This is a genomic window from Pseudomonas sp. Irchel s3f7 (assembly GCF_900187615.1).
In the GTDB taxonomy this organism is placed as follows: Bacteria; Pseudomonadota; Gammaproteobacteria; order Pseudomonadales; family Pseudomonadaceae; genus Aquipseudomonas.
This window is the reverse complement of record NZ_FYDO01000001.1, coordinates 57672-115342: the sequence shown is the minus strand read 5'-3', so window position 1 is coordinate 115342 and position 57671 is coordinate 57672. Positions and strand designations below refer to the sequence as shown.

General features: G+C 58.4%; 51 protein-coding genes and 2 pseudogenes (2 of these 53 cut by a window edge). 30 read left to right on the top strand and 23 right to left on the bottom strand.

The window, feature by feature from the left end:
* Together CKW19_RS00555 and CKW19_RS00550 are read right to left on the bottom strand one after the other, a co-directional pair.
* Nucleotides 1-1638, bottom strand: partial view of an AMP-binding protein gene (locus tag CKW19_RS00555; protein WP_095056074.1) — the 5' portion only. Its footprint begins 27 nt before the window's first position; only the first 1638 of its 1665 coding nucleotides appear in the window; its start codon is at nucleotides 1636-1638; its stop codon lies off the left edge, out of view.
* Between the two features lie 260 nt (nucleotides 1639-1898).
* Nucleotides 1899-2150, bottom strand: coding sequence for a hypothetical protein (locus tag CKW19_RS00550; protein WP_007937833.1), 252 nt, complete (start codon nucleotides 2148-2150; stop codon nucleotides 1899-1901).
* Nucleotides 2151-2314: 164 nt separating this feature from the next.
* On the opposite strand from CKW19_RS00550, the gene CKW19_RS00545 reads away from it, so the two are divergent.
* Entirely contained in the window at nucleotides 2315-2632 is a 318-nt protein-coding gene (locus tag CKW19_RS00545; RefSeq protein ID WP_095056073.1) for a YqjD family protein, read from the top strand.
* Between the two features lie 136 nt (nucleotides 2633-2768).
* Here the strand turns inward: CKW19_RS00545 and CKW19_RS00535 are convergent, their stop codons facing one another.
* Nucleotides 2769-3809: an Ldh family oxidoreductase gene (locus CKW19_RS00535; RefSeq protein ID WP_095056071.1), complete on the bottom strand. Its 1041-nt coding sequence runs from the start codon at nucleotides 3807-3809 to the stop codon at nucleotides 2769-2771.
* A 195-nt stretch (nucleotides 3810-4004) separates the two neighbouring features.
* On the opposite strand from CKW19_RS00535, the gene CKW19_RS00530 reads away from it, so the two are divergent.
* Together CKW19_RS00530 and CKW19_RS00525 are read left to right on the top strand one after the other, a co-directional pair.
* A complete protein-coding gene (locus CKW19_RS00530; RefSeq protein ID WP_095056070.1) occupies nucleotides 4005-8837 on the top strand; it encodes a dermonecrotic toxin domain-containing protein in 4833 nt (1610 codons plus the stop codon).
* Between the two features lie 96 nt (nucleotides 8838-8933).
* Nucleotides 8934-9935, top strand: coding sequence for a FecR family protein (locus CKW19_RS00525; RefSeq protein WP_095056069.1), 1002 nt, complete (start codon nucleotides 8934-8936; stop codon nucleotides 9933-9935).
* A 58-nt stretch (nucleotides 9936-9993) separates the two neighbouring features.
* On the opposite strand, the gene CKW19_RS00520 is transcribed toward CKW19_RS00525, so the two are convergent.
* Nucleotides 9994-12333, bottom strand: a complete 2340-nt coding sequence (locus tag CKW19_RS00520; RefSeq protein ID WP_095056068.1) for an acylase — start codon at nucleotides 12331-12333, stop codon at nucleotides 9994-9996.
* 250 nt (nucleotides 12334-12583) lie between these two features.
* Here CKW19_RS00520 and CKW19_RS00515 point away from each other — a divergent pair, with 250 nt between their 5' ends.
* Complete coding sequence (locus CKW19_RS00515; RefSeq protein ID WP_095056067.1) at nucleotides 12584-12955, top strand: fe2+ zn2+ uptake regulation protein; 372 nt, start codon at nucleotides 12584-12586, stop codon at nucleotides 12953-12955.
* A gap of 20 nt (nucleotides 12956-12975) precedes the next feature.
* Here CKW19_RS00515 and CKW19_RS00510 read toward each other — a convergent pair whose 3' ends face one another.
* Nucleotides 12976-13164: a hypothetical protein gene (locus CKW19_RS00510; protein WP_095056066.1), complete on the bottom strand. Its 189-nt coding sequence runs from the start codon at nucleotides 13162-13164 to the stop codon at nucleotides 12976-12978.
* 286 nt (nucleotides 13165-13450) lie between these two features.
* On the opposite strand from CKW19_RS00510, the gene CKW19_RS00505 reads away from it, so the two are divergent.
* The 3 genes from CKW19_RS00505 (at nucleotide 13451) to CKW19_RS00495 (ending at nucleotide 15442) form a co-directional block, all read left to right on the top strand.
* Nucleotides 13451-13897 carry a DUF411 domain-containing protein gene (locus CKW19_RS00505; protein ID WP_095056065.1) on the top strand — a complete coding sequence of 149 codons (447 nt, stop codon included), beginning with the start codon at nucleotides 13451-13453 and terminating at the stop codon, nucleotides 13895-13897.
* A complete protein-coding gene (locus CKW19_RS00500) occupies nucleotides 13897-14331 on the top strand; it encodes a YqaA family protein (RefSeq protein WP_095056243.1) in 435 nt (144 codons plus the stop codon). Before CKW19_RS00505 ends, CKW19_RS00500 begins: the two co-directional genes overlap by 1 nt.
* A gap of 82 nt (nucleotides 14332-14413) precedes the next feature.
* On the top strand, nucleotides 14414-15442 hold the full coding sequence (locus tag CKW19_RS00495; protein WP_095056064.1) for an alpha/beta fold hydrolase: 1029 nt from the start codon (nucleotides 14414-14416) through the stop codon (nucleotides 15440-15442).
* A 40-nt stretch (nucleotides 15443-15482) separates the two neighbouring features.
* Here the strand turns inward: CKW19_RS00495 and CKW19_RS00490 are convergent, their stop codons facing one another.
* From CKW19_RS00490 to CKW19_RS00480, 3 genes are all read right to left on the bottom strand, one after another.
* Entirely contained in the window at nucleotides 15483-15665 is a 183-nt protein-coding gene (locus CKW19_RS00490) for a hypothetical protein (protein WP_143498505.1), read from the bottom strand.
* Between the two features lie 221 nt (nucleotides 15666-15886).
* On the bottom strand, nucleotides 15887-17185 hold the full coding sequence (locus CKW19_RS00485) for an ATP-binding protein (protein ID WP_095056062.1): 1299 nt from the start codon (nucleotides 17183-17185) through the stop codon (nucleotides 15887-15889).
* A gap of 4 nt (nucleotides 17186-17189) precedes the next feature.
* The gene (locus CKW19_RS00480) at nucleotides 17190-17891 is read right to left on the bottom strand and encodes a response regulator transcription factor (RefSeq protein WP_053159945.1); all 702 of its coding nucleotides are present in this window, start codon (nucleotides 17889-17891) and stop codon (nucleotides 17190-17192) included.
* 267 nt (nucleotides 17892-18158) lie between these two features.
* On the opposite strand from CKW19_RS00480, the gene CKW19_RS00475 reads away from it, so the two are divergent.
* The 8 genes from CKW19_RS00475 (at nucleotide 18159) to CKW19_RS00440 (ending at nucleotide 28638) form a co-directional block, all read left to right on the top strand.
* Nucleotides 18159-19316 carry an efflux RND transporter periplasmic adaptor subunit gene (locus CKW19_RS00475; RefSeq protein WP_095056061.1) on the top strand — a complete coding sequence of 386 codons (1158 nt, stop codon included), beginning with the start codon at nucleotides 18159-18161 and terminating at the stop codon, nucleotides 19314-19316.
* 15 nt (nucleotides 19317-19331) lie between these two features.
* Complete coding sequence (locus CKW19_RS00470) at nucleotides 19332-22430, top strand: efflux RND transporter permease subunit (RefSeq protein ID WP_095056060.1); 3099 nt, start codon at nucleotides 19332-19334, stop codon at nucleotides 22428-22430.
* 166 nt (nucleotides 22431-22596) lie between these two features.
* The gene (locus tag CKW19_RS00465) at nucleotides 22597-23238 is read left to right on the top strand and encodes a DUF1345 domain-containing protein (protein ID WP_095056059.1); all 642 of its coding nucleotides are present in this window, start codon (nucleotides 22597-22599) and stop codon (nucleotides 23236-23238) included.
* 161 nt (nucleotides 23239-23399) lie between these two features.
* Nucleotides 23400-24425 carry a LacI family DNA-binding transcriptional regulator gene (locus tag CKW19_RS00460; RefSeq protein ID WP_095056058.1) on the top strand — a complete coding sequence of 342 codons (1026 nt, stop codon included), beginning with the start codon at nucleotides 23400-23402 and terminating at the stop codon, nucleotides 24423-24425.
* 65 nt (nucleotides 24426-24490) lie between these two features.
* Entirely contained in the window at nucleotides 24491-25273 is a 783-nt protein-coding gene (locus CKW19_RS00455; RefSeq protein WP_095056057.1) for a sugar phosphate isomerase/epimerase, read from the top strand.
* Entirely contained in the window at nucleotides 25266-26252 is a 987-nt protein-coding gene (locus tag CKW19_RS00450) for a sugar kinase (protein WP_095056056.1), read from the top strand. Before CKW19_RS00455 ends, CKW19_RS00450 begins: the two co-directional genes overlap by 8 nt.
* A gap of 94 nt (nucleotides 26253-26346) precedes the next feature.
* The gene (locus CKW19_RS00445) at nucleotides 26347-27639 is read left to right on the top strand and encodes an MFS transporter (RefSeq protein WP_095056055.1); all 1293 of its coding nucleotides are present in this window, start codon (nucleotides 26347-26349) and stop codon (nucleotides 27637-27639) included.
* Between the two features lie 21 nt (nucleotides 27640-27660).
* Nucleotides 27661-28638: a D-glycerate dehydrogenase gene (locus tag CKW19_RS00440; RefSeq protein ID WP_095056242.1), complete on the top strand. Its 978-nt coding sequence runs from the start codon at nucleotides 27661-27663 to the stop codon at nucleotides 28636-28638.
* Between the two features lie 167 nt (nucleotides 28639-28805).
* On the opposite strand, the pseudogene CKW19_RS00435 reads toward CKW19_RS00440, so the two are convergent.
* Nucleotides 28806-29975: pseudogene (locus CKW19_RS00435) on the bottom strand (pyridoxal phosphate-dependent aminotransferase); the annotation flags it as partial.
* A 363-nt stretch (nucleotides 29976-30338) separates the two neighbouring features.
* Here CKW19_RS00435 and CKW19_RS00430 point away from each other — a divergent pair.
* Nucleotides 30339-30623 carry a helix-turn-helix transcriptional regulator gene (locus tag CKW19_RS00430; RefSeq protein ID WP_095056054.1) on the top strand — a complete coding sequence of 95 codons (285 nt, stop codon included), beginning with the start codon at nucleotides 30339-30341 and terminating at the stop codon, nucleotides 30621-30623.
* Nucleotides 30624-30764: 141 nt separating this feature from the next.
* On the opposite strand, the gene CKW19_RS00425 is transcribed toward CKW19_RS00430, so the two are convergent.
* Nucleotides 30765-32744 (bottom strand): hypothetical protein, encoded by a 1980-nt coding sequence (locus tag CKW19_RS00425; protein WP_095056053.1) that lies wholly within the window; start codon nucleotides 32742-32744, stop codon nucleotides 30765-30767.
* A gap of 603 nt (nucleotides 32745-33347) precedes the next feature.
* Between CKW19_RS00425 and CKW19_RS00420 the strand changes: the two genes are divergently transcribed.
* Nucleotides 33348-33707 (top strand): DUF6124 family protein, encoded by a 360-nt coding sequence (locus CKW19_RS00420; RefSeq protein ID WP_095056052.1) that lies wholly within the window; start codon nucleotides 33348-33350, stop codon nucleotides 33705-33707.
* Between the two features lie 122 nt (nucleotides 33708-33829).
* Here CKW19_RS00420 and CKW19_RS00415 read toward each other — a convergent pair whose 3' ends face one another.
* Both CKW19_RS00415 and CKW19_RS00410 read right to left on the bottom strand, forming a co-directional pair.
* Complete coding sequence (locus CKW19_RS00415) at nucleotides 33830-34972, bottom strand: glycerate kinase (protein ID WP_095056051.1); 1143 nt, start codon at nucleotides 34970-34972, stop codon at nucleotides 33830-33832.
* 135 nt (nucleotides 34973-35107) lie between these two features.
* Nucleotides 35108-36232 (bottom strand): sugar diacid recognition domain-containing protein, encoded by a 1125-nt coding sequence (locus CKW19_RS00410; protein ID WP_095056050.1) that lies wholly within the window; start codon nucleotides 36230-36232, stop codon nucleotides 35108-35110.
* A gap of 170 nt (nucleotides 36233-36402) precedes the next feature.
* Here CKW19_RS00410 and CKW19_RS00405 point away from each other — a divergent pair.
* From CKW19_RS00405 to rarD, 3 genes and pseudogenes are all read left to right on the top strand, one after another.
* A pseudogene (locus tag CKW19_RS00405) lies at nucleotides 36403-36849 on the top strand (MFS transporter); the annotation flags it as partial.
* Nucleotides 36850-37053: 204 nt separating this feature from the next.
* The gene (locus CKW19_RS00395; protein ID WP_095056048.1) at nucleotides 37054-38067 is read left to right on the top strand and encodes an aldo/keto reductase; all 1014 of its coding nucleotides are present in this window, start codon (nucleotides 37054-37056) and stop codon (nucleotides 38065-38067) included.
* A 188-nt stretch (nucleotides 38068-38255) separates the two neighbouring features.
* Nucleotides 38256-39137, top strand: a complete 882-nt coding sequence (gene rarD, locus CKW19_RS00390) for an EamA family transporter RarD (RefSeq protein ID WP_095056047.1) — start codon at nucleotides 38256-38258, stop codon at nucleotides 39135-39137.
* A gap of 45 nt (nucleotides 39138-39182) precedes the next feature.
* Here rarD and hppD read toward each other — a convergent pair whose 3' ends face one another.
* Entirely contained in the window at nucleotides 39183-40259 is a 1077-nt protein-coding gene (gene hppD / locus CKW19_RS00385; RefSeq protein ID WP_095056046.1) for a 4-hydroxyphenylpyruvate dioxygenase, read from the bottom strand.
* A 537-nt stretch (nucleotides 40260-40796) separates the two neighbouring features.
* On the opposite strand from hppD, the gene CKW19_RS00380 reads away from it, so the two are divergent.
* Nucleotides 40797-42329, top strand: a complete 1533-nt coding sequence (locus tag CKW19_RS00380; RefSeq protein WP_095056045.1) for an EAL domain-containing protein — start codon at nucleotides 40797-40799, stop codon at nucleotides 42327-42329.
* Nucleotides 42330-42561: 232 nt separating this feature from the next.
* Nucleotides 42562-42927, top strand: coding sequence for a histone-like nucleoid-structuring protein, MvaT/MvaU family (locus CKW19_RS00375; protein ID WP_095056044.1), 366 nt, complete (start codon nucleotides 42562-42564; stop codon nucleotides 42925-42927).
* 164 nt (nucleotides 42928-43091) lie between these two features.
* Here the strand turns inward: CKW19_RS00375 and CKW19_RS00370 are convergent, their stop codons facing one another.
* Entirely contained in the window at nucleotides 43092-43613 is a 522-nt protein-coding gene (locus CKW19_RS00370; protein WP_095056043.1) for a DUF4946 domain-containing protein, read from the bottom strand.
* A gap of 144 nt (nucleotides 43614-43757) precedes the next feature.
* Between CKW19_RS00370 and gloA the strand changes: the two genes are divergently transcribed.
* The gene (gloA, locus tag CKW19_RS00365) at nucleotides 43758-44279 is read left to right on the top strand and encodes a lactoylglutathione lyase (RefSeq protein WP_095056042.1); all 522 of its coding nucleotides are present in this window, start codon (nucleotides 43758-43760) and stop codon (nucleotides 44277-44279) included.
* A 91-nt stretch (nucleotides 44280-44370) separates the two neighbouring features.
* Here gloA and ahpF read toward each other — a convergent pair whose 3' ends face one another.
* From ahpF to CKW19_RS00350, 3 genes are all read right to left on the bottom strand, one after another.
* A complete protein-coding gene (gene ahpF / locus CKW19_RS00360) occupies nucleotides 44371-45933 on the bottom strand; it encodes an alkyl hydroperoxide reductase subunit F (RefSeq protein ID WP_095056041.1) in 1563 nt (520 codons plus the stop codon).
* A 127-nt stretch (nucleotides 45934-46060) separates the two neighbouring features.
* Nucleotides 46061-46624, bottom strand: coding sequence for an alkyl hydroperoxide reductase subunit C (gene ahpC / locus CKW19_RS00355; RefSeq protein ID WP_007975937.1), 564 nt, complete (start codon nucleotides 46622-46624; stop codon nucleotides 46061-46063).
* 138 nt (nucleotides 46625-46762) lie between these two features.
* Nucleotides 46763-47698: a site-specific integrase gene (locus CKW19_RS00350; protein ID WP_095056040.1), complete on the bottom strand. Its 936-nt coding sequence runs from the start codon at nucleotides 47696-47698 to the stop codon at nucleotides 46763-46765.
* Nucleotides 47699-47932: 234 nt separating this feature from the next.
* Here CKW19_RS00350 and CKW19_RS00345 point away from each other — a divergent pair, with 234 nt between their 5' ends.
* Nucleotides 47933-48943, top strand: coding sequence for a DNA-binding protein (locus tag CKW19_RS00345; protein ID WP_095056039.1), 1011 nt, complete (start codon nucleotides 47933-47935; stop codon nucleotides 48941-48943).
* On the opposite strand, the gene gorA is transcribed toward CKW19_RS00345, so the two are convergent.
* From gorA to galU, 4 genes are all read right to left on the bottom strand, one after another.
* The gene (gene gorA, locus CKW19_RS00340; RefSeq protein ID WP_095056038.1) at nucleotides 48940-50298 is read right to left on the bottom strand and encodes a glutathione-disulfide reductase; all 1359 of its coding nucleotides are present in this window, start codon (nucleotides 50296-50298) and stop codon (nucleotides 48940-48942) included. The two genes, CKW19_RS00345 and gorA, sit on opposite strands and share 4 nt — an antisense overlap.
* 91 nt (nucleotides 50299-50389) lie before the next feature.
* Nucleotides 50390-51919 (bottom strand): MFS transporter, encoded by a 1530-nt coding sequence (locus tag CKW19_RS00335; RefSeq protein WP_095056037.1) that lies wholly within the window; start codon nucleotides 51917-51919, stop codon nucleotides 50390-50392.
* Nucleotides 51910-52359 carry an FAD-dependent oxidoreductase gene (locus CKW19_RS00330; RefSeq protein ID WP_143500277.1) on the bottom strand — a complete coding sequence of 150 codons (450 nt, stop codon included), beginning with the start codon at nucleotides 52357-52359 and terminating at the stop codon, nucleotides 51910-51912. The genes CKW19_RS00335 and CKW19_RS00330 overlap by 10 nt, the downstream gene beginning before the upstream one ends.
* A 433-nt stretch (nucleotides 52360-52792) precedes the next feature.
* Nucleotides 52793-53632 (bottom strand): UTP--glucose-1-phosphate uridylyltransferase GalU, encoded by an 840-nt coding sequence (galU, locus tag CKW19_RS00325; RefSeq protein ID WP_046027377.1) that lies wholly within the window; start codon nucleotides 53630-53632, stop codon nucleotides 52793-52795.
* Between the two features lie 279 nt (nucleotides 53633-53911).
* On the opposite strand from galU, the gene CKW19_RS00320 reads away from it, so the two are divergent.
* Together CKW19_RS00320 and CKW19_RS00315 are read left to right on the top strand one after the other, a co-directional pair.
* Nucleotides 53912-54100 (top strand): hypothetical protein, encoded by a 189-nt coding sequence (locus CKW19_RS00320; protein WP_095056036.1) that lies wholly within the window; start codon nucleotides 53912-53914, stop codon nucleotides 54098-54100.
* A gap of 138 nt (nucleotides 54101-54238) precedes the next feature.
* Nucleotides 54239-54520, top strand: a complete 282-nt coding sequence (locus CKW19_RS00315; RefSeq protein ID WP_095056035.1) for a hypothetical protein — start codon at nucleotides 54239-54241, stop codon at nucleotides 54518-54520.
* A gap of 11 nt (nucleotides 54521-54531) precedes the next feature.
* Here the strand turns inward: CKW19_RS00315 and CKW19_RS00310 are convergent, their stop codons facing one another.
* Together CKW19_RS00310 and CKW19_RS00305 are read right to left on the bottom strand one after the other, a co-directional pair.
* On the bottom strand, nucleotides 54532-54762 hold the full coding sequence (locus CKW19_RS00310) for a hypothetical protein (RefSeq protein WP_095056034.1): 231 nt from the start codon (nucleotides 54760-54762) through the stop codon (nucleotides 54532-54534).
* A 69-nt stretch (nucleotides 54763-54831) separates the two neighbouring features.
* Nucleotides 54832-55188, bottom strand: a complete 357-nt coding sequence (locus CKW19_RS00305; RefSeq protein WP_095056033.1) for a hypothetical protein — start codon at nucleotides 55186-55188, stop codon at nucleotides 54832-54834.
* Nucleotides 55189-55392: 204 nt separating this feature from the next.
* Between CKW19_RS00305 and CKW19_RS00300 the strand changes: the two genes are divergently transcribed.
* From CKW19_RS00300 to ada, 4 genes are all read left to right on the top strand, one after another.
* The gene (locus CKW19_RS00300; RefSeq protein WP_007946189.1) at nucleotides 55393-55695 is read left to right on the top strand and encodes a DUF1883 domain-containing protein; all 303 of its coding nucleotides are present in this window, start codon (nucleotides 55393-55395) and stop codon (nucleotides 55693-55695) included.
* A complete protein-coding gene (locus CKW19_RS00295) occupies nucleotides 55696-55899 on the top strand; it encodes a hypothetical protein (protein WP_143498524.1) in 204 nt (67 codons plus the stop codon).
* Between the two features lie 63 nt (nucleotides 55900-55962).
* Nucleotides 55963-56643, top strand: coding sequence for a DNA oxidative demethylase AlkB (gene alkB / locus CKW19_RS00290; protein ID WP_095056032.1), 681 nt, complete (start codon nucleotides 55963-55965; stop codon nucleotides 56641-56643).
* Between the two features lie 86 nt (nucleotides 56644-56729).
* A protein-coding gene (gene ada / locus CKW19_RS00285; protein WP_095056031.1) for a bifunctional DNA-binding transcriptional regulator/O6-methylguanine-DNA methyltransferase Ada crosses the window boundary here: on the top strand, nucleotides 56730-57671 show its 5' portion. 138 nt of this gene lie beyond the right edge of the window; only the first 942 of its 1080 coding nucleotides appear in the window; the start codon lies at nucleotides 56730-56732; its stop codon lies off the right edge, out of view.

The window sequence follows — 57671 nt, the reverse complement described above, 5'->3', positions numbered from 1 at the left end:
TTCTTTAGCCTTGGCGATTTCCTGATTACGCAAAATAAAGCGCTGCAATTTGCCACTTGGGGTTTTCGGCAATTCACTGACAAATTCGATTTCACGGGGGTACGAATGCGCCGCCAGACGTTTGCGCACGTGTTGGCGCAGTTCTTCGGCGAGCTCTGGTGCGGCGCGGTATTGCGGGCTGAGCACGACGAACGCCTTGACCAGTTCGGTGCGTTCCGGATCGGGCTTGCCGACAACGGCGGCTTCGACCACGGCCGGGTGCTCGATCAGCGCGCTCTCGACATCAAACGGCCCGACGCGATAGCCGGAGGTGGTGATCACGTCGTCGCTGCGGCCGACAAAGCTGATGCTACCGTCCGGGTTCCACTCGACGGTGTCGCCGCTCAAGTAATAGTCGCCAACAAAAGCCTTGGTCGGCGCGCCTTCGTAGCCGGCGAACCAGCACATCGGCGACTGGGTGCGGTCGATGGCCAGAATGCCCGGCTGGCCGACGCCCAGTTCCTGGTACTTGTCATCCAGCACCACAATCCGATGACCGGGCGAGGCGAAACCGGCGGCGCCCATGTGAATCGGATGCTCCAGGCCGTGGTGGTTGCACAGCACCATGCCCAGTTCGGTCTGGCCGTAGTGGTCGTGAATGACCACGCCGAGGTTGTCGGCGAACCAGCGAATCACTTCCGGGTTCAACGGTTCGCCCGCGCTGCTGACGATGCGCAGCTTGCCCTTGATCGATTTGGCGAACTCATCGCCACCGGCAATCAGCAAACGATAGGCCGTCGGCGAACCGGTGAGGTTGGTGATCCCGTATTTGTTGATCACCCGGCAAGTGCTTTCGAGGGTGAACGGGCCATCGTAAAAGGTGATCGGATGCCCCATGGCCATGGGCCCTGTGACACCAAAATAAATGCCGTAGGCCCAACCCGGATCGGCAACGTTCCAGAAGGCGTCTGCAGGGCGCAAATCGACGGCGTCGCGGGTGTAGGCCTCAAAGGCGACGATGGCTTTGAGTGGCACCGACAGCGCTTTCGACGGACCGGTGGTGCCCGAGGTGAACATCAGCAGGAACGGGTCTTCGCCAGTCAGTAGCACCGGTTCACAAGCAGCGGGGAAATTGGCCAGCTCGGCCCAGAAACTGAAATCACCGCGCACGATGCCCTGCCCTTTGGCGCCAGCGACGGTGACGATGGTCGGGCAATCAGCGACTTCGGCGAGTTTCGAGCGGTTGACCGCGTCGGTGACCACCACTTTCGCGCCAGAGCTGCTCAGACGGTGCTCAATGGCTTTGGGGCCAAACGCGGTAAACAGCGGTTGATACACCGCGCCGATGCGCCAGGTGGCGAACACGGTGATCAGCAGTTCGATATTACGTGGCAGGAGACCGGCAACCTTGTCGCCTTTTTTCACGCCTTGCGCGAGCAGGAAATTGGCGAATCGCGCAGCCTTTTCTTGCAGGTCGGTGAAGGTGTACGTCGCGCTGGTGCCGTCGCGGCCTTCCCAGAACAGGGCGATTCGACCCGGCAAGGCATGGCGATCGCAACATTCGACACAGGCGTTGAGGGCCGTCAGATCACCGGCAAGTGCGGCATCGACGGTGTGCTGATAATTGAACTGAGAAGTAGCAGACAAGTAATCGCGCATTGCCAGAATCCCTCTGTTTTCTTATTAGGTTGGGGAACCGTAATCAACAGGGAAATACTCGCTCTGCGCGGAGTGTCGGGCAATGGTCAAAGTTATCAAGTTGCCTGACTGGTTTGGCCAAAACCCGCAAGGCGTCAGGAAACGAAGCGCACGCCAGGTTTGGCGCGCTCGTCGACGCTCAGCTCAAACACGTCCGGACGCGCGTAATGCAGGCTGCGATCTTTAAAAAAAGATCAAAAGATCGCCGCCTGCGGCAGTGCCTACTTGGCCGCCATCAGCCGATTGACTTCACTGCGCACCATGTTGGCGAATTCCGGAGGCGACATGCCGTCCAGCTCGGACCGCACCCACTCGGCCCATTTGCCTTTGCGCTTGGCCCGCTCGCCAAACAACCGAGCGGCTTCGCCCTTGGCTTTGCCCAAATTGTTTTGCCACAGTTCGAACAGACGGGACTTCTCGTCTTCCAGCGCTGCACGCTCGGCAAGGGGTTTGTCGGCCAGATTGAAGCTCATGGGAATTTCCTGCTGCGTAAAATTGGCGACATCTTACACTGTAGGACGAAACGTCCTGCGCCGGTTTTCAGCAAAATTGCGTCCCCGAGGCTATCTGGCTGCAACTTTTCCAGCGGCGGCAGACTCCACTGTTCACTGTCCACTTACCTGCAAGGAGTACGTCAATGGCCCGGAAAACCAGCACGCCCGCCGCCGAAGAACAAATCAAGGATCTGGCCTTCAGTGAGCTTTCGGCACTGATCGAAGAATCGGAAAAGCTGCTCAAGAGCAGTGCTTCACTGGTCGGTGAGGACGCGGAAACCCTGCGCGAGCAAATCGCCCTGAAACTCCAGCAAGCCAGGGATTCGGTCACCCGCGTTCGCGACCGCACTTTACCGGCGGTCGAAGCCACGGAAACCTACATTGGCGGGCATCCATGGCAAACCGTGGCCATTTCCGCCGGGTTTGGGCTGGTGGTGGGCTTATTGCTCGGCCGTCGCTAAGCCCATCATTTGCAGCACCGAAGCCCCTGCAGGAGCGAGCCTGCTCGCGATGGACCCAAGAACGCCGCGCTTACCCAGTAAGCACGCGTTTTCGTTGACGTCCATCGCGAGCAGGCTCGCTCCTGCAGTTCCAGATTCAGACCCCGGCCAATTCCCGCAGATTCGCCAATGTCTGCGCATCAAGCACAATGCCTCCCGCCCGGGATTTTGCGCGCTGATGATGACGCCGATCCCCCGGCAGCCGCTTCAGCCCCACACTGTGCATTTGTCGCACCAGCTCCTGGCTGCGCTCGGCAAAACTCTGCCCGGCCGCCTTGCGCGGGTCGATCACGATCAGCAACTGACCGGTCCACGGCGTTTTCGCGCCGGGGTGATTCTTCCAATCGAACTCGAAGGAGAAATTGCCCCCGGTCAGCGCTGCCGCCAACAACTCGACCATCATCGACAACGCCGAACCCTTATGCCCGCCGAACGGCAGTAACGCGCCGCCTTCAAGTATCGCTTTAGGGTCGGTGGTCGGTTGACCGAGGCTGTCAACGCCCATGCCCTCCGGCAAACGTTCGCCCTTGCGCGCAGCAATCTGTACATCGCCATGGGCGATGGCGCTGGTGGCCAGGTCGAAGACAATCGGCGCACCGTCAGCACGTGGCGCGGCGAAGGCGATCGGGTTGGTGCCGAACAACGGGCGGTCGGCACCGTGGGGCACCACGCAGGTCATGCTGTTGACCACGCTCAAGGCCACCAGGCCTTCATCCGCGAAGGGCTCGACGTCCGGCCACAGCGCGGCGAAATGGTGCGAATTACGAATCGCCAGCACTGCAATCCCGGCGCTGCGGGCCTTTTCAATCAGTAACGGACGCGCGGCCGCCAACGCCGGTTGCGCGAAACCGTTACCGGCATCGACCCGGACAAAACCCGACGCCACGTCCTCGACCACCGGAACCGCCTGGCCATTGACCCAGCCGCTTTGCAGCGTCGACACATATCCCGGAATCCGGAACACGCCATGGCTGTGAGCACCGTCGCGCTCGGCGCCTGCACAGTTCAATGCCAGGGTTTTTGCGACCTCGACAGACGTGCCATGGCGGACAAATATTTGTTGGAGCAGCAGAACGAGTGAGTCGAAATCGAGATGTGTTTCGGCCGAACTGACTGCCGTTTCAGGCGATGCGGTCATCAGAAGCTCCAGTGTTTTTTATTGTTAAGCACGTTGACTCGCCGATTAATCGCTTTCTTGTGGGCTCGCTGTCAAGTCTTCAGAACATCTTCGGATGAGCAATATGTACCGCACTCGAACAATGCCCTGCCCCTACTGTTTTCCTCATTCAGCAAGCTGCGGTTGATCGACGCTTGCATTCACGGAGGAAACACCATGACTGATCCATCAAAGCCTTATTTTTTTGACGAGGCCACCAATGCTTCGAGGCAAAAGCAACCCGGTGAGCGGGAAAAAGAACGGGGTTTGAACAAAGATGACCTGAACTGGTTGCAGGCGGTTTATCTGCCAACGCATGCAACCCGCACCGCCAATGTAAAACCCATGGCCGTTCACCAGTTCCGGTTGGACTTGCCTGGTGGGACTGCCACCCCGCTCGCCGGTGCCTTCGCGATGAGCCAGTCCGCCGGGGGTGATGTTGTGCTTTACACACCCTGGAAAGGCCTGAGCAAATTCGCCGACATGGGCGACCTCAAGACCCATCTGAAAACCTGGCTATCGGAGGAAACCGGAAAACGTGAATTGCTGCGCTTCCTGTCTGTTCAACAACGACACGCCGTGCTTGCAGGCAATACGCCGGACATTTCCACCGAAATCATTGAAGGAGCCGTCTTCGAACACCAGCAAACCGCGCTCAACCTCAATCAGGCACAAAACGTCAACGCAATGCTGGACGAACTGCGCAAGACGCCCACCCTGCAATCGATGCTGGACGAGGCGCTCAAGATCGCACTTTTCCAACCGTTTCCCCTGCTGGACCAGCGCCATACTCGCCTGACCTGTTCACGTCCATCCACCCACACCGAAGATACCGACGAGAAACCAACAGTCACCACTTTTTCGCTGAGCGAAGCCTTGTTGCAGCGATATTTGAATACCCCTTGGCCGACAGACGAAACCAGGGTCTTTTCCAATCCCTCACATGGCGTCAGTAGCGAGGCGGACCAACAGGTTTGGGAAAGCACGCTCATCGACATTGCGGGGGGGTTGCGATTCTGGCTGCAAAACCTGCTCGAATTATTCTGGCAATCCGAAATAAGCAGCGACTTGTCACGCGAAGCGTTTTTTGCCGAGTGCCTGCGTGACGCCTTTCACCTCGACCTCCTGCTCAAACGTCAGGAAGGGACGTTGACTTCAGACGAATATTTGCGGCTGATGAACGTCAGTCTGCCACCTGACGCGATCAAGCCGCTGCGCATCGAAAAAGCGCGGGTCTCTGCGCCGTTCAGGCACTCAGTTGAACTGGCTTCCACGCTGATGATCGGCGATAGCGGCACCCCCGGATTCCTTTACACCCAATCCAGGGGTATTGAAGCGACAACCGACTTGGCCGCCCTGCAGAACGTTGTGCTGCAGATGCTGAAGAGTGAAGGCCACGAAGACAACTTGTTCAATTTCATGTCACTGGAAGAGCGCGGCACTTTTCTCTCGCTGGAATCAGATAAGCGCACCGTTACCGGTGTAACGGTCCCCCAACCGATATTCGCGCACGTGATGGCTGACATCCTCAGCAAGCAACGGGACAACCTTCACTACGCCTTGGTGTGCTTTTATCGGAGCAAGGGCCAACATGACCTCCATGCCTTGATGGGAAAGGCACTGGACGTACGCGGCTACATCGATGATCGATTGCTGGCAGTCGACGGTGACGACCGCTGGAAGATTCAGCCGCTTCATCGTTGGGCCGCGCAACCCGCCACGGTGCGTGCAGAGTCTGCGAAAAAACACCTGGAATTGCTTACCACCGTCGACCAGGCCTTGGCGTTAAAGCTGAAAAACCACCCAGCCATTCCCACCGACACCCGCACCGTCGCCCACGCACAAGGGCTCGTCGACGCGTCGATAAAAAGCCTGCAAGCGGACTTCACCCACCTGTATGCACTGGGACTGAAAAGCGAGCTTGACCTACGAACGGCCGACCGCACATTGGGCGCGACGGAACAAGCCATCGTCAAAGCGGTACTGGATAATCCGGTTAGGTTGCAGCGAGCGGCACCGAACAATGTGATACCCGATGTGTTTTCCCTGGCACTCAAGCCGGGCGGCTCTGAAAACCTGTTGAAACTGGCCAGTTGTTTTGTGTTGACCGAACGAGGCGGCAAGGACCCGGCTAAATCAGGTAAAGCGATTTTGTGGACCCCCGCCCTGGGGTTTGAAGCATTCGCGTCATTGGCGCCTTTGCTGGCATCGCTTGAACAACGCCTGCTGGAGCAAGACCAGCGCATCGCTTTGCTGGAGAACCTGGCACGTAGTGAACGGGTACTTGGGCGTGCTTATACGCTGGCGCCACTGCAACAGGTGACGGAAAACTTTCTGGATCATGTGCAAAAACCCTTTGTTCAACTCGACCAGACGAGCGTCACGGATGCGCTCGCCACCACGGCGACCGCAGCGCCCCAGGCCGGCCTGCTGAAGCTGTTGGCACTGCGACAACCACAGACCGGGTTGCACCGCGCCACGCAAATCGCCAAGGCCCTGAGCACTCGACAAAATTTTCCGACATGGCTCGCCAAAGCGTCCATTGAAGATCAGGTGCTGCATGCTGAGTTGCTTCAACAATACCTCAACCACGTCAAGGATGATCAGGACTGCCTGAGCGCCATCCGCCCACTCGCCCGCACGGCGCATCATGAGCTTCAGAAACAGCTTACGACCGACACGTTCAATCTTGATCCGGACAAGATCGAGGTAAAAATCACGACGCCCCAACCGTCGATACAAACCCTCACGGAGTTCGCACTGAGTCATTTCGACGATCTGGATGCGGCCCGCTTCACCGTCAAATCACTCGACAGCTCCCCTATCCCCAAAGGTATGGACACCACCTATATCAAGAGTCTCATTCGTAACCTGAGCCTTGGACAGCGCCATCAGGCCGTACTGAACGACGCTCTTGCGGCGACCCACACCGACGCCGCTGAACGCCGGCATCGATTTGCCTCGCAGTTGCCCTGGCAAATGATGCATTACGCCCACACGGAAAAACTTCGTGAGCGCTTGAGCGCAAGCGGTTTCGACCTGGTCAAGCAAATCATGGACATGCCAGATGCCACCGCACGGGCGGCGGTCAGCGAGGCGAAGGCGATTATCCGGCCACTCGAGCTGGGCGGCATCAAGAAAGACCAGGTCATCCAGGTGCCAGGTGTTTATCTGATCGGAACCCAGGGCAACGACGCTGGCGCACAAGTCCTCGTCGCCCCTTACAGTCCCCGGCATGGCATCAAGGAGTTCGCGGATGAGTCTTCCCTGATGACCGAACTGAAGACGCCCGGCCTGCTGCGCAACTGGTGCATCAACCGATTGCCGACGCTGGAAAAGACACTCTGCAAAGCGCATCTATCCCTCAGCAGCGGGACGCACGGTGCAATCACGCTGGCCTCCAACCCCGTCAAGGGCAACGCGATCGTGCAGCTGTTCAAAGACAATGCGGCGCTGCTTGCGCAACTACTTGGTTGTCAGTCGGACAGCGATTCCCGGGGTGAGTGGGCTACCGCCAAACGCGTGTTGAGCGAAGATGTGCATGAAGCTTTTTCGTTTTGCATGGGCAAACTCATGTACCCGATTACGGTGTGGCGAAGCTTTCGTGAAATCAAACAGTCGGCTGAAGACTTGCAACTGCATCACTGGTCAGCCGCAGTCACCGAACTGATCGGCGGACTGGCGCAGCTCGCCTCGTTGCGTGGATCGATGAAGTCGCCGCAAATACCCTCTCCCACCGTGAACACACCGACAATCGAAACAACCGACGCGCCATTCAAATGGAAAGACATTGACGTCACCGCTCCCGAGCGAACCCGGTTGCAGGGACTAGAGGCAAGTGACATTGACCTGAGTTCATTAACGCTGGACTCGAAACTTGGGCTCTACACCCATCCGACGTCCAAAAAAACCTATGGCCCGGTTGAAGGTAAAGTATTCCCGGTCGAAAAAAAAGGAACCCGATGGCGCATCGGCGCTGGACAGAAACAGGGCCCTTATCTGCGCCAGCAGGTTACGAAACAGTGGATCATCGACTCGGTACCGTTACCATTACCGGAACTGCCCATTGCCCCTACCCAGGGCATGTTGAAACGAATCGAAACAGCCATATCGGTGTGGGCCGGCATGAATGTCGACGCCCACGGCATGGTACAGATTCGTGAACGGTTTCCGGTCAAGGCACGCATAATTCAAGAAAGTCTGGATCATGCAACTGCCTATGTCTGGAACGCCTTCCGCAACCTGGAAGTACTGAAAAACACAGATGATGCGATCACGCCTGTTCATCAAATCATCATGGACTTTGCAGGTTTGCCGGCGGTGCAGCCGGCGCACGTGACCATGATTGAAAATGTAATTGGCAAGATTTTTACGGCACTTCTGGATCCGACACTCAGATCACCCAATACCAAACGCTTTGCGGTAGGACGGCTCCTCGAAGACGCAGAGGGTACCTTCGGCTTCATCGTGCCCACGGACCCGATACGAAAAATCTACCTGGCAGAAAAGTTCTTCTTGCCTGGCTTGGACCACTACCGAAACTACATAACCGAACCAGCCTTTCCGATCCGTGCTCATGCCCGTGCCGCGACTTTGATTCATGAGTTGTCCCACATCGTTTGCAATACCGAGGACATTGCTTATCTCGATTCCAGCAGGCCTTTTCATGAGCTGATCGAAACAACGAGCGAGATGGCCCGCAAGCTTAAGCTGGAGTTAACCGATCTACAGGGCAAGGGATTGTCGATCAGAACGCCACTGCCTGCGTTGTTCACTGAGTACAACCGCGACCTCGGAGTATGGGAAGACTTTGGGCAAACCAGCTATATGGAAACCGATCGACCTTGTAATCAGGTATTGAGGTTGACTGGCCAATTAACCTTGGCCGAGGCCCGTACCGCTTTCAGGAGAGATCCTTTAATCAGATTGGCTGTGCAACTGGGGAATGCCGATAGCGTCACCTTGTTGATCACGCAATTAGGACGGCAACTGCATGTCCGCACCCCTTGATGCTTAAAATAGTTGCAAGTTTGATGGGTAATTGCCATGACGGTTGTTCTCGCCGACTGCCTCCGAGGTTAGAATGCGGGAAATCAGGATGGGCCAATGACCGAACACACGCTCTCGGAAGCCGAATACGACGCCATCACCGATGCCGCTGCGCATTGGTGCATGCGTTTACACGCCAATGACTGCACCGGGCAAGAACGCCTGGCGTTCGAGCAATGGCGTGATGCGCACCCGCTGCATGCGTTCGAGTACGAAGCCATGCTGGAAATCTGGGAGGTCGCAGGCGATCTGCCTTCTCCCGCTCCCGTCGTGCCGATCGTGCGCGCCAAACCGAAAACGCCATGGCGTACCTTCGGCATGGCGGCGGCGGTATGTGCCCTGGCATTGCCACTGGCGGCTTACAGCGGCTGGCATCTGGGTTGGGTACCGAATTCGTACCAGCATTTCGAAGCGAGCGGCAACGTCCGTCACGTCACCCTGAACGACGGCAGTCAGGTCGAGCTGAACCTGGGTAGCGAACTGACGTACAGCAACTACAAGGATCACCGGCAGATCACGCTGAAGAAAGGCGAAGCGTTCTTCAGCGTCAGCCATGACACCCTCCACCCGTTTGTGGTCAAGGCTGCCGAAGGCCGCATCCGGGTGACGGGCACCCAATTCAACGTCTGGATGTATGAAGACAAGGTCAAGGTCAACCTGATCGAGGGTTCAGTGCTGGTCACCAGCAACGACGACCTGCCCGGCGACGGTCTGCGCCTTGGGCCTTCGATGCAGGCGAATTATGGTCCGGGCGACTTCATTCCCCGCATCAGCCAAACCTATGACAACGACACATCACTGGCCTGGCGCCAGGGCAAACTGGTGCTCGATGACATGGCGTTGAGCGATGCGCTGCCCTTGATCAATCGCTATCTGGACCAGCCATTGGTCGTTGCCGACCACAACACTGGCTCGATCCATATTGGCGGCATCTACAACATCAAAGACATCAATGGCCTGGTGAAATCCCTGCCACGGGTTTTGCCGGTCTACCTGACGCGTAACCAGAGCGGCAATCTGGTGGTCAATTCGATTCCGCAAAAGCCTTCAAAAAGCTGAAAAGGCCGCATCCCTTTCGGGAGGCGGCCTTCTTTACGCCCTTCAAACGCTCACGCCATTACTGAGCCGCCACTTTGGCAGCCTTGTCTTCAGCCTGCCGGATGGACTGCACCTGATACTGCGGATCGGACGTGATCTGCTGTTCGGTGAACGGCAAAACACTCAACTGTTTCTGCGAAAAGGCCAACGTCTGGTCCCGGGCGTACTTCGATGCCGGATCACTGGACAACGAAAAGGCAAGAAGTCCTTTGGCTTGCGGTCCGTTGTCATCGAAGGTCACCACTTGCAGATAGCTTGTGCCGCTGACCACTTCCCGTTTGCCGTCGGTTCGCGGCACGCTTTGGATAGCGTTATAGACGCCCAACGTTCCCGGCCCACCATGAATCGGCGTCTGCTGTCCGCCGCTGCTGACCACCTGAATATCGCCCCAGCGGCTGTTTGGCTTAAGCCCCGACTCACTCACTTGCTGTGCCGAAGCCAGCATCGCCGAACGTAACGCCGCCGCCACCTCAGGCCGCTCGACCGCAAGGCCACGGGGGGTGTGTTGCGGGGCTTTCGGATCGAACGCCACACGCCAGACATCCGGGGATTGTTCCAGCGCCTCCATTAGATTCTGGAAGTGCACGAAACCCAGGCCGCTATTCAGGTTCGCATGGCGATCCCAGGTCTTGAGGCTGGTGCACAGCGGCCCAAGGTCTTTTGCATCAGCACCGAGAGCGGTCGCACAGAACTGCAAGACGTCCGGCATGACCTGTTCGGCCTGATAGACCTGATCCTCCATCACCATGCGCTGCAGATCCGCCGCGCCAATCTTGCCGGACTTGGCCAGTGTAGCCAGGCGATCCAGCGCAAATCGCGAACGCAGCCCCAGCGGCTGGCCGTCCTGGCTGATCAACGGCGAATAGCCCGTCAGCGGCTGCGCCGGGTTGGCCATCCACGCCGAGTCGTTGGAGTGCTGGACAAAGTCCTTGCGCAGCAATTGCGGCAACTGGCTGGACGCATAAATCCCTTGTTGCGCCGCCTGCGGATCGATGTCCCAGGCGCAGGCGCTGTTGGAACCGTCCAGGATGATCATCTGCAAGCCGATTCGCGGATCGCTGCATTTCGCGAGTTTGTCGGCGCCTACGTTCGGCACCACCGACAGGTTCATGTACAGCGTCTGGCCCTGATCGTCCGCCGCCAGAGTGTTGACCCACGGGATGCCTTGAATGGTGTGCACCGAGGCCTGGAAATCCTTGAGCGTTTCGGCACGATTCATCGCGTACCACTGCTGCAGGACGCGGTCGTTTTCCAGATTGGCATCGCGCAGACTGAAGGCGTACTGATGGTCCCAGTCGAGCTTGCCGGGCCATTGCACGATCGGGCCGAACTTCGAGCTGTAGACGTCATGGGCAATCGCCTTGACCTGCCCGTCCGCCTGTTTGACGTTGACGGTCTGCTTGTCCAGCGGCAAGGACTCGCCATCCAGCAGGTAACGGGTCGGATCCTTGGGATCCAGTTGCAAGCGATACAAGGTGAAATGCTTGGACGAGTCCACTGTGTGGGTCCAGGCCAGGTGGCGATTGAAACCGATGTTGATCACCGGCAGACCGGGTAAGGCGGCCCCCATCACGTCCAGTTTGCCGGGGATGGTCAGGTGCATCAGATAAAAACGCATCCCGCCGACCCACGGAAAATGCGGATTGGCCAACAGCATGCCGCGCCCGTTGAAGGAACTGTCGCTGCCGACCGCCACGGCATTGCTGCCCCGGTCCAGCGCGAAACGCTGCATACGTGCGGTCGCGACCTGGAAAGCGGCGTGATCGTTTGATGCCTGGGTAACCGACTTGGGTGGCGTAGCACCGGCCAGGGCTTCGGCGAACTGCCCGACACCGCCCTCGACCAGCAGACGGCGCGTCAACTTGACCAGATCCATCGCCGTGATATCCCGCACCCAGTCGCCCTGGCATTGCACCGGCAACGTCTGGGCGCGACGCTCCGCCAGGGCACGGTTGTAACCCGCCACGTAACCTTCGATCAGTTCGCGCACCTCAGGCGTTTGTGCCTGCCAGAATCCCGCGACAGCCTGCGGCGTGTTCAGCCAGGTGAAGAACAGATCGCTGGTCAGGTTTTCACGTTCTTCGACGGTGAACTGATCCGGCCCGAAATACCGTGAGCGTTCGCCGTTGACCGTGGTGATTTCATTGGCCAGCAGGCAAAGGTTGTCCTGGGCGTAGGCATAACCGATGCCGTAGCCGAGCCCGCGTTCGTTGTCGGCACGAATGTGCGGCACGCCGAAACCGGTCCTGCGGATATCGGCCGTTACCTCCTCGGGCTGGTGGCGCGCGCTTGCTGCAAGGCTCAACCCCAGTAACACACCCGCCAGGCTCAACCTGGTTAACTGGCTGGAAATAATCACGCTCGCTCCTGATCGAAAAAAACGATGGCCACAGCGCTGCTGTACGGACAGGCACTGCACCTCCCTATAGGGACGAAGCACACACAAAAAATTTAGGGTTTGCGGCGTATTGGCGCGGGGGCTTACAGCCTGATCACATGGCTTCGACAAAATTTCTACATTTAAAGCTTCATGATTCGGGCTGCTCAAACGTCTAGTTATACGAGAGCGCCTATTTTTTCCTGATCAGGCTCTGAAAAGGAGTTTTGCAATGTACAACTCGCAACTGCCAGCGGACGGTAGCAACGCGCCAAAGGGTACTTCCTTGGGAGTCGGCGTATTCGAGCCACGCACCGAACGCCACGGTAACGATCGGATCAGGGTTCTGCTCAAGAGCTTTGGTCTGCGAACCAGTCTGATTCGTCTCAAAGTCATCGATGCCCTGCTCTCGGCCGCCGACAACGACCGCAGCCTGGGCGTGCGGGGCGTGCACAGCCATTTGCTGGAGCTGGATATCCCGCTGTCATTTCTAAGCGTGCGCGAAGTGTTGAAGCGCCTGTGCAGCGAAGGTGTGATTGTCCTCAACCCGGACAAAAGCTACAGCCTGCACCCACAGGCTGCCGCTATGCTCCATCTCGAATAATCAAGCCAGGGCCCTGGATTTCAGGGCTTGACCTTGCGGCGCATCATGCCATTGATGACCACCACGACCACCGCCACGCCGATGGCGATGTACTGGAACATTTTTTCGCTGATCGCGCCGGTGTTCTGCAACCACGAAAGGCCAAACATGATCCCCAGCACGACGAGGGAGATCAGAATCGAATATTTCAAACGTTGCGACTGAGTCATTGCGGTTTCCTGAAACTGAAAATGTGTCCGACTTGGCGGGGCCTCATGTTACAGACGATGAAGCGTTTTGGCTTCGTTGCGGCGATAACCGTGAGATTTTTCACCCCTTGCGCGCCAGCACAGGCGCTCGAGCGACAACCTGACAACGTTGTAATGTTCCCCTCATCCGGCTGACAGCATTGATCCACGATGATCGAGCTGTAGCACTTTGAAACACTCATCGAATGCCTGACCGGGGAAAACGGTCAGAATGCGTTTTTTTGCCCGTTAGCCGAGACGAATGCCCATGCGAACCCACCTACGCCTGATCGCCCTGAGCGCCCTGTTTGTTTCCTCCCTGGCCCAGGCCGCCGACCTGATCCCGATCGAAGTCCACCGCGATGCCAATTGCGGTTGCTGCAAAAAGTGGATCAGTCACCTGGAAGCCAACGGTTTCAAAGTCGAGGATCACGTTGAAACCGACATGAGCTCATTCAAGCAACAACACGGCGTACCGCCGCGCCTGGCCTCGTGCCACACCGGGTTAATCAACGGCAAGTTTGTCGAGGGCCACGTGCCTGCCGATCAAGTGTTGGCCCTGAGCAAACGCGACGATCTGTTGGGCGTCGCCGCACCCGGCATGCCGATGGGTTCGCCCGGGATGGAAATGGACGGTATGAGCGATGCCTATCAGGTCATCGGCCTGAAAAAGGATGGCTCTGACGTAGTGGTCGTGGACTACCCGGCGCATTGATTTTCGGAGCGTACATCGGGCTGTTTTTTGCCGCGTTCGGCGCGGCGACATTGCTGCCCTTGCAGTCCGAAGCCGTGCTGGTGGGTTTGCTGGCCAGCGACCGGTACGATATCTGGCTGTTGCTGGGGGTGGCGACGCTGGGCAACGTCCTCGGTTCGCTGCTTAACTGGTGGCTGGGACGCGGTATCGAGCGGTTTCGCGATCGGCGCTGGTTTCCAGTCAGCCCGGAGCGTCTGGAAAAAGCCCGGATTTACTACCAGCGCGGAGGTCATTGGTCGTTGCTGCTCAGTTGGCTGCCGGTGATTGGCGATCCGCTGACCCTGGTGGCCGGCGTGATGCGCGAGCCGCTGGGGCGATTTCTGCTGATCGTTACCCTCGCCAAAGGGGCCCGTTATGGCGTGCTGGCACTGGCGACGCTGGGCTGGATGGGTTGAACCAATAAGGGTGGCTGTTGCCTGTTTAATGTCGCCCTAATCAAGCCGATCCAGCATCGGCGGATGCCTGATGGAGTTCCCCATGTCGCTGCCGTTCCCCCGCTGGTTATCCGGCCTGCTGCTGACCACCGCCCTGCCCCTCACTGCCTACGCCGAAGGCCCGGTGTATGGTCCCGAGCTGCAAGGTTTCGAGTATCCCTACACGCTCAAGCATTTCGCCTTCGAGTCCCAGGGTAAATCCCTGCAAATGGGTTACATGGACGTCGCCGCGCAAGGCAAGGCCAACGGTCGCAGCGTGGTGCTGATGCACGGCAAGAATTTCTGCGGCGCCACCTGGGAGCGTTCGATCAAAGCCCTGAGCGACGCCGGTTACCGGGTCATCGCACCGGACCAGATCGGTTTCTGCACCTCCAGCAAACCGGACAACTACCAATACACCTTCCAGCAACTGGCCAGTAACACCCAGCAGTTGCTCAAAGCCCTCGGCATCCAGAAAGCCACCCTGCTCGGCCACTCCACCGGCGGCATGCTCGCCACCCGTTATGCCCTGCAATACCCCGAGCAAGTCGAGCAACTGGCGATGGTCAATCCGATTGGCCTGGAAGACTGGAAAGCCCTCGGTGTGCCCTATCGCACGGTGGACCAATGGTACGAGCGCGAACTCAAGCTCAGCGCCGACGGCATTCGCACCTACGAGCGCAACACCTATTACGGCGGCCGCTGGAAACCGGATTTCGATCGTTGGGTGGACATGCTCGCCGGCCTGAACAAAGGCTCGGGGCATACCCAGGTCGCGTGGAATTCGGCGCTGGTCTACGACATGATTTTCACCCAGCCGGTGTTTTACGAATTCCCCAACCTGAAAATGCCGACCCTGTTGTTGATCGGTACGTCCGACACCACGGCCATCGGCAGCGACATCGCGTCACCCGAGGTCAAGGCGAAAATCGGCCAGTACGACGTACTCGGCAAACAGGTGGCGAAGATGATTCCTCACTCGACGCTGATCGAGTTCCCCGGTATGGGCCATGCGCCGCAAATGGAAGAACCGGAAAAATTCCATCAGGCGCTGCTGGCCTGGCTGGATAAATCCAATCCTGTCGGCAAATGAGGCAGGTTGATGGTGGTGTGGTGAGGCGAAGACCTGACGCTTACACAGCCCCATCGTCGGCCTGAAGCTTTACCAGGTGTTGTGCACGCGGGAACTCTCCCGGCCGCGCCATCAGCGTGTACTGCACCTTGTCACCGACCAGAAAGCACTGGCCGGCGGTTGTGATCCCGGCCGCTAACCTGATCGCCACGCAGGCGCAGAAATCGTCCTCAGGCTTGACCATTGCAAAACACGTCGACGCAGAGTCGATCCTGACGTCCCTGATCGCACTGATCGTCCCCAGACCGCATCTTGTTATTGTTGGCGCGCTCATCCCTGCTTCCCACCCTTGTCGTCCGCTTGACTGCACCGGGCCAATGAAACGCGCAAGTTGCCGGCATCGCAACTGTCAAACATGACAGTTCGTGGATTCATGCGCAGCGCACACGCTGCCGTTCGTCGAATTCAGCCCGCTGCCGGCAGCCACAACCTGAATCGCGCCCCACCCAACGGCGAGGTTTCAACCGTCAGTGTCCCACCCTGGGCTTCCAACGCCCGGCGACTGATCGCCAGCCCCAGACCGAACCCGCCCGTGGCGCGGTCGCGGCTGCGGTCAAGGCGGTAGAACGGTTCGAAAATGCGCTCGCGCTCGTCTTCGGGGATGCCTATGCCGTCATCGTCCACCCAGATTTCACACCCACCGGCGTACACCTGCACACCAATCTGGATGCGTTCTTCGCAATAGCGCATGGCGTTGCGCAACAGGTTTTGCAGGGCGCGTGCCGTCAGGCGCGGGTCGAGGCTGAAGCGTTCGAGTTGGCCGTGCAGCAGCACGTCGATGACGATGTCCGGTGATTGCTCGTCATCGACGCTGCCCAAAATGCTGTCGATGAATTCATCCAGCGACACGTCAACCTGTTCCGGCAACTGCGCCGGGTTTTGCAGACGACTGTAAGAGAGCAATTCCAGTACCAGTTCGTCGAGTTCACGAATGTGCGCCACCAGGCTCTGCAAACGCTCGCGGCTGGCTGTCGGCAAGTCATCGGACAGGGCCAGCGCCAGACCGAAGTCCAGGCGAGTCAGCGGCGTGCGCAGTTCATGGGACACCGCGTTGAGCAGGTCCCGCTGCTGGTTGAGCAGGTTCTCGATGTCGCCGGCCATGGTGTCGAAGACATTGGCCAGGCTGCCGATGTTGGAGCTCGGAGCGATTTGCGTGCGCTCGCTCAGGTGGCCCTTGCCGAAGCGCTCGGCGGTGCCTTTCAGGCGCTCCAGATCGCGCCAGTGCGGGCGCAACCAAAGCAGCAGACAGGCGAGCATGGTCGCGCCAATCAGCACGTTGATGCTCCAGTACAACAGGTTGACGTCCATCGGGTCCGGCGGCACGACCATTTGCACCACCGTCCGATCATTCAGCGGCGCCACCGCCAACGTACGCCAGCCCCAGTCGCCGACGCGCACGACATTCTCGCCGCGCTGCAAGCGCTGCTGCTCATCAAGGGATAAACCGGGGTCGTCGTTGCCGCTGAGGACGATGTGCAGCGGATCGAATTCTTTGTCCATCTGCGCGGCCAAAGCGGGCCACTGATCGGCGGGCACGGCATGAAACTGCTTGACGATCAACGTCTGCAAGCCGCGAGAGTAATCAAGGTTGTAGGTGACGAAGCGTTCCTGGAAGACCCTGACCACCAGGTCCGGCACCAGATAGATTGCCGCGCTGTACGAGACGATAGTCACGACATACAAGCGAAAGAGGATTCTGAACATCCGCTCAGCATTCCCACTCGGAACGGCTGAACAGGTAGCCCTTACCCCACACCGTCTTGATTTTGCGCGCCTCGCCGGCGTGGTCATCGAATTTGCGGCGCAACTTGGAAATAGCCACATCCACCGAACGGTCGGTGCCGTTGAATTCGATGCCGCGCAGGCGTTGCAGGATCTGGTCGCGGCTCAGCACTTCACCGGCATGCCGGGCCAGCACCACCAACAGGTTGTACTCGCCGCTGGACAGCTCGACCAACTGTTCGCGCCAGGTCACCGTGCGCTCGGACAGGTCGATGCACAGGTTGCCCATCAAAATGCGGTCGTTGGCGGTTTGCGGTTCACTGAGGCTGCTGCGCCGCAACAACGTTCGCACCCGGGCCAGCAACACGCGCGGTTCACACGGTTTGGTGACGTAGTCGTCGGCGCCCATTTCCAGGCCCAGCACCTGATCGTGGCTGTCGTCGCGGGCCGTGAGCATCAGGATTGGCAAGGTTGCCGAATCGGCGCGCAACAAGCGGCAGACTTGCAGGCCGTCGAGGCCGGGCAGCATCAGGTCGAGAATCACCAGGTCCGGCGGACTGGTCCGCGCACGTTCGCGCACGTGGTCACCGCGACCGATCACGCTGACGGAGTAGCCATTGCGTTCCAGGTAGCTGGCAATCAGTTCGGCGAGGGCGGTGTCGTCTTCGACCAGGAGGATGTTGGGCATGGGTGTTCCAGAAAGTGCAGTGGCGTCTGTTCCGGCCCTATCGCTGGCAAGCCAGCTCCTACAGGTCGTGAGCTGAAAATCCCTGTAGGAGCTGGCTTGCCAGCGATAGCGACCTCACAGACGCAATAAATTTCAAGAAGTGCAGGATATACGCCCTCACCCACCCCTGAGTAAAACCCTTACACAATTTCACACAGCACCAACAAAGCTTCACCGCTACCCTCGCTGTCGCCCAGTAGGATGCTGGGGTCTTTATTGGGGTATTTCATGTCAAAAAATCTGCTTGCCAGGCTCAGTCTGATCGCACTGGCGTTGGCGTTGGGCGCCTGTGACAAGTCCTCGAGTGCCGATGAACCGGAACCGCTGGCCACCGTGCGCATCGAGACCCTCGAAGCCCATCCGCTGACCATCAGCAGCGAACTGAGCGGGCGGATTGCCGCGCCACGTATCGCCGAAGTGCGCGCACGCGTCGCGGGTGTCGTGTTGCAGCGCACGTTCCGTGAAGGCAGCGACGTGAAAAAAGGCGACGTGCTATTCCGTATCGACCCGGCGCCGTTCAAGGCTGACCTGGACAGCGCCGAAGCCGTCTTGCGCAAGGCCGAGGCCAATGCGTTCCAGGCCCGGTTGCAGGAACAGCGCTACGCCCAGTTGATCGACGACAAGGCCATCAGCGGTCAGGAGTATGACAACGCCCGCGCCAACGCCCGACAAACCGCCGCCGAAGTCGCCGCCAGTAAAGCCGCCGTAGAACGGGCTAAATTGAACCTCGGTTACGCCACGGTCACCGCACCGATTTCAGGGCGTGTCGGCCGTGCACTGGTCACCGAAGGCGCACTGGTCGGGCAGAACGAACCCACACCGCTGGCGCTGATTCAGCAACTCAACCCGATCCATGCCGACCTGACCCAATCCACTCGCGAACTCAACGACCTGCGCCGGGCCTTCCGCTCCGGCCAGTTGCAGCAGGTCGGCCAGGGTCAGGCCAAAGCCACGTTGATTCAGGATGACGGCACCCTTTACCCGCTGCCGGGCAAACTGCTGTTCAGCGACATTTCCGTCGACCCGGGCACGGGGCAGATCATTCTGCGCAGCGAGTTCCCCAATCCCGACCTCGACTTGCTGCCCGGCAGCTTCGTGCGGGTACGCCTGGAACAAGCGGTCAACCAGCAAGGTCTCAGCGTGCCGCAACGGGCCGTCCAGCGTGACAGCGCCGGCATCGCCCAGGTGCTGACGCTCGACGCCGAACAGCGGGTCGCGCAGCAACCGGTCGAGCTGGGCGCCGTGCAGGACGATCGCTGGATCGTCACCGGTGGCCTCAAGCCAGGCGACCGCATTGTCGTTGAAGGCCTGCAACACGCCCGCCCCGGCGAAAAAGTGCAGATCGACGACACCCCTCTTCCACTTGCCCAGGTTTCTGGTCAGTAAGCAGGACGCTTGTTTATGCCGCAGTTCTTTATCGACCGCCCGGTGTTCGCCTGGGTGGTTGCCTTGTTCATCCTGTTGGCCGGTGCGCTGGCCATTCCGCAATTGCCCGTGGCGCAATACCCCGACGTCGCACCGCCGCAGATCGAAATCTACGCCGTGTACCCGGGCGCTTCGGCGCAGACCGTGGACGAGAGCGTGGTCAGCCTGATCGAGGAAGAACTCAACGGCGCTGATCACCTGCTGTATTTCGAATCCCAGAGCAGTCTCGGCAGCGCCACCATCAAGGCCACGTTTCAACCGGGCACCAACCCGGAACTGGCGCAGGTCGATGTGCAGAACCGCCTCAAAGCCGTGGAGTCGCGCCTGCCGCAAGCAGTGATTCAACAAGGCTTGCAGGTGGAGAAAGTGTCCTCGGGTTTCCTGCTGTTGATCGCCCTCACGTCCAGCGACGGCAAGCTCGACGACGTCGCACTCAGCGATTACCTGGCGCGCAACGTGATGAACGAGATCAAGCGTCTCGACGGCGTCGGCAAGGCGCAGCTGTACGGCGCCGAACGCGCCATGCGGGTGTGGATCGATCCACGGAAGTTGATCGGTTTCAACCTGACCCCGGCCGACGTCAATGCCGCCATCGTCGCGCAGAACGCCCAGGTTTCAGCCGGCAGCATCGGCGACTTGCCGACCCGCACCACCCAGGAAATCACCGCGACCATTCTGGTCAAAGGTCAGCTCTCGACACCGGAAGAGTTCGCCGACATCGTGCTCAAGGCTAATCCGGACGGCTCCACGGTGCGCATCCGCGATGTGGCGCGGGTCGAGATCGGCAGTCAGGAATACCAGTTCTCCACGCGCCTGAACGGCAAGCCGTCCACCGCCGTCGCCGTGCAGTTGTCGCCCGGCGCCAACGCCCTGAACACCGCGACCCTGGTGCGGGCGAAAATGGACGAACTCAAGCGCTACTTCCCGGCCAACGTCGAATATTCGATCCCGTACGACACCTCGCCGTTCGTCAAAGTCTCGATCACCAAAGTGGTCTACACCCTCGGCGAGGCGATGCTGCTGGTGTTCGCGGTGATGTTCCTGTTCCTGCAGAACATCCGCTACACGCTGATCCCGACGCTGGTAGTGCCGGTCGCCCTGATGGGTACGTTCGCAACGATGCTGGCGCTGGGCTTTTCGATCAACGTGCTGACCATGTTCGGCATGGTGCTGGCCATCGGCATACTGGTGGACGACGCCATTGTGGTGGTGGAGAACGTCGAACGGATCATGGCCACCGAAGGCTTGTCGCCCAAGGAAGCCACACGCAAAGCGATGACGCAGATCACCGGCGCCATTATCGGTATCACCCTGGTGCTGGTGGCGGTGTTCATTCCGATGGCGTTCATGCAGGGCTCGGTGGGCGTGATCTATCAGCAGTTCTCGCTGTCGATGGCGACCTCGATCCTGTTCTCGGCGTTCCTCGCCCTGACCTTGACCCCGGCGCTGTGCGCGACGCTGCTCAAGCCGATTGCCAAAGGCGAACACCACGAAAAAACCGGGTTCTTCGGCTGGTTCAACCGCCGCTTCGAGCAACTGACCGACCGCTATCAAGGCTGGGTCGCCTATGCGTTGAAACGTACCGGGCGCTACCTGCTGATCTACGGCGTGCTGCTGGTGGGGCTGGGCTTTGCCTTCAGTCGTCTGCCCTCCTCGTTCCTGCCGGTGGAAGACCAGGGTTACACCATCACCGACATTCAACTGCCACCGGGCGCGAGCAAGAACCGCACGGTGCAGGTGGCCGAGCAAGTCGAAGCGCACAACGCGACCGAGCCGGGTATTCGCGACAGCGTGGTGATTTTGGGTTTCAGCTTCTCCGGTAGCGGCCAGAACGCAGCCCTCGCCTTCAGCACGCTTAATGACTGGTCCGAACGGAGCAGCGACGATTCGGCCAGTGCCATTGCCGACCGCGCCAACATCGCCCTCAGCCAGATCAAGGACGCGGTGACCTTTGCCGTACTGCCGCCGCCCGTGGATGGCCTCGGCACGTCCAGCGGCTTCGAGTTTCGCTTGCAGGATCGCGGTGGTCTCGGCCATGCGCGGCTGATGGAAGCGCGCACCGAATTGCTCGCCGCCGCCGAAAAAAGCCCGATCCTGATGAACGTCCGGGAAAGTGCCTTGGCCGAAGCGCCACAAGTCGAGTTGATCGTGGACCGTAAACAAGCCAACGCCTTGGGCGTGTCCTTTGCCGACGTCGGCAACGTGCTGTCCACTGCCGTCGGCTCGGCCTACATCAACGACTTCCCGAACCAGGGGCGGATGCAACGCGTGGTGGTGCAGGCCGAAGGTGATCAACGCAGTCAGGTAGACGACTTGCTGAAGATCCACGTGCGCAACATCCACGGAAAAATGGTGCCGCTGTCCGCCTTCGTCCAGGCCAAATGGACCCAGGGGCCGGCGCAATTGACCCGTTACAACGGCTACCCGGCCATCGCCATTTCCGGTGAACCGCAACCCGGTCACAGCACCGGCGAGGCCATGGCCGAAATCGAACGACTGGTGGCGCAAGGCCCGGCAGGGTTGGGCCAGGAATGGACCGGTTTATCGTTGCAGGAACGCTTGTCCGGCAGCCAGGCACCGATCCTGCTCGGTTTGTCGTTGTTGATTGTGTTCCTGTGTCTGGCGGCGCTCTACGAGAGCTGGTCGATCCCGACATCGGTGTTGCTGGTGGTGCCATTGGGCGTGCTGGGTGCCGTGTTGGCGGTGACGTTGCGCGGGATGCCCAACGATGTGTTCTTCAAGGTCGGGTTGATCACCATCATCGGTCTGTCGGCGAAGAACGCGATCCTGATCATCGAATTCGCCAAGACCCTGTACGACGAAGGCCACGACCTGATAGACGCCACCCTGCAAGCGGCACGCCTGCGGTTGCGGCCGATTGTCATGACCTCGCTGGCGTTCATTCTCGGCGTAGTGCCATTGGCGATTGCCACCGGCGCGAGTTCCGCGAGCCAACAAGCCATCGGCACCGGGGTGATTGGCGGGATGATCACCGCGACATTGGCCGTAGTGTTTGTCCCGGTGTTTTTCGTGGTGGTCATGAAGCTGGTGCGCAAACGCCACAACAATCACTGACCTGCACACCATACTGTAGGAGCTGGCTTGCCAGCGATGGCGATCGAAAAAGCGGCGCATGACTCAAGGCCCTCATCGCCGGCAAGCCGGCTCCTACAAGGATTCGTACGCATCCGATAATCACCTGGGCTAAGGTGTTGGCAAAGCCACAACCCATAGAGCCTCCATGTCTTACCTCACCCACACCCACCCGCGATTGTCCGCCGCCATCCTGCTGGGCATCGTGGTGGGTATTCTGATGCCGGCAGATTCGATCATCAGCAAAATCCTCTTCGGCTGGAATGCCGGCGTCTGGACCTACCTGATCCTGATGTCCTGGCTCGTCGTGCGCTCCAAAGCCACGGACGTTAAACGCATCGCCGAAATCGAAGACGAAAACGCCGGATTGGTGTTGCTGGTCGTGTGCATCGCCGCGCTCGCCAGCCTGGCGACGATCACCTTCGAACTGGCCGGCAGCAAAGACCTGGAAACCACCCGCAAACTGCTCCACTACGGTTTCACCGCCTTCACCGTGCTCGGCTCGTGGCTGTTGATCGGGGTGATTTTCAGCGTGCACTACGCTCGCCTGTTTTACACCTGGGACGGCAAGGAACCGGCGCTGCGCTTTGCCGAAGGCCTGGAGACACCGAACTACTGGGACTTCCTGTACTTCTCGTTCACCATCGGCGTCGCGGTGCAAACCTCCGATGTCGGCGTGGCCACGCGGGAACTGCGCAAGATTGTGCTGGCGCAATCGCTGATCGGTTTCCTGTTCAACACCGCCATCCTCGGTTTCTCGATCAACATTGCGGCAGGGTTGTTCAACTGACGGCCGCCGGGTTGAGTGTGCTGGCCTGATTTCCATTTGTCGGTTTTTATCGGGCGCTGCGCCATCGAGTGCTTGACGGCAGATTCGTTTCTGGTGTCTTCTGAAACCGGTTTCAGCGCCACGCGCTCAGCCTGATAAATCCAATAAGAAGGTTATCGACCGTGAACGATTTTTCCGCCGCCCAGCGCAGCCGCGTGACCATGCTTGACGTGGCCGAACACGCCAAGGTGTCCAAGGCCAGCGTGTCGCGGTTCATCGGCGAAGACCGCGCGTTGCTCTCGGATGCCATTGCCCAGCGCATCGAGCAGTCCATCGCCGAATTGGGCTATCGCCCGAACCAGATGGCCCGAGGCCTGAAACGCGGGCGTACGCGCCTGATCGGCATGCTGGTGGCAGACATCCGCAACCCTTATTCAATCGCCGTGATGCACGGGGTGGAAACCGCCTGCCGTCAGCACGGTTACAGCCTGGTGGTGTGCAACACCGACCGCGACGATGAGCAGGAACGTCAGCACCTGGCCCTGCTGCGCTCGTACAACATCGAAGGCCTGATCGTGAACACCCTCGGCCATCACCGTGACGAATTGCACGACCTGCATCGGGAAATGCCCTTGGTGCTGGTGGATCGCAAGGTCGCGCATCTTGAAAGCGATATGGTCGGGCTGGACAACCCGGCAGCGGTGGCCATGGCCCTCGCCCATCTTGAAGAACGCGGCTACCGCGATGTGCTGATGGTGACTGAGCCGTTCGACGGCACCAGTTCACGGATCGAACGGGTCAGCAGCTTCAAGGCTCAAATCGAACAACACCCGGTCCTGCACGGCACATCGATCGAAACCGGCAGCGAACTGACCGCGCAGCTGAAAACCTTCCTCGATACACCTGGCCCCGGTCCGAAAGCGCTGTTTTGTGCCAACGGGGTTGCGGCACTGGCCAGTACCCATGCGTTGCGTGAGCTCAAGTGCAAGCTGTTTGAGGACGTAGGTTTGATCGCCCTGGATGACCTGGATTGGTATCCGCTGGTAGGCAGCGGTATTACCGCCCTCGCCCAGCCGACCACCGATATCGGTGCGAGTGCGTTTGAGTGTTTGCTCAAGCGATTGCGCGGGGATGACAGTGCGGTGCGGACACTGGATTTTTCGGCGCAGTTGATTGTGAGAGGGTCGACCCTTGGGGATTCTCGATGAGGCCGTCAGCTGCACCGCCTATTTTTTTGAACAAAAATGAAACCGGTTTCAGAGGTAGAAAAACAATGAATACACCAGCCGTTTCCATCAGCCTCTCCAGCTACGGCGCCGACCTGGTGCGCGAGCGAGGCCAGGGCAGTTTCATCGACATACTGGCTGCCGCCAGCGCCACCCGCATTGAATGGCGCGAAGAGCTACTGACCACTGAAGCCCCCGCGCTACTGGCACAAGCCACACAAGCCCAAGGCCTGGAAAGCGTGTATTCCTCGCCAATGGAGCTGTGGCTGGCCGGGCAATCCAAACCCAATTCCGAACTGGTCAGCGCCCTGCAACGCGCCCAGGCATTTGGCTCGAAGTGGCTGAAAGTCTCGTTGGGTTACTTCACCGACAACAGCGATCTGCAAACCCTGGCCCGACTGCTTGATACGAGCCCCGTGCAACTGCTAGTGGAGAACGATCAAACCCTGCAGGGTGGTCGCATCGAACCTTTCCAACGCTTTTTCGATGAAGTCGATCAGCACGAGCTGCCGATCAAAATGACCTTCGATATCGGCAACTGGCATTGGCAGGATCAGTCCGCCACCAGCGCCGCACGGTTGCTCGGCCGTTATGTCGGTTATGTGCACTGCAAAGCAGTCACCCGCCGCGCCGACGGCAAACTGGTCGCCATCCCGCCTGCCGCCAGCGATCTGCAACAGTGGGAACGCCTGCTGCGACACATGAACCAGGACGTCATGCGGGCCGTGGAATATCCGCTGCAAGGCGACGATCTGGTGCAGCTGACCACCGCACATGTCACCGCCCTCGCCCGCCTCGGCCAATCGCAACGGGAGAGCGCTCATGTCTGAGATCGATATCCTCTCGTTCGGCGAAACCATGGCGATGTTCGTCGCCGAGCATACCGGCGACCTGGCCAGCGTTGACGCTTTCCACAAACGCATTGCCGGTGCGGACAGCAACGTCGCGATCGGTTTGTCTCGGCTGGGTTTCAATGTGGCGTGGCTGAGCCGGGTTGGTGCCGATTCCCTGGGTCGATTCGTCATCGACACCCTGGAAAAAGAAGGCCTGGATTGCCGCCACGTCGACATCGACAGCGCTCACCCCACCGGTTTTCAATTCAAGTCCCGCGCCGATGACGGCAGCGATCCCGTCGTCGAGTACTTCCGACGAGGCTCGGCGGCCAGTCACTTGTCGACGCATTCGATCGTGCCTGAACTGCTCAACGCACGGCACCTGCACGCCACTGGCATTCCCCCGGCATTGTCAGAAACGGCGCGGCACATGACCTTCGAATTGATGAGCCGCATGCGCAATGCCGGGCGCAGCGTGTCGTTCGACCCCAACCTGCGCCCGAGCCTGTGGGCCAGCGAGCGACTGATGATTACCGAGATCAACCGCCTCGCCGCCCTCGCCCATTGGGTGCTGCCGGGGCTGAGTGAAGGTCGGTTGCTGACCGGTTTCGAAGACCCGGCCGACATCGCCGCGTTTTACCTCGACCAGGGCGCCGAAGCCGTGGCGATCAAGCTCGGGCCGCACGGCGCGTATTACCGCACGCAGCTGAATGCCGGTTTCGTCGCCGGCGTACCGGTGCAGACAGTGGTCGACACCGTCGGCGCTGGCGATGGTTTTGCCGTCGGCATGATCAGCGCCCTGCTGGAAAACCACAGCGTTGTCGAGGCCGTGCAACGGGCCAACTGGGTTGGCAGCCGAGCGGTGCAAAGCCGCGGAGACATGGAGGGGTTGCCGACCCGTACCGAAATGCTCGCTGAATTTGAGCCCGCCATCGCGAGCAGGCTCGCTCCCACATTAGAACGCGTCCCCCTGTAGGAGCGAGCCTGCTCGCGATGAGGCCCGCACAGTCACTGAAGATTCGAACCCGTTACCTGCTGCGACAAAAACAACAAGCTCAGGAGCACCACACATGAAAACCGCAACGCTCGCCACCCGCCGCTGGTGGTACATCATGCCCATTGTGTTCATCACCTACAGCCTGGCGTATCTGGATCGTGCCAATTACGGTTTCGCCGCCGCATCGGGCATGGCCGCCGACCTGATGATCACCCCGGGACTGTCCTCACTGCTCGGCGCGCTGTTCTTCCTCGGGTACTTTTTCTTCCAGGTCCCGGGGGCGATCTACGCGCAAAAGCACAGCGTGAAGAAGCTGATTTTCGTCAGCCTGATCCTCTGGGGCAGCCTGGCGACATTGACCGGCATCGTCTCCAACGCCTACTGGCTGATCGTCATCCGCTTCATGCTCGGCGTGGTCGAAGCCGCGGTGATGCCGGCGATGCTGATCTACCTGTGCCACTGGTTCACTCGCGCCGAACGCTCGCGGGCCAACACTTTCCTGATCCTCGGCAACCCGGTGACCATGCTCTGGATGTCGGTAGTCTCGGGCTATCTGGTGCAGCATTACAGCTGGCGCTGGATGTTCATCGTCGAAGGTTTGCCGGCGGTGCTCTGGGCATTCATTTGGTGGCGCCTGGCGGATGATCGTCCGGCCCAGGCCAAGTGGCTCAGCGACCAGGAAAAGCAGGATCTGGAAAGCGCCCTGGCCGCCGAACAGGTCGGCATCAAAGCGGTAAAAAACTACGCCGAGGCGTTCCGCTCGCCCAAGGTGATCATCCTGGCCTTGCAGTTTTTCTGCTGGAGCATCGGCGTCTACGGCTTCGTATTGTGGCTGCCGTCGATTCTCAAGGCCGGTGCACAAATGGACATGATCGAAGCCGGATGGCTGTCGTCGTTGCCCTATCTGGCGGCCGTCATCGGCATGCTGCTGGTGTCCTGGGGTTCGGACAAACTGCAAAAACGTAAACGTTTCGTCTGGCCACCGCTGCTGATCGCCTCCATTGCCTTCTACGGTTCCTACGCGCTGGGCGCAGAACATTTCTGGTGGTCCTACACGCTGCTGGTGATCGCCGGCGCCTGCATGTACGCACCGTACGGGCCGTTCTTCGCAATCATCCCGGAAATCCTCCCAGCCAACGTCGCCGGTGGCGCCATGGCGCTGATCAACAGCATGGGCGCGCTCGGTTCGTTTGGCGGTTCTTATCTGGTCGGTTACCTCAACAGCTCCACTGGCTCGCCCGGCGCGTCGTACCTGTTGATGAGCGGTGCGCTGATGCTTTCGGTGGTGCTGACGGTGTTCCTCAAACCCGGCGCCAGCGACCGGGAGCGGCCTACGATAGCGCGTGCCGCCACCGCCCATTCCTGAATTGAAGTTGAGATCATGAAGATGAAAAAGCAGGTCGTTCTGTACAAAAAACTTTCGCCGCTGCTCATGGCTCGCCTGCACGAGCAGGCTGAAGTCACGCTGATCGACAGCCTTGATGCGCAAGGCATGGCAACACTGCGCGACGCCCTGCCCCGCGCCCACGGTTTGCTCGGCGCCAGCCTGAAACTGGATGCCGAATTGCTGGACCGGGCGCCGCACCTCGAAGCCATTGCCAGTGTCTCGGTGGGCGTCGACAACTACGACATCGACTACCTCACCGAGCGGCGCATCCTGCTCAGCAACACCCCCGACGTGCTGACTGAAACCACCGCCGACACCGGTTTCGCGCTGATCCTCGCCACCGCCCGGCGCGTGGTCGAACTGGCGAATCTCGTTCGCGCCGGCGAATGGAAACGCAACATCGGCCCCGCACATTTCGGCAGTGACGTGCACGGTAAAACCCTGGGCATCATCGGCATGGGGCGCATTGGCGAGGCCTTAGCCCAGCGCGGGCATTTCGGCTTTGGCATGCCGGTGATCTACCACAGCCATTCGCCGAAACCGGCGGTCGAGCAGCGATTCAATGCGCAGTACCGCAGCCTTGGCGAGCTATTACAGCAAGCGGATTTCGTTTGCCTGACCTTGCCGCTGACCGCCGAAACCGAGGGCCTGATCGGTGCCGAGCAGTTTGCGCTGATGCGGCGCGACAGCATCTTCATCAACATTTCCCGGGGCAAAGTCGTCGACGAAGCGGCGTTGATCGAGGCCTTGCGTGGAGGGCAGATTCGCGCAGCGGGCCTGGATGTATTCGAGCGCGAACCGCTGAACCCTGACTCACCGTTGTTGCAGTTGAACAATGTGGTGGCGACCCCGCACATCGGTTCGGCCACCCATGAAACGCGGGAAGCGATGGCCAGGTGTGCGGTGGACAATCTGCTGGCGGCGCTGGCCGGTGAGCGGCCGGCGAATCTGGTGAATACCGAGGTGTGGATGGCCTGAGATCCTGATCGCTCGTAGGAGCACGCTTGCTCGCGATGGTCTCAACAACGCCGCGTTCATCCGGCGTGCACGCGGTATCGTTAACGGCCTTCGCGAGCAAGCTTGCTCCTACAACCGCGACTGACTGCACCAGAAGGTTGTGTTACCGCCAACGTCACTTGCGATATCAGCAAACCCGCAGCACACAACGCCATACGCCGGCAGGCATCGGCCAGCCTGGTTTGGTCCACCACCAGGCCGATGCGGATATACCCTGCGGCGCTCGGTCCAAACGCTTCACCCGCCAGCACTGAAACGCCATAACCTTCGAGCAGTCGCTCGGCAAAATGCTGGGCGGAAAGTCCGGTCTGGCGCACATCGACCATCACGAACATCCCACCATCTGGTCGAACAGGCCGAAGGCCAGGACATTGGCCCAAACTTGAGCACACCAGATCACGTCGCTGCCGATATTCCTCGCGCATCGACGCCACTTCCGGCAGGTCATGATCGAGCGCCAATTGCGCGGCGTTCTGCACAAAATCCGGAATGCCGAACAACATGCTCAAGGACAGATTGACCAAATGATCGGCCATGGGTTTCGGCCCGATCACCCAGCCGACCCGCCACCCACTCATGGCGTGGGACTTGGACAGGCTGTTGATGGTCGCGGTGCGTTCGGCCATGCCCGGCAAACTCGCGGGGCTGATGTGCTCGCCCTCGAACAGCAAGTCGCTGTAGACCTCGTCACTGATCAGCCACAGGTCGTGACGAATGCACAACTCAGCCAGTGCCTGCCAAATGGGCAGCGACAGGCTGGCACCGGACGGGTTGTTAGGGCTGTTGAGCAAGATCGCCCGAGTCTTCGGCGTAATACGCGCCGCGACATCCGCCGGATCGACGCGAAAGCCGTTTTCAGGTCGTACGGGGACGGCAACCACCGTGGCCGCGCAAGCGCCGATCACGCCTTCATAGGTCACGTACATCGGTTCGGCGACGATCACTTCATCGCCCGGGTCGAGCAGGCATTGCACCACCGAATACACCGCGCACTGCGCGCCAGGAAACACGATGACATGCTCGGCCTCTACCACTTGACCGCTGCGTTGCCGATGACGGCGGGCGATGCTATTGCGCAGCCCGGCGCTGCCACGCACTTCTGGATAGTGCGTGTCGCCGGCCAGCAAGCTGTCGATCGCGGCCTGAACGATGGGCCGCGGTGTATCGAAATCCGGATCACCAATCGAAAGTAGCAACACATCGACACCCTGTGCGCGTAACTCCAATGCTCGATCATGAATCTGCCAGGCCGCCGCTCCGTCACCGGCGATGCGTTGGGTCAAGGCTGAATAGCGCATGGTCTGCTCCTGTTGCGCGAAAATCCTGAGCTCAACCCTATCTGAAATCGCCGAACACGCCAGCTCTGTGTGTGAATCGACGGACGGTAAAAACTTACACCGCCTCTGTAGGACACGGACTAAACAAGGAAATCTCCCACAACTCAGGCCGTCTTCGCTGACAGTCCTTCACCTAATAGCTGGTTAAAGTGCGCCACCTGTAATTTCTGACAGGTGCCAAAAAGATTGATCAGCGCTATAAAAAAACCGTGCCTCAAGCCCCACCACCAGGCTTGAAAAACGGCCGCGCGAACCATGCCATTACGATGTAGGAAGATTCCGCCGCGCCCACGCCGTCAATGATGATGAATGGGAGACTCCACCATGTTTCAACCACACACCACCGCAGTTCGTTCATCGCCAGCCCAGATCAACCCAGAGCCCCAGGAAAACCAAATAGCACCCGCGATCAAGCTCACCAACCGCGAAAAAGAAGTCTTGCAGTGGAGCGCCGCCGGCAAGTCGTCCTGGGAGATCAGCCGGATCGTCTGTTGCACCGAGTCCGGTGTGAATTATCACTTTTGTAACATTCGCCGAAAATTCGGCGTGAGTTCGCGCTGGACCGCAGTCGTCCGGGCGCTGGAGCAGGGTTTGATTCACATGCCCTGAACCCGTCCCGCAACAGTGGTCATGGCGTCATTGATCCCTGTTGAGGCATTGCATGAATTCGTACCAGCCCCCCCACGCTCAACTTCCCTCCCCCTCCCGGCCACCCGCCTCCCTTCCGGCGTTACCGTTGCACGTGGTTGCTCAAGGTTTTGTCGGAATGTTGCAGCTCCCTTCACCCTGATTCAGCCCGACCTTGGTGTTGGGTGGTAGCGAAGCGGCGGGTTTGCCCGTGATGGTGTAGGTCACGTTGCCTTTTCCCCAGTCGATAACATTGTCTTCGTCGAATATAGGCAGGATGTGAGTGGCATAGGGTTCGATAAGCCAGACAATCCCGTTTTGCGCCTGGTCGTCGGTGATGTCAGTAAAGGTGTGCTTTTTCTGGGCGTCGGAGATAATTGTCGAAGGATCGTTGAAGTCCTTATAAGCATTCCACACGACTTCTACGTCATCGCCCGGCTTCAGATGAGCACTCGGTGGAATCCGGTACTCAAAGCCGTATTCGGTGCCGCCAGCATTCCAGCGCAATGAATTGCAGTTTAAGTTGCCGACGCTGCTGGGATGCAGCGGTTCGGCAGGCGGCAATTTCAGCACCAAGAACTGAATGTCGACGGGTGTACAGAGCTTGGGTTCTTGTGGATTGGCATGATCTGCATGGGTCAGCACGTACCACACCGGCATGGCAATATCCGGGCCTTCGCCGCGGATGATGTCCCAGTCAAGCGGGATTTCGATAGTGTCCCCCACCTCGTCGTCGGTGAGATCGATCACACGCGGATCGCCAATGGGTGTTCCGTTCCACATGACCTGATACGTATCTCCATCCTCCAGCGGCGTAACAAGCTTTATTTTGGCGAAGACATCCTCATCCTCATCGGTATCGATCAATTTATTAGGGTCATCTGATTTACCCACAATATTGACCACTTCCAGATTGGGGTTTCCAGGCTCCGGGTTCGGGTTGACCGGGCCGGGGATGGACAGGTTGCATTTGATGGTTTCCACAACCGAAGGAAAGGGTTCTACACCACGAAATACTGTGTAGCTAACCTTCGTATCGACGGGTCCCTTCGCGTTTCCATAGGCCTGCAGAATCATGTTCCATGGCACCAGAATTTCAAACCCGCCGGAGGGATTCGCCCCCAGAGGCGTTCCGGGTTCGATCTTCCGGCCCTCCCATTCGACAACGACGATGTCGGTGTTCTTACCGTTGTTGACGTGGTCAAGATGAACCTTCAGCACGCCATCGATAATATCCTCGCGGCGAAGCTCCCCATCAGCAGGGGTCGGGTCTAACACGGTGGGTTTTGACAACGGTGGGAGAGGCAGAACGTCAAGTGCCACGGAGATGAGTTCGTACCGGGACAACCCGCTGATATTGCCAGCCTTGTCGATCAGGACATAACCGCCACAGCACAGGCCATCCCCTGCCTCGATGAATTTGACTTTCGGAATTTGTACCTTGCCGCCGCCAAGAATGGGTACGGGTCCAATAAAAACGATTTCTTCAGGATCCTCGGGCAACTCATCTTTCAGCCATGCGAAGGCGACATGAGTCCCCACGGCATCGCCGGTCCAGTTGGGAATCGTCGCCTCGAGGAAGTCATCCGTACCGAACGTGGCATCTGTAATCGGAGGCGTGAACGTGAACACCATTTTACTCGGAGGGGTCGCGCCGTTGGGCGGGATTTTGTCGATAAAGATACGAACACGGCCAGAATGGTCTTGTGTTTCATTATAGTTTTGATGTTCATATCTGAGATCAAAGCCGCCTTCATTTTCAGGCTCCAGAAACCAGGCACTCGTGAGGGTGAATACCAGTGGCACCCATGTGGCCCCTCCAACGTAGGTATGTTCCGTTCCAACAAGCGTCCATTCGTTACTGTTCGCACGCGCAATCTGGAGCCTGAAATATTCCGTATAGTCAGGATTAGTCGGAAGCGAACCGCTCCAGGTGTTTATGGTTATTGTTTGATCGGTATCAAGCGTCTTGCGGAGAATGAGTCCCGTTGCATCTATCACAATGTGGCTGACATCCGGGTCCTGGACCACAAAAGGCACATTCCCGCCGGCCGTGGATTTACCTGCATCAAGCCTTTGTTCTTTTTTATCTGAACCTGCCATGTTCGCTCTCCGTTATTCACACCTGTCGCCCCGGATATTGCGAGGCGCATAGGCTCGAAAAGCAGACCGAAAATATCGGGCACTACGTTCACGCTTCCCGTCGTTCTGCGCGTGGGAACAGTAAACAGCGATTTACGAAATGGCGTAACTGTCAAAGTTGACAGGTACCTGCGGTTATTCGTCGGATTTCTTCCGGTGCAGTTAACGTCGATGTCCCTAGAGGTGATTGCGATTTCGCGTGTCAAGCATCACGGCGCAGGGGCTTGTTTAAAAGCGCTGTAGGTTACTTGATGAAAGCTACAAGACCTTGCGCCGTTGCCTACGGGTACGCCAGAATCCGCCGGCTTGTGCACCTTGGGGGTCGTCGGTAACTTGAATCGGGTCACTGATTGTCAGTGATCGGGTTTAGTCGCCCGGTGGTTTTAGCGAAGTGCACAAGCGCGATCAGTCAGGCATTCCGATGCTTGTACTCGATGGTGGCTGTGCGCAGGGCGCCTTAGGGCGCGCCGGTTTGCTAGATCCCCGGTCGACTAACCTGCGCACAGCTGCCTCCCCATTCGTTTAGTCGCGAAAGGGACGGCGCTCCATTTGAGGATCTAGCTTATGCTCAAGGTAACCCCAAACCCGCCGGACACCGATCCGACCTCCCCCTACGAACCCGACGCCACCAAACTCAACGAAGCCGCCGAACGCGCCCTCGATTTCCACTTCCCCTCCATCGCCGACATCAAGGCCACCCCGCGCGCACCCAGCACGCTGTTCAGCGTCGACCCGCAAGCCACGAGCGAAACCCTCGCGGTATACCTGGTCGAGACACTGGCGTCGGTGGATGTGATGGTGCATCACTTGGTGGACTTGCTGGACGGTGGATCGCGCAATGCCCTGCTGGGCATTTCCAACAGCGTGATGCTGGCGGAGATCACCGCCAACCGCTTGCTGGACCAGATCGACCCACCCGAATAGAGCGGCTCACAGAAGCAGGGCTTTTGTGGCGAGGGAGCTTGCTCCCGTTCGGTTGCGCAGCAGCCGTCGTTTTGGGGCTGTTACACAACCCAGCGCGAGCAAGCTCCCTCGCCACAGGTCAATCAAACCGGTCGTGATGCCAGCCGCCACACGCGAGCAATATCTCTCGCCCGTTCACGCAGCAAGCGCGGCGCCTGGTCACAGGCTTCCTGCAAGGTCATCGGCCCACTCGACAGGGAAAACGCGGCATCGATGCCATGCTCGTACAACTCTTGATAATCCTCGCCCAATGTTCCGGCGATGACGATCACCGGCACGCCGTGTGCCTTGGCAATGCGCGCCACACCCATGGGTGTCTTGCCGCGCAAGGTTTGCGCGTCGAAACGGCCCTCGCCGGTGATCACCAGATCGGCGCCCGCGACCGCTTCTGCCAGACCCACCATTTCCGCGACCACGTCCACCCCGGACTTGAATTGCGCCCCCAAAAACGCCTTGGCGGCGAATCCCAAACCGCCCGCCGCCCCGCTGCCCGGCTCGTCGCGCACATCTTTTTTCAAGGCTTTTGCACAGAGCCCAGCGAAATGGTCCAGCGCTTGATCCAGCTGTTCAACCTGCTCCGGCGAAGCGCCTTTCTGCGGGCCGAAAATCGCCGAGGCACCGTGGGGGCCGCACAGCGGGTTGTCTACGTCTGCCGCGATGTCGAACCGCACACCGGCCAGGCGCGGGTCGAGGTCACTGAGGTCGATGTGCGTCAATCGCGCCAACGCGAGCCCGCCCGGTGCCAGCGGCATACCCTGGCCATCGGACAGTTGCACCCCTAACGCCTGCATCGCGCCGGCACCAGCGTCATTGGTCGCGCTGCCACCAATCGCCAGAATCACCCGTTTTGCACGGGCCTTCAGCGCCTCGCGAATCAACTCGCCCGTGCCGTAAGTGCTGCTGATACACGCGTCGCGCTCACCCGGCGGCACCAATTGCAGGCCGCTGGCTTCGGCCATTTCGATGATGGCGGTGCGGCTGTCAGGTAACCAGCCCCACTTGGCGTTCATGGGTGTGCCCAGTGGTCCTCTCACCACGATGTGGCGCAGTTCGCCACCGCAGACTGCAAGAATCGCCGCGACAGTCCCTTCCCCGCCATCGGCCATCGCGCATTTGATCAACTGTGCATCCGGCCAGACCTCGGTCAACCCCTTGGCAATGGCATCGGCCGCACCTTGCGCGCTGAGGCTGTCTTTGAACGAATCGGGGGCGATCACTATTTTCATGGGAATTCTCCTGTTCCAATCTCCATATGCTGCCAGCCACCCTGAACAATAACGCCGGTCCGGTGCACAAGCGGTTTTGAGGATTATTGTTCATTTCTACAAAACCAAAGGCACACACGCTCACTGCGGCAGCGCCTACGGGATATGTGTATCGGTCTGGGGCAGTAGCTGCACGCCCAGGTACAACGCCAACATGCCGTCGAGGCGCAATGGGTCGACGCCGCTGAGTTCAGCAATCCGTTCCATCCGATAACGCAGGCTGTTGCGATGAATCCCCAACGCATCGGCGCAGGCCTGACTTTGACCGTCGTGGTCACACCAACTGCGTAGCGTAGCCAACAATTGGCCATTGCTGTCCTTTGCGATGACTTTGCGCAGCGGGTTGAGTAACTCGTCAAGAGCATCGTCGTCACGGTGACGCCAGAGCATCACGGGCAGGCGATAGCGGTTGAGGGTCAGCAGTCGAGAGCCTGGCAACACATCACGCCCGTAAGCCAACAAGTCACCGACCCGACGATAGCAACGGCGTAAACCTGTCAGTCCATCGGCCTGCCCGCCCACGGCGAGGCGCAGGATGTTCCAGCCCAGGCCATCGAGCTTATCCAGCAAGCGGTCATTCTCGATGGATTGGCTGGCCGGTCGGCACCAGAGCAACGAAGACTTGGCTGAACTCACGCACCAACTGTCGGGATAACGGGTCGTCAGCCAGGCGCTGAGCGCCTCGACGGTTTGCCCCGGCCCGTGTTCCAAACCCAATTCAAACAAGTACGGCACGCGGGTCATGTGCGGTTTCAAACCCAGTTGCTGTGCCTCGTCGATCAAGCGCGGCGAACTGCCGGCGTCACTGAGCAGCAGCGCCAACAGGTCATCGCAACGCTGGCGCCGCCATTGTTGCTCGGCCTGCTGGTTGCGCTGGCCCACCAGCATTTCGGCGGTCATGCGTACCAGCGCGGCGTAGGTGCGCAGTTGCTCGGGTTCACCAGTGATGCCGAGCACGCCGATCAAGCGTTGATCGAGCATCAGCGGCAAGTTAATGCCCGGCTGCACGCCCTTGAGATGAATCGCGGTTTGCGCGTCGATCTCGACCACGCGGCCGTTGGCCAACACCAGTTGCGCGCCTTCGTGGCGAGTGTTGACCCGCTCCGGTTCGCCGCTGCCGAGGATCAGCCCTTGGTTGTCCATGACGTTGACGTTGTACGGCAGGATGGCCATCGCCCGGTCGACGATGTCCTGGGCCAGGTCGTGATCGAGTTCAAACATGGGCGTGATCCTTGAAGACAGTGATGGAACGGCTTGTTCACCCGCACAGGGCTGGTTCGCAAACCCTGTGCGCAGGCACAAAGACAGCAACCATTACGGTGGCCGAGACTCTCAGGGCGATCAACGTTACCCTTTGCATCGCAAAAAATCATAATAAAGAGAGAGCCGCCATGTCACAGAGCGCCGTAGCGTCCCAGGCCATCGCTGACGATAAAAACGCCGTCTACAAACGCATTACGCTGCGTTTGATCCCCTTCATTTTCATCTGTTACCTGTTCAACTACCTCGACCGGGTGAACGTTGGATTTGCCAAGTTGCAGATGCTCGATGCGCTGAAATTCAGCGAAACGGTGTACGGCCTCGGCGCCGGCATCTTCTTTATCGGCTATGTGTTGTGCGGCGTGCCGAGCAACCTGGCCCTGACCAAGTTCGGCCCACGACGCTGGATCGCGCTGATGATGATCACCTGGGGCACGCTGTCGACGTGCCTGTTGTTCGTCACCACGCCGACCGAGTTCTACACCTTGCGCCTGTTCACGGGCGCGGCCGAAGCCGGGTTCTTCCCGGGCGTGGTGTTGTACCTCTCGCAGTGGTTCCCGACGTTCCGCCGTGGCCGCGCCTGATCACCACCCATTTCCCCTGTAGGAGCGAGCCTGCTCGCGATAGCGGTTTCACAGTCAACATGGATGTTGGCTGATACTCCGTCATCGCGAGCAGGCTCACTCCTACAGTTGATTGGAGTGTGTTTGAGATTTGCGTTTGCTCCCGGCAATGGTTCTGGTATCTGATTGAGCCTTTCCCACTGGTAAAAGGATTTGCTCATGAGCTATCGCACGCTGGGTCATTCAGGTCTGCAGGTGTCCACCCTGACCCTGGGCACCATGATGTTCGGCGAACAGACCAGCACTGAAGATTCCCTGCGAATCATCGCCAAGGCCTGGGACCAGGGCATCAATTTCATCGACACGGCGGACGTCTACACCAACGGTCGCTCCGAAGAAATCGTCGGCGAGGCCATCGCCAGCCACCGCCATGAATGGGTACTCGCCTCCAAGGTCGGTTTTGGACCGGTGGACGGCGTTCCCAACCGCAGCGGCTTGAACCGCAAGCACATCTTCAACTGCATTGATGCCAGCCTGACGCGCCTGGGCACCGACTACCTCGACATCTATTACCTGCACCGCGAAGACCACAACACACCGCTGGAGGTCACGGTGTCGGCCATCGGCGATTTGATTCGCCAGGGCAAAATCCGTTACTGGGGCCTGTCCAACTATCGTGGCTGGCGCATCGCAGAAGTCATTCGCGTGGCCGACCAGCTCGGCGTCGACCGGCCGGTGATCAGCCAACCGCTGTACAACATCGTCAACCGCCAGGCCGAGTCCGAGCAGATCACCGCTGCGCAAAACTACGGTCTTGGCGTGGTGCCTTACAGTCCGCTCGCACGCGGTGTGCTCAGTGGTAAGTACGCGCCGGACGTGAAACCGGACGCCACCAGCCGCGCCGGGCGTGCGGACAAACGAATTCTGGAAACCGAATGGCGCGTCGAATCGTTGCGCATCGCCCAGCAAATCCAGCAGTACACCCAACAGCGCGGCGTGGGCATCGTTGAATTCGCCATCGCCTGGGTGCTGAACAACAGCGCGGTCACTTCGGCGATCGTCGGGCCTCGCACCGAAGCGCAATGGGACGCCTACACTAAGGCACAAGCGGTAGAAATCACCGCCGAAGACGAGGCGTTCATTGACTCGCTGGTAACGCCGGGGCATGCCTCGACACCGGGGTTCAATGATGTGAGCCACTTTGTGTCGGGGCGCAAACCACGCATTGCCTGACGAAACTCATCCTCTGTAGGAGCTGGCTTGCCAGCGAAGGCGGCGTGCCTGACATACCGCGTCGTCTGGATCGCCAGCAAGCCGGCTCCTACAGAATCCGCCTACGGAGGTGATTGTTGATCAGTAATCACGGCTAAAACCACGTATCCTCCGCACCCCCGTTTCACCTTCAACCTCGCGAGGACAGCTTGTCTAAAGGTATCGCTCTATCGGTTTCAGCCTCGGTGCTGTTTGCCGTCATGTATTACTACACCTCGCTGCTCACTCCATTGAACGGTGTGGAAATTTTCGGCTGGCGCATGTTGCTGACGGTGCCGTGCATGACCGTGTTCATGGTGGTGTCCGGCGAATGGAAACGCGTGGTCGAGTTGGTCCGGCGCGCGGTCGCCAAGCCAAAATTGATCGGCGGCCTGATCGCCTCTTCCGCCCTGCTCGGCGTACAACTCTGGCTGTTCATGTGGGCACCGCTCAACGGTTACAGCCTGGATGTCTCCCTCGGCTATTTCCTGTTGCCGCTGACCATGGTTCTGACCGGGCGCATCGCCTATGGCGAACGTCTCTCGTACCTGCAAAAAGTCGCCGTGGTGTTCGCGTGCCTCGGGGTGGTCAATGAGTTGTATCAGGTCGGCGGTTTTTCCTGGGCGACGCTGCTGGTGTGCATCGGCTACCCGACCTATTTCGTTCTGCGCAAGCGCTTGGCGGCGGACAACCTCGGCGGCTTGTGGCTGGACATGGCGTTGACGCTGCCCGTGGCATTCTGGTTCGTGCAGAGTGGCGAGCAAGGTTTCGGCGTGTTCGAGCAGCATCCGTGGCTGTCGCTGTTGATTCCGGTGCTGGGCGTGATCAGTGCGTCGGCACTGGTGGTGTATATCATCGCCAGCCGCTTGCTGCCCTTCAGCCTGTTCGGGCTGTTGAGCTATGTCGAACCGGTGCTGCTGTTGGGCGTGGCGTTGTTGCTGGGGGAAAGCATCAAGCCCGGCGAGTGGCTGACGTACATCCCGATCTGGATGGCGGTGCTGGTGTTGGTGTTTGAAGGGTTCAAGCATCTGGTCCGACAGCGCAGACCCTAAAAAAAACCGGTCACAAAGGACCGGTTTTTTTACATTTACACCCGCTTAGTCAGTGGTCAACACACCACGACGCACCTGGTCCCGCTCGATCGATTCGAACAGCGCCTTGAAGTTACCTTCGCCGAAACCGTCATCACCCTTGCGCTGGATGAACTCGAAGAACACCGGCCCCATCAGGGTTTCCGAGAAGATCTGCAACAGCAGGCGCTTGTCGCCCGACTCGGACGAACCGTCCAGCAAAATGCCCCGCGCCTGCAGTTCGCCCACCGGCTCGCCATGGTTCGGCAAACGGCCTTCGAGCATTTCGTAGTAGGTTTCCGGTGGCGCGGTCATGAAGCGCATGCCGATGCTTTTCAGGTGATCCCAGGTCTTGATCAGGTCATCGGACAGGAACGCAACGTGCTGAATGCCCTCGCCGTTGAACTGCATCAGGAACTCTTCGATCTGACCGGCGCCCTTGGACGATTCTTCGTTCAACGGGATGCGGATCATGCCGTCCGGCGCGGTCATGGCCTTGGAAGTCAGGCCGGTGTACTCGCCCTTGATATCGAAATAACGGATTTCACGGAAGTTGAACAGCTTCTCGTAGAAGTTGGCCCAGTAGGCCATGCGACCGCGATACACGTTGTGCGTCAGGTGGTCGATGATCTTCAGGCCTGCACCGACCGGGTGACGGTCAACGCCTTCAATGAACACGAAGTCGATGTCATAGATCGAGCTGCCTTCACCGAAACGGTCGATCAGGTACAGCGGCGCACCGCCAATGCCTTTGATCGCCGGCAGGTTCAGTTCCATCGGGCCGGTTTCGATGTGAATCGGCTGGGCACCCAGCTCAAGCGCACGGTTGTAGGCCTTTTGCGAATCCTTGACGCGGAACGCCATGCCGCACACCGACGGACCGTGCTCGGCGGCGAAGTACGAGGCCACGCTGTTGGGTTCATTGTTGAGGATCAGGTTGATCGCGCCCTGGCGATACAGGTGTACGTTTTTGGAGCGGTGGGTCGCGACCTTGGTGAAGCCCATGATCTCGAAGATCGGCTCCAGGGTATTGGGGGTCGGCGAAGCGAGCTCGATGAATTCAAAGCCCATCAGGCCCATTGGGTTTTCGTATAAATCTGCCATGGTCGGCGCCTCATCATTCTTATCAATTAACAAAGGTTAGTTGCTAGCAATGCTGAGACCGGTGGGTGGCGCGCAGGAGATGCCCCGCACGCTGCGGGCGAGAAAGTCACCGTAGATCAGTTGAAACCCGAATATCTTCATTGTCGACCCAAGGCTCTTGCGGGCGAGGCTTCTGCTGCCAGAAGACGATTATTATTGTATGCGTAACCGGATTCTACACAGCGTAAATCAGTTTGTCCGCCTTCTGTATAAAATCCCCTTTTCCCGTGAGCGCGCAAGGGGTTTGTTGCACCGGAGGGTTTTGACAGGTTTTGCTCATGGATCGTCATACGTTCGCGCAACGAGGGTGCGGCGCGATCACGTATCTTCGACTGTCACGCTTGTTCGACGCCCGGCAGACAACCCGCAGCCGATGAGCATCAACGAGCGGCACAACCGCCAACGGCCAACTATCATGGCCATACCCGAACTCTTTATGGGAGGCCTACTGCCCTGCCAGCTTTTGAGAGCCCAACATCATTGCAACAGGTTTTGTGAATGCCACTGAAAGCCAAAGCTCACCAACGCAACCTCAGGGTTGCTATCACCCTGGTCAGTGGTTTACTTCCAATCCTGCTGGGGGCCGTCATCCTCTATTGGCAGGCGGAGCGCACGCTTAAACAAGGCACCGAACAGACCGCCCACGAAGCGATTCGCCAGTTCGATCTGATGCTCGATAACACGGCCCATGCAGCCCAGATCTTGCTGCCGCTGGCCGGCCAGAACTGCAAAGACGTCACGCTCGCCCTGCGCGAACAAGTCACCCGCCGCCCTTTTGTGCGCTCGACCAATCTGGTCTGGGGCGATGACCTGTATTGCAGCTCGCTGTTCGGCGAGTACCACGAAGTAGTCAACCCTGGCGACTACACGCTCGGAGGGTTATGGCTCATGAACGGAAATCCGGTGACGCCCAATACGGCGTTGCTGGTGTATCGCCTCAGCGAAGGCAAGAAAGGCGTGCTGACGACCCTGGACGGTTATCACTTGAGCAACATCCTGCGCCTGATCGGTCGCAAGACCACACTGTTGCTGCAAGTCGGCCCGGATTGGCTGTCGGCGGACGGCAAGGTCCACAAAGGTGAACGGCCAGAATTGCCGGTCGCCCAGAGCACTGAGCTGTCCGAAAACTATGCCTTTACTGTTTCGGCAGGTTTCCCCGAAGGCGAAACCTGGCGATACATGAGCAGCGAATACCCGCCCCTGTTCAGTTTGCTGATTTTTTTCGGTGTGATCTCCGGGTCCATCGTTCACTTCCTGCAAAAGCGCGCAATGTCGCCGACCCATGAAATGCAAAGGGCACTGGACGCGTCGGAGTTCATTCCGTACTTCCAGCCCGTTGTGCATGGCGACAGCAAACGCTGGGCCGGTTGCGAAGTGCTGATGCGCTGGAAACATCCAAAGGAAGGCCTGGTGCGTCCGGACCTGTTCATTCCGTTTGCCGAACACACCGGGCTTATCGTACCGATGACCCGCTCGCTGATGAAACAGACCGCCGCCCTGCTCGCACCGCAATCGGCCTCTTTCAGCGAGCCCTTTCATATCGGCATCAATATCACCGCGAGTCATTGCCAGGACCTGGTGCTGGTCAAAGATTGCCGTGAATTCCTTGACGCGTTTGCGCCCGGCTCGGTCCACCTGGTCCTGGAGCTGACCGAACGGGAATTGATTTCCCCGACAGCGACCACGCTTCAACTGTTCGAGCAACTTCATGAGTTAGGGGTAAAAATGGCCATTGATGACTTCGGCACCGGTCATTCAAGCCTTGGTTATTTGCGTCAGTTCAATGTGGACTTCCTGAAAATCGATCAGAGCTTTGTCGCCATGATCGGCATCGACACGCTCTCCAGTCACATACTGGACAGCATCATCGAGCTGGCAGGCAAGCTCGACCTGGCGCTGGTTGCCGAAGGTGTGGAAACAGAGGAGCAAAGTGACTACCTGAGCGATCAAAGAGTGAATTTCCTTCAGGGTTATCTGTACGGCAAACCGATGTCTGGTGCAGAGTTCATTAGCGCATTAAGTGACTATTAACTAACGGACTAACCGATAAAACAACGCTTGTACGCGCCATCGCGAATAAAAATACAACTGTTGTTACATGAAGAAAAAGTCAGGATTTACTCTTGGCCAATTAACTACTACAATTTTTCATGCCTGCAGTAAATTGGCAGGTGAGCCATTCTCACCGGGTCGCTTCAAGGCTCTTGGCTTATAGCTTTGTTCGCGGTTGGTATCAGCCAAACACACTATTGGAGTAAAGATATTGTCCAGACTCGCTGAATTTCGTGCAGCTGAAAAAGCCCTTCAAGAACAGCTCAAGCAGCTGGAATCCTTGAAGAACGATGCCGGGCTCAAGAAAGAAATCGAATTCGAAGAGAAGCTCCAGGGCTTGATGAAAACATACGGCAAGAGCCTGCGTGACATCATCGCCATCCTCGATCCGAACCCGAGCAAATCCGGCTTGCAGCAGGCCGCTGCGCCCAAAACCCGCCGCGCTCGCGTGGTAAAGGTTTATCAGAACCCCCACACCGGCGAACTGATCGAAACCAAGGGCGGCAATCATCGCGGCCTGAAAGCCTGGAAAGAGCAATATGGCGCCGCTACTGTTGATTCCTGGCTGCGCGGCTAACATTTGCAGCAATAAAAATGCCCTGCCAGTGCAGGGCTTTTTTTGTGGGCGCCATCTAAATCCAGGGAGGTCACGCTCACTTACCTAATTGCCTATCAACTTTGTGCTTAATCCATTCGGGTATCTAAATTTTTCTTCATGTGTCACGACGTCGCCGCCGCCAACTAAAGTTTCAGGCTGTTGCGTGCGACCTGTATTTCTCCCTCGCTCGCCTTGTAAGCCTCAGCCTGCCCGGCGTATGAAAGAACATAGGCTTTATCGGCACCCACCGCAGCGACCAATGTTTGAGAGAGCACATGCCTGCCATTCTGCGTGATGGTGCAGGTTGTCTCCAGTGCTGCCAATTGACTCAGTGTCGTCGCGCGAATGCGTGTACAGACACTTTGATAACCGCCCGCAAAGAAATCTTTTTGCACAGCCTTGCGCATTTCCAGCAACACGCCTTCCAGGTTTACCTGATGATCGTTTTCGACCTGGCTCACCGTCAGCTCCATGACCATGACCGGTGTACCGCCTTGATCATTCTTCACCGCCCGTTGGCGGCTGACCTTCGAATCGGCTTCGGGAGGAATGACTTCAACCTGCCAGCCGTCCGGCCAGGTCATGGCCGGCGCTTCGGCGAACGCAGGGTTAATGCCTGACAACAATGCCAACAGGACGAGCAGCGATTTACCGGTTCGAAACATTGCAATGAGCACCCAGAATTTAATCCGCAAAGTCTGGGCCCAGGCCGGCTGTCAGGCAATAGCCGACTGTTTGGGTTTGGCGATGTCAGAGCCCTTGCGTATCATTGTCGCCATTCGTTAGCCCACATATTTTCCGGAGGGCCCATGAGCCTGCACGAATTGAACAGCTTCCCGGGTGTCACCGCCCAGCCAGACACCGCCACCCAGAATTTTGTCTTCAATCACACCATGCTGCGGGTCAAGGACATCACCAAGTCCCTGGATTTCTACACCCGCGTGCTGGGCTTTACGCTGGTAGAGAAGCGTGACTTCCCGGAAGCCGAGTTCAGCCTGTACTTCCTGGCGCTGGTCGATAAAAACCAGATCCCGGCCGATGCTGCTGCGCGCACCCAGTGGATGAAGTCGATCCCGGGCATCCTCGAGTTGACCCACAACCACGGCACCGAAAACGATCCGGACTTTGCCTACCACAACGGCAATACCGATCCGCGCGGTTTCGGCCACATCTGCATCTCGGTGCCGGACATCGTCGCCGCGTGCGAACGTTTTGAAGCACTGGGCTGCGATTTCCAGAAGCGCCTGAGTGACGGCCGCATGAAGAGCCTGGCGTTCATCAAGGATCCGGATGCCTATTGGGTCGAGATCATTCAGCCAACGCCGCTGTAAATTAACGTCAAAAGATCGCAGCCTGCGATCTTTATCAACACAAAAAAACCCCATGATCACTCATGGGGTTTTGTGTTTTCAGCGCCAGGGTTCATGCCGGGGCGGAAGTGCGGATCAAGTGGTCAAAAGCACTGAGCGAAGCCTTGGCACCCTCACCCACCGCGATCACGATCTGCTTGTACGGCACGGTCGTCACGTCACCGGCAGCGAACACGCCCGGCACCGACGTTTCACCACGCGCATCGACAATGATCTCGCCACGCGGCGACAACTCGATGGTGCCTTTGAGCCAATCGGTATTTGGCAGCAAACCGATCTGCACGAAGATCCCTTCCAGTTCCACGGTGCGCAGTTCGTCCGTCTGGCGATCCTTGTAGCGCAAACCGTTGACCTTCTGACCGTCGCCGGTCACTTCAGTGGTTTGCGCATGGGTGATCACGGTGACGTTCGGCAAACTGTGCAACTTGCGCTGCAACACGGCATCGGCGCGCAACTGCACGTCGAACTCCAGCAGCGTGACATGGGACACGATACCGGCCAGGTCGATAGCCGCTTCGACGCCGGAGTTGCCGCCGCCGATCACCGCCACGCGCTTGCCTTTGAACAGCGGACCGTCGCAGTGCGGGCAATACGCCACGCCCTTGTTGCGGTATTGCTGCTCGCCCGGGACGTTCATTTCACGCCACCTTGCACCCGTCGCGAGGATCACGGTTTTGGCCTTGAGCTTCGCGCCGCTGGCGAAGTGAACTTCGTGCAATTCACCTGCTTTGCCCGTGATCAATTTGTCTGCGCGTTGCAGGTTCATGATGTCCACTTCGTACTGTTTGACGTGTTCTTCAAGCGCGACAGCCAGTTTCGGTCCCTCGGTTTCCTGCACGGAGATGAAGTTTTCGATGGCCATGGTGTCCAGCACCTGCCCACCAAAACGCTCAGCCGCGACGCCGGTACGAATGCCTTTACGCGCTGCGTAGATCGCCGCCGACGCACCGGCCGGGCCACCGCCGACCACCAGCACATCAAAGGCTTCTTTGGCGCTGATCTTCTCGGCCTGGCGTTCGATGCCGCTGGTGTCGATCTTGGCGAGGATTTCTTCCAGGCCCATGCGCCCCTGACCGAAGTTCACACCGTTGAGGTAGATGCTCGGGACCGCCATGATCTGGCGCTCATCGACTTCCGCCTGGAACAACGCACCGTCGATGGCGACGTGACGGATGTTCGGGTTCAACACGGCCATCAAGTTCAATGCCTGGACCACGTCCGGGCAGTTCTGGCAGGACAGCGAGAAGTACGTCTCGAAGGTGAACTCGCCTTTGAGCGAGCGAATCTGTTCGATCACTTCAGCGCTGGCTTTCGAAGGGTGGCCGCCGACTTGCAGCAGCGCCAACACCAGCGAAGTGAATTCGTGGCCCATCGGGATGCCGGCGAAACGCAGGCTGATGTCGGCTCCCGGGCGGTTGATCGAAAACGATGGCTTGCGTGCATCGTCACCGTTATCGAGCAACGTAATTTGAGTGGAAAGACTGGCAACGTCTTTCAGCAGCTCGAGCATTTCCTGGGATTTCGCACCGTCGTCGAGGGAAGCAACGATCTCGATCGGCTGGGTGACCCGTTCCAGGTACGATTTCAACTGGGTTTTAAGATTGGTGTCCAACATACGGGCGATTTCCTTGAATTCTTGAGACAAAAAAACGCCCGAGCGAATCTCGCCCGGGCGTTTTTATTGGGCGGTGCAGCTTGCTTAGAAGGTGCGGATGTCCGCCCTGATGAAGCGCGTCACAGACTTAGATCTTGCCGACCAGGTCCAGGGACGGAGCCAAAGTGGCCTCGCCTTCTTTCCACTTGGCTGGGCAAACCTGGCCCGGGTGAGCAGCGACGTACTGGGCAGCCTTGATCTTGCGCAGCAGCTCGGAAGCGTCACGGCCTACGCCGCCATCGTTCAGTTCAACGATCTTGATCTGGCCTTCAGGGTTGATCACGAAGGTGCCACGGTCAGCCAGGCCAGCTTCTTCGATCAGTACGTCGAAGTTGCGGGAGATGGCGTGGGTCGGGTCGCCGATCATGGTGTACTGGATCTTGCCGATGGCTGGCGAAGTGTTGTGCCAGGCAGCGTGGGCAAAGTGAGTGTCGGTGGACACGCTGTAGATCTCGACGCCCAGCTTCTGGAACGCGTCGTAGTTGTCAGCCAGGTCTTCCAGTTCGGTTGGGCAAACGAAGGTGAAGTCGGCTGGGTAGAAGAACACGACCGACCACTTGCCTTTCAGGTCAGCGTCCGAGACTTTTACGAAGTCGCCGTTTTTGAAGGCGTCAGCTTTGAAAGGTTTAACTTGGCTGTTGATGATAGGCATCGTTGACTCTCCGTCAGGGGTTAAGAAGTTGATGGAAAGAACTTTACCTATCCAATCGCTCGATAGCTCATTGGCAAACCTGATGCTGCTGATTGGCTTTGGCTATTAGCCAACCTTATTAATAGAAGAAAACTGAATTTACGGTGCGACAGGTTTTTCGAGTCGCGTCATGCCCAGAAACGGGCTGGTCTCGATGTAGCGCATGGCGGACTTCATGTCCTTCCAGCCCACGTAGCTCATCAGCGACTTCAAGTCCCATCCACTTTGATGCGCCCACGTCGCGAAACCACGGCGCAGCGAGTGGCTGGTGTAATGCTCGGCGGCGATGCCTGCGCGCTCCAACGCCTGACGCAACAATGGAATCACGCTGTTGGCGTGCAGGCCCTCTTCGTTCAAATGGCCCCAGCGGTCGATGCCGCGGAAAACCGGCCCGCGTACCAGCGCCGCTTCAGTGATCCAGTCGATATAGGCCTGCACCGGGCACAGTCGCTGTAATGCCGGGGTTTGATAGGTTTTGCCGAGGTTCTCGCGATCACTCTTGCTGCGCGGCAGGTACAGCGTGATGCCGACAGCGGTGCTGGCTTGCACGTGTTCGATCTGAAGCCGGCACAACTCGTCACTGCGAAAGCCGCGCCAGAACCCCAGCAGGATCAATGCGGTGTCCCGCTTGGCGCGCAACAGCGCAGGACGGTCATTTTCGGCTTTCGCGATTTGCGCTTCCTGCGCCAGCCAGGCCACCACTTGTTCCAGATGCTGAAGCTGCAAAGGCTCGGCCTGTTTCTCCTGGGCCGGGTGCAGCGCCCGAATGCCCTTGAACACCTTGCGCACCACCGGCGCTTTGGTCGGATCGGCAAAGCCCTGGCTGTTGTGCCACTGCGCCAACGCCGACAAGCGCAGCTTCAGGGTGTTGATCGACAACACCCCGGCGTGGGCGACCAGATAACGCGCCACGCTATCGCTGGTCGCCGGCAGAAACCCGCCCCACACCCCCTCGAAGTGTTCGATGGCCGCCCGATAGCTGCGCCGGGTGTTGTCGCGTGTCGCGGCTTGCAGGTAACGCTCGATATCGCTCATTGAAAAACACCATCACCTGGGTCTGCGGCGCTCTCGGTTTTTTCGCGAGCAGGCTCGCTTCTACAGAGTGCGTTGTGTACTGGAGTAAAGCCTTGAACCCACGAAATCAGGAATGACACGGGGTAATACCAGTATATCCCGTGTTAATTACATTCAGTATTTAACTTTTTAGTTTGAATGGTACAATGTGTATTGAAATGGTATGTACCACAGTTATAAATCGTAGGAGATCTCATGGCACGTGGCGGCGTAAATAAAGCGGTAGTTCAGGCTGCCCGGTTGGCAATCCTCGCTCGTGGTGAAAACCCCAGCATTGATGCGGTACGGATCGAGATGGGCAATACCGGGTCGAAAACCACGATCCATCGCTATCTCAAAGAGCTGGATGACCGAGTCGAAATCACTGAAGAACCGTCAGCGCCGATTGACGATGAGCTGCTGGCATTGGTCGCGCGACTGGCGCAACGGCTCAAGGAGCAGGCGCAAGAGCCTATCGATCAGGCCCGCGAGCAGTTCGAGCAACAGCGCAAAGACCTGGAAACCCAGTTGGCCGAAGCAAAAGACAACAACACTGAGCTGCAGCAACAATACGAATTTCAAAGCCTGGCACTGACCCAGGAATCCGAAGCCCTGCAAGAAACCCGCGCCCTGCTGCAATCGGAGCAATCGCGCAACGCCGGCCTGAACCAGGCCCTGACCGATTTCGAGTTGCGCCTGCAAGACAAGGACGAGCAGATCCGCTCCCTTGAAGAGAAACACCTGCATGCCCGCGAGGCGCTGGAGCACTATCGCAACGCGGTCAAGGAGCAGCGTGAGCAGGAGCTGAGCCGCCACGAAGGCCAGGTGCAACAGCTACAGATGGAATTGCGTCAGGCGCAGCAGAGCGCGCTCGTCCGCCAGGACGAAATCACCCAGCTGCACCGTGACAACGAGCGCTTGTTGACTGAAAACCGCGGCACGCTGCGAGAGCTGAGCCTGATGCAGGAGCAGCTAAAGCAAAGCAATACCCGTCAGGATCAACTGCTGGAGCAGACAACCCGCGTAGACAGCGAGCGCACCCTCCTCCAGGAACGCTTGCGCATCGCCCTGCTGGAAAGTCAGGCGCTCAAACAGAATGTCGATGAGCAGTCGCAGATCAACAAATCATTGGAATTTGAATTGACCAAAGCCCAGGCAGACCTGGAGGAAAGCGTGCGTCTGGCGGCCGTCGTTGCGACGGCGCCAGACGCAGCCAAAGACGATTAACCGGCGACCGGCGTACGCATGGTGACGAACTCTTCGGCGGCCGTCGGGTGCACGCCGATGGTCTCGTCGAAGTCGCGCTTGGTCGCGCCCGCCTTCAACGCAATCGCCAGGCCCTGAACGATCTCCCCGGCCTCCGGACCGACCATGTGGCAACCCAGCACCTTGTCGGTCTTGGCATCCACCACCAGTTTCATCAAGGTGCGCTCCTGACATTCAGTCAGGGTCAGCTTCATCGGGCGGAAACGGCTCTCGAAAATCTGCACCTCATGGCCAGCTTCGCGAGCCTCCTCTTCGGTCAAACCGACGGTGCCGATATTCGGCAAGCTGAACACCGCCGTCGGGATCATCTTGTAATCCACGGGACGATATTGCTCAGGTTTGAACAGGCGTCGCGCAACCGCCATGCCTTCGGCCAGCGCCACCGGCGTCAGTTGCACGCGACCGATGACATCGCCCAAGGCCAGGATCGACGGCTCGGCAGTCTGATAGAGATCATCGACCTCGACAAAGCCTTTCTTGTCGAGTTTGACCCCGGTGTTTTCCAACCCGAGATTGTCCAGCATCGGACGCCGACCGGTCGCGTAAAACACGCAATCGGCTTCCAATTGGCGACCATCCTTGAGCGTGACTTTCAGGCTGCCGTCAGCCTGCTTGTCGATGCGCTCGATGTCCGCATTGAACTGCAGGTCCATGCCGCGCTTGGTCAGCTCTTCCTGCAAATGCTTGCGCACCGAACCGTCAAAACCGCGCAGGAACATCTCACCGCGATAAAGCAGCGTGGTTTGCGCGCCGAAGCCATGGAAAATCCCGGCAAACTCGACGGCGATGTAACCACCACCCACAACGAGAACTCGCTTGGGCAGTTCTTTGAGGAAGAACGCCTGGTTGGAACTGATCGCATGCTCATGCCCCGGAATCTCCGGAATCTGCGGCCAGCCGCCGGTAGCGATCAGGATGTTTTTCGCGGTGAAGCGCTCGCCATTGACCTCGACCTGATGCGGATCGACGATCTTCGCGTGCCCCTCATGCAGGGTCACGCCACTGTTGACCAGCAGGTTGCGGTAGATACCGTTGAGGCGATTGATCTCGCGGTCCTTGTTGGCGATCAGCGTCGGCCAGTCGAACTGCGCTTCGCCCAGCGTCCAGCCAAAACCCGAGGCCTGCTCGAAGTCATCGGCGAAATGCGCGCCGTACACCAGCAATTTCTTCGGCACACAGCCGACGTTCACACAGGTACCGCCCAGGTAACGGCTTTCCGCCACGGCCACTTTCGCGCCAAACCCGGCCGCAAACCGCGCCGCCCGCACACCGCCGGAACCGGCACCAATCACATAAAGGTCAAAATCGTAGGCCATTTTCAATCTCCTTGGCAGGTGACCAGCATACCTGCGGACGCCCGCGGAGCAAGCATTGTGCTGAAATGCGCAGCCCAATCTTCGTTTTCGATCAATGCCCCTCTGCAGATTGCGTTTTCGATGGCCGCAGAGTGCGCCAAGCCATCAAAATCGCCGTGAGCGCCAAGCCGAACGTCACCCACGAAACCAAACCGATCCCACCTTCGAATGCCCTTCCCGCCTGCGCCATCAATTCCCTTGCTTGATCACCCGACAAACCTGCCGCCACATGATAGGCGCCAGACAGCGTCTCACTCGCCAGCATCATCTGCTCTTCGCTCAGAATCCCCGGAAGCTGCAATGCGCCGCGATAGTAGGCCGTAACGACACCGCCGAGCACTGTCGTCCCCAAAACCACACCCACTTCATAGGCCGTTTCGCTAATGGCAGACGCGGCGCCCGCCTTTGCTGTTGGTGCGGATGACAAAATCACATCATTGGATACCGTCGCGATCGCGCCCACGCCAATGTTCAGCAAGGCAAAAGCCACCACTAAAACGGTCAGGCTACTGCCCATACTGGCGACCAGCAAAAACGCCGCTCCAGCAAACGCCATCAAAATCGGTATCAGCACATGCACCTGTAATCGCTGTGCGACAGGCACGACCGCCATCCCCACTACAATCGCCATGACCTGACCAGGAATCAACGCGAGGCTAGCACTCAAGGGCGACATCTGAAGAACGATCTGCAGAAACTGAGTGGTAAAGAATACGAAGCCGACGAGAAACGCGAGGCTCATCAAATTGATCGCGACAGAGCCGCTAAAGGTGCCACTGCGGAACAAAGTCAGGTCCATCAGCGGCACTGGCAAACATAACTGTCGACGCACAAACATCCAGCCCGCAACTACGCCTACTGCTAACGCTGTCAGCGTCATCCAGTCGATACCATTACTCGCGCTGTGTTTAATGCCATAAACGATGGCACCAAGGGCAACCATCGATTGCACGATACTAAGCGGATCCAGTGGTCCTGAAGCGTCTCGCTCAGATTCGGGCAACAACATTGGGCCCAGTATCAGCAGCGGCACCAACACGGGCACCGCCAACAGGAAAATCGCCCCCCAACTGAAGAACTCCAGCAACACACCGCCCACCAAAGGACCGAGTGCCGAGCCAACCGTCAACGTCGTTGCCCAGATCGCGACTGCCAGTCTGCGTTCTTCTCGGTCCTCGAACACCGAACGTATCAAGGCCAACGTTGAGGGCATCAGCATTGCACCGAAAACGCCCATACAAGCTCGCCCGGCAATCAGTTGCGTTGAGGTATCGGAATACGCGGTTAGCACCGACACAATCGCAAAACCCAATGACCCTGCCAGCAACAACTTACGATGACCGACTCGATCTCCCAGACTACCCATCGACACCAGCAACCCCGCCAGTACCAGCGAATAAGCATCGATCATCCACAACTGCTGGCTAGCGCTCGGCCCCAGAGCCTCGGCAATTTTTGGCAACGCGAATCCAAGCACCGTATTGTCAACTGTCACCAGGAGTACAGGCAGCATCAGCACGCTTAGGCCTAACCAACGCTTTGATCTCGCTCCGCAGAGTGTCGGCTCACTTATTAATGCCATGGGTAAAACTCCTTACTGCACACAAAAAATTCACAAGGCATTTTCATTGCGCTCGTGAAACCTTTCCTACGCACTTCCTTGGTGTCGTAGTCAACGCTGCCTATCTCATCCATGCCAGCGGAATTGAGCAACACATGAGTCCCGATAGCGGTAAATAACGAACTAGAATCGCCTGAGGAAATTGCCAAGCGCTCCGCCCAACTTGACCATAGAAACTGGGCTTGTCGGTCCATATCTAGTTTTAATCGACCATAATCGCTCGAAAGCAGACCGCTTGTTACCTCCCCGAAACATCCATTCATCGCGCCCGCAGCTTTTGACGCTGCATTTTTGCGATCCGTCTCACCTATGCGACATACGCTTAGACCTCGTGTTGATAGCTCATAAGCAATTGAGCCACCAACTGCTCCTGCGCCCACGACAATAACGTCGAACTCCATGTACACCTCGAACCGTCACCAGCGACGGAGAAATAAATTATCATTCAGGAAACAATTTATTTCTAAAACTTCGGCACACTGCAATTCAATAGGTAAATCATTTCATATTATATCCACGTTACAAATGGACATAGACACATGCAAAATGTATGAAAAAGCCTTCAGACAACAGGAGACAAACAACAAAAAACACCTTAATAAAATTACGCCAACCATTTTTTTGCGAACACACGCGCCCAGCAAAACAAATAACTTACTGCCAGCATTTTAAACGCGTTAGCTATTAGTCTCGCGCAATGGGTGACATCAATATTTGAAAGGTTTTTTTCGATGCGCAAAAAAACGCCCCGAACAAGTCGGGACGTTTTCTTAGTATCACCTATGTTTTACACAGCGTGAGTTTATTTTTTCAGTACAAGCAACCAAGGCGCTATCAGTAAGCCTTGCCTGTCTTGTAGAAGTTCTCGAAGCAGAAGTTGGTCGCGTCGATGTAGCCTTCGGCGCCGCCGCAGTCGAAACGCTTGCCCTTGAACTTGTAGGCAATCACGCAACCATCCTGCGCCTGTTTCATCAGGGCGTCAGTGATCTGGATCTCGCCACCTTTGCCTGGCTCGGTTTGTTCGATCAGGCTGAAGATGTCCGGCGTCATGATGTAACGACCGATGATCGCCAGGTTCGACGGGGCATCTTCCGGCTTTGGCTTCTCGACCATGTTGCGCACGCGGTACAGGTCGTCACCAATCAGGTCGCCGGCAATCACACCGTACTTGCTGGTTTCTTGCGGATCTACTTCCATGATCGCGACGATCGTGCAGCGATACTGCTTGTACAGCTTGACCATCTGCTTCAGTACGCCGTCACCTTCCAGGTTGACGCACAGGTCATCCGCCAACACCACGGCGAACGGCTCGTCGCCGATCAGTGGGCGACCGGTCAGGATCGCGTGGCCCAAACCTTTCATTTCAGTCTGGCGAGTGTAGGAGAACGAGCACTCATCCAACAGGCGACGGATGCCGACCAGGTATTTCTCCTTGTCGGTGCCCTTGATCTGGTTTTCCAGCTCGTAGCTGATGTCGAAGTGGTCTTCCAGGGCGCGCTTGCCGCGACCGGTGACGATGGAGATTTCGGTCAAACCGGCATCCAGTGCTTCTTCGACGCCGTACTGGATCAGTGGCTTGTTCACCACCGGCAGCATTTCTTTAGGCATGGCTTTAGTCGCTGGCAGGAAGCGAGTACCGTAACCGGCTGCTGGGAACAAGCATTTCTTGATCATAAAAGTCCTTGAAAGGGCTGTGTGTACGAGTTTCGGCGCAGTCTAATCAGCCAGTGAGCACCTTACAATGCCCTGCGCTGGCTAACCGATGTCAACATAGAGAAATATTCGCCCGGATAGTTCCCCGCAGGTTTAGCAGACGGCTGCGCAACCCTAGCAGAGACTCGCCGATTTGCACTGACATCAAATAACAAAAACGCCCACCCTGCGCGGGTCAGCACCGGTTCGGTGCATTTGGCGCTATCATGGCGCGATTGAACCAGACAACGAGGCAAATAGATGTCGGCAGAAAAAAGCGTCAACGGGTTCCTGATCAACAAGGCTAAAGATGGTCAATGGTGGGTAGACAGCGTCGGCGGCGAGAATATCGCCGGTCCTTTCCCTTCCGAAGCGATGGCGATCGAAGTGGCATCGGTGTTGCAGCTCGAACATCCAGAGCCCAAGCGACGCGGCAAGGACAAGAACTGATAGAGGCCTGACACGCCCACAGCCCTGCCCATGCGCAGGGCTTTTTTATGAAATACCCGCGCCGAAGTGGCCTTTGGCTATAACCTTTTGACTTTGGCGCTGTCACAGCCTTGCCCCCACCTTGACGACGACCACGACATGACCAAATTTTTGCCACTGATCGCAATACTGGCCCTGAGCGGCTGCGCCACCTCTGAAAAGATGTACCTGAACAATGGCGAGCAGGGCCTGGCAATTGATTGTTCCGGAGAGGCCAACTCCTGGGCCGCCTGCTACGAGAAAGCCGAAGCCTCCTGTGCAGGCACCGGCTACCAGATTGTCGGCACCGATGGCACGCCAGCTCTCAAGGAAAGCGACAAGACCCTCGGCGCTGACGTGGGCAACTTCAAGAACCGCAGCGTCGTGGTGGTCTGCAAGTAGGCCGCCCTGCCCTACATGTGAATTTCGGCGAATTTGATCCCGAGCCCGCGCACGGTCTCGATCAGCTCGTCGAGACTGACGAAGGACTCGACTTCGTCGTTCTCATCGACCAGAAAAAAGCTGCGCCCGGCGCTCTTCTTGAAAAACACGATCCACTCCCCCGGGTTCGCCGGATTCTGAATCACATGGGTGGCAGAGATATGACCCTCTGCATGCCGCTCCCGTACCCGCTCTCGCTTCATGCCCGACTCCAGAAATGACAATGCCGTCCAAGCCTCGCTTCGACGGCATCGATAACGGTCGACATTCTATCAGCCGGAGATGCACGCATTCACTGCATCGCTGACATCTCGTGGACGCACCGGCACATTGGACATGCTCTCGTGCAGCTTGATGCTGCTGCCGCCGGAGCGTTCTTCGATATCGATAACAGCGGACGGCCCCGACGAAAACTTCTGCGGTACGATCACCCGCTCCCCGTCCTTATGCCGCTCGACTTGCAAGGCACCCCGGCTTTCGGCCAGTTGCTTGCTCAGGCATTCGGAGTATTCATGGGGCTTCTTGCCTGAAATCACGTTCATGGTCGGCATCGTCTCGTTGATATCGGAGACGCTTGCACAACCACTCATCGCCAAAGCCAGCGGCAGAACCCAAAAACCCCACTTCATACAAAACCTCCAATAAAGACCCTCCGACAGCGCAATCACGGTTTTTCTCCGGGAGATTGCGCTTGGGATGCGTAATAACTGTTTTTTATTGCCTCGGTAACCCTTCCCGGCCGGATAATTAGCCGTACGGGCTGATAAACTGCGCGCCAAATCGCCCATGCTATCGTTTTGATTTTGTAGAAAAAGCCCTTCTGGAGGCGCCCCATGAAATTTATCCACCAGCGCGAGCACCTCAACGAAGACGACATCGTCGTCATTCAATGCTCCCAAACCTGCAACATCCGTTTAATGAACGACGCCAACTTCCGCAGCTTCAAGAATGGCGGTCGTCATACCTATCACGGCGGTGCGTTCGATACTTTCCCGGCCCGCATCACCGCGCCGAGCACCGGTTTCTGGAACATCACGATCGACACGGTCAACCGTCGCCCGATCAGCGTGACCCGCAAACCGACGCTGACTCATTCGATCAAGATCATCCGCCGCTCCAGCACGAAGCTGAGCTGAGTGACGGACCCGATTAAAAAGGCAGACATCACCGTGGCTCAAACGACCAAATACGTCATCAAATACAAACTCAATGGCGAACGCCGTTTCGAGTTTGCCCAGCTTGAAAACGGCACAGAAGAAGAAGCCAAGGCAGCACTGGCCGCTCTCCATGGCGCTGGCGACGATGTGATCAGCGAAATCAGCGTCAGCAAAGCGTTGTAATCAGTGCCCAGCTGAATTCGACCGCAAGTGCCGGAGTGCTGTTTGCATCAGGATGTTTTCACGATGCGTTATGAGCCCATGAACCCGCAGACGTTCGACCTGTTTGCCGATGCCGAACCCGAGCAACAGCCCAAGTGCGTGCAGATCGGCGAACAGTCCTGCGTGTTGAGAGGGTTCGCCCTGCCGTGGCTGGACCGCGTACTGCCCGCTCTGGAAATCGTGCTGGCTGCCGCGGCGTTTCGTCAGATGGTCACGCCGGGCGGTTTTACCATGTCAGTTGCCCTGAGCAGTTGCGGCACGCTCGGCTGGACCACCGACCGCAGCGGTTACCGTTACACCCGTCACGATCCGCAGACGGGCAAGCCTTGGCCAGCAATGCCCGAAGTGTTTTTGCAATTGGCGCAAGCGGCAGCACAGGAAGCAGGATTTATGGACTTCGCGCCTGATTCCTGCCTGATTAACCGCTATGTCCCCGGTTCGAAGATGTCGTTGCATCAGGACAAAGACGAACATGACTTCGCTGCGCCCATCGTTTCGATATCGCTGGGCTTGCCGGCGATGTTCCTGTTCGGCGGTTTTGAGCGCAGCGATAAAAGCCAGCGCATTCCCTTGCTGCACGGCGACATCGTGGTGTGGGGCGGTGTCGATCGCTTGCGTTACCACGGCGTGCTGCCGATCAAGGACGGAACCCATCCGCAGCTGGGAGAGCAACGCATCAACTTTACGTTTCGCACAGCGGGATGAACGCTTCGAATTCGACCGCAAGCGCCGGAGTGCGATGCGGTTGTCACGCGGTTAACGTGCAGGAAATCCCTCAACGGACATGAACCATGGCCAGTGAATCGAACCCGATCAACACCGAAAACGATCCGCGCTGGGCTGCCGTTGTCGCACGCGATCCGAAGGCCGATGGGCAGTTTGTCTACGCGGTCAAAACCACGGGCATCTATTGCAACCCCAGCAGCCTGGCGCGTTTGCCCAAGCCGCAGAATGTCGAGTTTTTCGACACGGCCGAACAGGCGCAGGCAGCCGGTTACCGACCCAGCAAGCGCGCGGCAAAGGATCAGAGTGAGGTCGCTGCGCAACATGCCGCGACCGTGGCGGCTGCGTGTCGCCGGATCGAATCTGCGACCACACTTCCCGCACTGGCCGAACTGGCAGATGCGGCGGGCCTGAGCAGTTTCCACTTTCATCGGGTGTTTAAAGCCGTCACCGGCCTGACCCCCAAGGGTTACGCCACGGCCCACCGCTCTCGCAGGGTTCGGGAACATCTGGCCGAGGGCAGCTCGGTGACCGATGCCCTTTATGAAGCAGGCTTCAATTCCAACAGCCGTTTTTATGAAGCGGCTGATCAACTGCTCGGTATGAAGCCTGGGGATTATCGTGCGGCCGGGCAGAACAACGACATTCGTTTTGCCGTCGGCCAGTGCTCGCTGGGTGCGATTCTGGTGGCGCAGAGTGAGCGCGGGGTGTGCGCGATCTTGCTTGGAGATGATCCTCATCAACTGGTGTGCGATCTACAGGACAAGTTTCGGCGCGCCAACCTGATCGGCGCCGACCCTGCATTCGAGCAACTGATCGCCAGGGTCGTTGGGTTTATCGAGGCGCCCGCGATGGGCCTGGACTTGCCGCTGGATGTACGCGGCACAGTGTTTCAGGAGCGGGTCTGGCAAGCGCTGCGCGAGATTCCCGTTGGCAGCACCGCCAGCTACGCCGATATCGCTCAGCGCATCGGGTCGCCAAAAGCGGTTCGCGCCGTGGCTCAAGCCTGC

Coding starts and splice junctions, on each gene's coding strand:
- CKW19_RS00310 (WP_095056034.1), bottom strand. CDS start 54,762: ATGAAGCGAGAGCGGGTACGGGAGCGGCATGCAGAGGGTCATATCTCT.
- CKW19_RS00530 (WP_095056070.1), top strand. CDS start 4,005: ATGACTGATCCATCAAAGCCTTATTTTTTTGACGAGGCCACCAATGCT.
- CKW19_RS00415 (WP_095056051.1), bottom strand. CDS start 34,972: ATGAAAATAGTGATCGCCCCCGATTCGTTCAAAGACAGCCTCAGCGCG.
- CKW19_RS00475 (WP_095056061.1), top strand. CDS start 18,159: ATGTCAAAAAATCTGCTTGCCAGGCTCAGTCTGATCGCACTGGCGTTG.
- CKW19_RS00305 (WP_095056033.1), bottom strand. CDS start 55,188: ATGAAGTGGGGTTTTTGGGTTCTGCCGCTGGCTTTGGCGATGAGTGGT.
- CKW19_RS00495 (WP_095056064.1), top strand. CDS start 14,414: ATGTCGCTGCCGTTCCCCCGCTGGTTATCCGGCCTGCTGCTGACCACC.
- gloA (WP_095056042.1), top strand. CDS start 43,758: ATGAGCCTGCACGAATTGAACAGCTTCCCGGGTGTCACCGCCCAGCCA.
- CKW19_RS00335 (WP_095056037.1), bottom strand. CDS start 51,919: ATGGCATTAATAAGTGAGCCGACACTCTGCGGAGCGAGATCAAAGCGT.
- hppD (WP_095056046.1), bottom strand. CDS start 40,259: ATGGCAGATTTATACGAAAACCCAATGGGCCTGATGGGCTTTGAATTC.
- CKW19_RS00425 (WP_095056053.1), bottom strand. CDS start 32,744: ATGGCAGGTTCAGATAAAAAAGAACAAAGGCTTGATGCAGGTAAATCC.
- CKW19_RS00525 (WP_095056069.1), top strand. CDS start 8,934: ATGACCGAACACACGCTCTCGGAAGCCGAATACGACGCCATCACCGAT.
- CKW19_RS00455 (WP_095056057.1), top strand. CDS start 24,491: ATGAATACACCAGCCGTTTCCATCAGCCTCTCCAGCTACGGCGCCGAC.
- CKW19_RS00490 (WP_143498505.1), bottom strand. CDS start 15,665: ATGGTCAAGCCTGAGGACGATTTCTGCGCCTGCGTGGCGATCAGGTTA.
- CKW19_RS00485 (WP_095056062.1), bottom strand. CDS start 17,185: ATGTTCAGAATCCTCTTTCGCTTGTATGTCGTGACTATCGTCTCGTAC.
- ahpF (WP_095056041.1), bottom strand. CDS start 45,933: ATGTTGGACACCAATCTTAAAACCCAGTTGAAATCGTACCTGGAACGG.
- CKW19_RS00315 (WP_095056035.1), top strand. CDS start 54,239: ATGACCAAATTTTTGCCACTGATCGCAATACTGGCCCTGAGCGGCTGC.
- ahpC (WP_007975937.1), bottom strand. CDS start 46,624: ATGCCTATCATCAACAGCCAAGTTAAACCTTTCAAAGCTGACGCCTTC.
- alkB (WP_095056032.1), top strand. CDS start 55,963: ATGCGTTATGAGCCCATGAACCCGCAGACGTTCGACCTGTTTGCCGAT.
- CKW19_RS00550 (WP_007937833.1), bottom strand. CDS start 2,150: ATGAGCTTCAATCTGGCCGACAAACCCCTTGCCGAGCGTGCAGCGCTG.
- CKW19_RS00430 (WP_095056054.1), top strand. CDS start 30,339: ATGTTTCAACCACACACCACCGCAGTTCGTTCATCGCCAGCCCAGATC.
- CKW19_RS00370 (WP_095056043.1), bottom strand. CDS start 43,613: ATGTTTCGAACCGGTAAATCGCTGCTCGTCCTGTTGGCATTGTTGTCA.
- CKW19_RS00465 (WP_095056059.1), top strand. CDS start 22,597: ATGTCTTACCTCACCCACACCCACCCGCGATTGTCCGCCGCCATCCTG.
- CKW19_RS00505 (WP_095056065.1), top strand. CDS start 13,451: ATGCGAACCCACCTACGCCTGATCGCCCTGAGCGCCCTGTTTGTTTCC.
- CKW19_RS00440 (WP_095056242.1), top strand. CDS start 27,661: ATGAAAAAGCAGGTCGTTCTGTACAAAAAACTTTCGCCGCTGCTCATG.
- CKW19_RS00420 (WP_095056052.1), top strand. CDS start 33,348: ATGCTCAAGGTAACCCCAAACCCGCCGGACACCGATCCGACCTCCCCC.
- CKW19_RS00410 (WP_095056050.1), bottom strand. CDS start 36,232: ATGTTTGAACTCGATCACGACCTGGCCCAGGACATCGTCGACCGGGCG.
- CKW19_RS00480 (WP_053159945.1), bottom strand. CDS start 17,891: ATGCCCAACATCCTCCTGGTCGAAGACGACACCGCCCTCGCCGAACTG.
- CKW19_RS00320 (WP_095056036.1), top strand. CDS start 53,912: ATGTCGGCAGAAAAAAGCGTCAACGGGTTCCTGATCAACAAGGCTAAA.
- CKW19_RS00330 (WP_143500277.1), bottom strand. CDS start 52,359: ATGGAGTTCGACGTTATTGTCGTGGGCGCAGGAGCAGTTGGTGGCTCA.
- CKW19_RS00450 (WP_095056056.1), top strand. CDS start 25,266: ATGTCTGAGATCGATATCCTCTCGTTCGGCGAAACCATGGCGATGTTC.
- CKW19_RS00515 (WP_095056067.1), top strand. CDS start 12,584: ATGTACAACTCGCAACTGCCAGCGGACGGTAGCAACGCGCCAAAGGGT.
- CKW19_RS00470 (WP_095056060.1), top strand. CDS start 19,332: ATGCCGCAGTTCTTTATCGACCGCCCGGTGTTCGCCTGGGTGGTTGCC.
- galU (WP_046027377.1), bottom strand. CDS start 53,632: ATGATCAAGAAATGCTTGTTCCCAGCAGCCGGTTACGGTACTCGCTTC.
- CKW19_RS00445 (WP_095056055.1), top strand. CDS start 26,347: ATGAAAACCGCAACGCTCGCCACCCGCCGCTGGTGGTACATCATGCCC.
- CKW19_RS00300 (WP_007946189.1), top strand. CDS start 55,393: ATGAAATTTATCCACCAGCGCGAGCACCTCAACGAAGACGACATCGTC.
- CKW19_RS00380 (WP_095056045.1), top strand. CDS start 40,797: ATGCCACTGAAAGCCAAAGCTCACCAACGCAACCTCAGGGTTGCTATC.
- CKW19_RS00510 (WP_095056066.1), bottom strand. CDS start 13,164: ATGACTCAGTCGCAACGTTTGAAATATTCGATTCTGATCTCCCTCGTC.
- CKW19_RS00345 (WP_095056039.1), top strand. CDS start 47,933: ATGGCACGTGGCGGCGTAAATAAAGCGGTAGTTCAGGCTGCCCGGTTG.
- CKW19_RS00545 (WP_095056073.1), top strand. CDS start 2,315: ATGGCCCGGAAAACCAGCACGCCCGCCGCCGAAGAACAAATCAAGGAT.
- CKW19_RS00395 (WP_095056048.1), top strand. CDS start 37,054: ATGAGCTATCGCACGCTGGGTCATTCAGGTCTGCAGGTGTCCACCCTG.
- CKW19_RS00350 (WP_095056040.1), bottom strand. CDS start 47,698: ATGAGCGATATCGAGCGTTACCTGCAAGCCGCGACACGCGACAACACC.
- gorA (WP_095056038.1), bottom strand. CDS start 50,298: ATGGCCTACGATTTTGACCTTTATGTGATTGGTGCCGGTTCCGGCGGT.
- CKW19_RS00535 (WP_095056071.1), bottom strand. CDS start 3,809: ATGACCGCATCGCCTGAAACGGCAGTCAGTTCGGCCGAAACACATCTC.